General features: G+C 41.1%; 34 protein-coding genes and 4 pseudogenes (2 of these 38 only partly in view). 16 read left to right on the top strand and 22 right to left on the bottom strand.

What is annotated here, in order from left to right:
- Together KFB94_08435 and KFB94_08430 are read right to left on the bottom strand one after the other, a co-directional pair.
- Positions 1-6,121, bottom strand: partial view of a hypothetical protein gene (locus KFB94_08435; GenBank protein QVL45270.1) — the 5' portion only. The gene continues 1,784 nt to the left of window position 1, outside the view; 6,121 of the gene's 7,905 nt are visible here — the first part of the coding sequence; the start codon lies at positions 6,119-6,121; the stop codon falls past the left edge of the window.
- Positions 6,122-7,055: 934 nt separating this feature from the next.
- Positions 7,056-8,206: pseudogene (locus KFB94_08430) on the bottom strand (IS3 family transposase).
- 71 nt (positions 8,207-8,277) lie between these two features.
- Between KFB94_08430 and KFB94_08425 the strand changes: the two are divergent.
- Positions 8,278-8,505, top strand: a pseudogene (locus KFB94_08425) (transposase).
- A 55-nt stretch (positions 8,506-8,560) separates the two neighbouring features.
- Here the strand turns inward: KFB94_08425 and KFB94_08420 are convergent.
- From KFB94_08420 to KFB94_08410, 3 genes and pseudogenes are all read right to left on the bottom strand, one after another.
- Positions 8,561-10,668: pseudogene (locus KFB94_08420) on the bottom strand (type II secretion system protein GspD).
- 457 nt (positions 10,669-11,125) lie between these two features.
- Entirely contained in the window at positions 11,126-21,187 is a 10,062-nt protein-coding gene (locus KFB94_08415; protein QVL45269.1) for a filamentous hemagglutinin family protein, read from the bottom strand.
- Positions 21,188-21,257: 70 nt separating this feature from the next.
- Positions 21,258-22,913: a ShlB/FhaC/HecB family hemolysin secretion/activation protein gene (locus KFB94_08410; protein QVL46638.1), complete on the bottom strand. Its 1,656-nt coding sequence runs from the start codon at positions 22,911-22,913 to the stop codon at positions 21,258-21,260.
- Positions 22,914-23,629: 716 nt separating this feature from the next.
- On the opposite strand from KFB94_08410, the pseudogene KFB94_08405 reads away from it, so the two are divergent.
- A pseudogene (locus tag KFB94_08405) lies at positions 23,630-24,747 on the top strand (IS3 family transposase).
- Between the two features lie 384 nt (positions 24,748-25,131).
- Here KFB94_08405 and KFB94_08400 read toward each other — a convergent pair.
- Entirely contained in the window at positions 25,132-25,947 is an 816-nt protein-coding gene (locus KFB94_08400; GenBank protein QVL45268.1) for a helix-turn-helix transcriptional regulator, read from the bottom strand.
- Between the two features lie 351 nt (positions 25,948-26,298).
- On the opposite strand from KFB94_08400, the gene KFB94_08395 reads away from it, so the two are divergent.
- Positions 26,299-26,904 carry a lytic transglycosylase domain-containing protein gene (locus KFB94_08395; GenBank protein QVL45267.1) on the top strand — a complete coding sequence of 202 codons (606 nt, stop codon included), beginning with the start codon at positions 26,299-26,301 and terminating at the stop codon, positions 26,902-26,904.
- Positions 26,905-26,942: 38 nt separating this feature from the next.
- Here the strand turns inward: KFB94_08395 and KFB94_08390 are convergent, their stop codons facing one another.
- The 12 genes from KFB94_08390 to lysS form a co-directional block, all read right to left on the bottom strand.
- Entirely contained in the window at positions 26,943-27,428 is a 486-nt protein-coding gene (locus tag KFB94_08390) for a type II secretion system protein (protein QVL45266.1), read from the bottom strand.
- A gap of 52 nt (positions 27,429-27,480) precedes the next feature.
- Entirely contained in the window at positions 27,481-27,873 is a 393-nt protein-coding gene (locus tag KFB94_08385; protein QVL45265.1) for a prepilin-type N-terminal cleavage/methylation domain-containing protein, read from the bottom strand.
- Entirely contained in the window at positions 27,860-28,372 is a 513-nt protein-coding gene (locus KFB94_08380) for a type II secretion system protein (GenBank protein ID QVL45264.1), read from the bottom strand. Before KFB94_08380 ends, KFB94_08385 begins: the two co-directional genes overlap by 14 nt.
- A gap of 4 nt (positions 28,373-28,376) precedes the next feature.
- Complete coding sequence (locus KFB94_08375; protein QVL45263.1) at positions 28,377-30,383, bottom strand: type II secretion system protein GspD; 2,007 nt, start codon at positions 30,381-30,383, stop codon at positions 28,377-28,379.
- Between the two features lie 71 nt (positions 30,384-30,454).
- On the bottom strand, positions 30,455-31,093 hold the full coding sequence (locus KFB94_08370) for a hypothetical protein (protein ID QVL45262.1): 639 nt from the start codon (positions 31,091-31,093) through the stop codon (positions 30,455-30,457).
- Positions 31,090-31,683 carry a hypothetical protein gene (locus KFB94_08365; GenBank protein ID QVL45261.1) on the bottom strand — a complete coding sequence of 198 codons (594 nt, stop codon included), beginning with the start codon at positions 31,681-31,683 and terminating at the stop codon, positions 31,090-31,092. The genes KFB94_08370 and KFB94_08365 overlap by 4 nt, the downstream gene beginning before the upstream one ends.
- On the bottom strand, positions 31,683-32,213 hold the full coding sequence (locus KFB94_08360; protein QVL45260.1) for a hypothetical protein: 531 nt from the start codon (positions 32,211-32,213) through the stop codon (positions 31,683-31,685). Before KFB94_08360 ends, KFB94_08365 begins: the two co-directional genes overlap by 1 nt.
- Positions 32,210-33,013, bottom strand: a complete 804-nt coding sequence (locus KFB94_08355; protein QVL45259.1) for a hypothetical protein — start codon at positions 33,011-33,013, stop codon at positions 32,210-32,212. The genes KFB94_08360 and KFB94_08355 overlap by 4 nt, the downstream gene beginning before the upstream one ends.
- On the bottom strand, positions 32,994-34,691 hold the full coding sequence (locus KFB94_08350; GenBank protein ID QVL45258.1) for a type II/IV secretion system protein: 1,698 nt from the start codon (positions 34,689-34,691) through the stop codon (positions 32,994-32,996). The genes KFB94_08355 and KFB94_08350 overlap by 20 nt, the downstream gene beginning before the upstream one ends.
- Positions 34,688-35,863 (bottom strand): type II secretion system F family protein, encoded by a 1,176-nt coding sequence (locus KFB94_08345; protein QVL45257.1) that lies wholly within the window; start codon positions 35,861-35,863, stop codon positions 34,688-34,690. The genes KFB94_08350 and KFB94_08345 overlap by 4 nt, the downstream gene beginning before the upstream one ends.
- A gap of 12 nt (positions 35,864-35,875) precedes the next feature.
- The gene (gspG, locus tag KFB94_08340; protein ID QVL45256.1) at positions 35,876-36,295 is read right to left on the bottom strand and encodes a type II secretion system major pseudopilin GspG; all 420 of its coding nucleotides are present in this window, start codon (positions 36,293-36,295) and stop codon (positions 35,876-35,878) included.
- Positions 36,296-36,917: 622 nt separating this feature from the next.
- Positions 36,918-38,471 carry a lysine--tRNA ligase gene (gene lysS / locus KFB94_08335; GenBank protein QVL45255.1) on the bottom strand — a complete coding sequence of 518 codons (1,554 nt, stop codon included), beginning with the start codon at positions 38,469-38,471 and terminating at the stop codon, positions 36,918-36,920.
- A 313-nt stretch (positions 38,472-38,784) separates the two neighbouring features.
- Between lysS and ppc the strand changes: the two genes are divergently transcribed.
- The gene (ppc, locus tag KFB94_08330; GenBank protein ID QVL45254.1) at positions 38,785-41,562 is read left to right on the top strand and encodes a phosphoenolpyruvate carboxylase; all 2,778 of its coding nucleotides are present in this window, start codon (positions 38,785-38,787) and stop codon (positions 41,560-41,562) included.
- An 11-nt stretch (positions 41,563-41,573) separates the two neighbouring features.
- Here ppc and KFB94_08325 read toward each other — a convergent pair whose 3' ends face one another.
- Positions 41,574-42,902: a chloride channel protein gene (locus KFB94_08325; protein QVL45253.1), complete on the bottom strand. Its 1,329-nt coding sequence runs from the start codon at positions 42,900-42,902 to the stop codon at positions 41,574-41,576.
- Positions 42,903-43,089: 187 nt separating this feature from the next.
- Here KFB94_08325 and KFB94_08320 point away from each other — a divergent pair, with 187 nt between their 5' ends.
- Positions 43,090-43,935, top strand: a complete 846-nt coding sequence (locus tag KFB94_08320) for an HDOD domain-containing protein (GenBank protein ID QVL45252.1) — start codon at positions 43,090-43,092, stop codon at positions 43,933-43,935.
- Here KFB94_08320 and prfB read toward each other — a convergent pair.
- Positions 43,932-45,036, bottom strand: a protein-coding gene (gene prfB / locus KFB94_08315; protein ID QVL45251.1) for a peptide chain release factor 2 whose coding sequence is annotated in 2 segments (ribosomal slippage) — positions 43,932-44,954 and positions 44,956-45,036 — 1,104 coding nt in all. Because the reading frame shifts where the segments join, the coding sequence is not laid out codon by codon here. The genes KFB94_08320 and prfB overlap by 4 nt on opposite strands.
- 159 nt (positions 45,037-45,195) lie before the next feature.
- Here prfB and KFB94_08310 point away from each other — a divergent pair.
- From KFB94_08310 to ppk1, 11 genes are all read left to right on the top strand, one after another.
- A complete protein-coding gene (locus tag KFB94_08310) occupies positions 45,196-45,534 on the top strand; it encodes a helix-turn-helix transcriptional regulator (protein QVL45250.1) in 339 nt (112 codons plus the stop codon).
- Positions 45,534-46,016: a VOC family protein gene (locus KFB94_08305; protein ID QVL45249.1), complete on the top strand. Its 483-nt coding sequence runs from the start codon at positions 45,534-45,536 to the stop codon at positions 46,014-46,016. The genes KFB94_08310 and KFB94_08305 overlap by 1 nt, the downstream gene beginning before the upstream one ends.
- Entirely contained in the window at positions 45,991-47,052 is a 1,062-nt protein-coding gene (arsB, locus tag KFB94_08300; protein QVL45248.1) for an ACR3 family arsenite efflux transporter, read from the top strand. The genes KFB94_08305 and arsB overlap by 26 nt, the downstream gene beginning before the upstream one ends.
- A gap of 21 nt (positions 47,053-47,073) precedes the next feature.
- Entirely contained in the window at positions 47,074-47,547 is a 474-nt protein-coding gene (locus KFB94_08295) for an arsenate reductase ArsC (GenBank protein ID QVL45247.1), read from the top strand.
- A gap of 251 nt (positions 47,548-47,798) precedes the next feature.
- Positions 47,799-48,797 (top strand): PstS family phosphate ABC transporter substrate-binding protein, encoded by a 999-nt coding sequence (locus KFB94_08290; GenBank protein QVL45246.1) that lies wholly within the window; start codon positions 47,799-47,801, stop codon positions 48,795-48,797.
- A 282-nt stretch (positions 48,798-49,079) separates the two neighbouring features.
- Entirely contained in the window at positions 49,080-50,093 is a 1,014-nt protein-coding gene (locus KFB94_08285; GenBank protein QVL46637.1) for a PstS family phosphate ABC transporter substrate-binding protein, read from the top strand.
- Positions 50,094-50,377: 284 nt separating this feature from the next.
- Entirely contained in the window at positions 50,378-51,325 is a 948-nt protein-coding gene (gene pstC, locus KFB94_08280) for a phosphate ABC transporter permease subunit PstC (GenBank protein QVL45245.1), read from the top strand.
- Positions 51,325-52,269 (top strand): phosphate ABC transporter permease PstA, encoded by a 945-nt coding sequence (gene pstA / locus KFB94_08275; GenBank protein QVL45244.1) that lies wholly within the window; start codon positions 51,325-51,327, stop codon positions 52,267-52,269. Before pstC ends, pstA begins: the two co-directional genes overlap by 1 nt.
- A 59-nt stretch (positions 52,270-52,328) precedes the next feature.
- Positions 52,329-53,108, top strand: coding sequence for a phosphate ABC transporter ATP-binding protein (gene pstB, locus KFB94_08270; protein ID QVL45243.1), 780 nt, complete (start codon positions 52,329-52,331; stop codon positions 53,106-53,108).
- A gap of 33 nt (positions 53,109-53,141) precedes the next feature.
- A complete protein-coding gene (gene phoU / locus KFB94_08265) occupies positions 53,142-53,834 on the top strand; it encodes a phosphate signaling complex protein PhoU (protein ID QVL45242.1) in 693 nt (230 codons plus the stop codon).
- A gap of 67 nt (positions 53,835-53,901) precedes the next feature.
- A complete protein-coding gene (gene ppk1 / locus KFB94_08260) occupies positions 53,902-55,956 on the top strand; it encodes a polyphosphate kinase 1 (protein QVL45241.1) in 2,055 nt (684 codons plus the stop codon).
- On the opposite strand, the gene ppx is transcribed toward ppk1, so the two are convergent.
- Together ppx and KFB94_08250 are read right to left on the bottom strand one after the other, a co-directional pair.
- Positions 55,953-57,515 carry an exopolyphosphatase gene (ppx, locus tag KFB94_08255; GenBank protein ID QVL45240.1) on the bottom strand — a complete coding sequence of 521 codons (1,563 nt, stop codon included), beginning with the start codon at positions 57,513-57,515 and terminating at the stop codon, positions 55,953-55,955. The genes ppk1 and ppx overlap by 4 nt on opposite strands.
- A gap of 73 nt (positions 57,516-57,588) precedes the next feature.
- Positions 57,589-57,671, bottom strand: partial view of a glycosyltransferase gene (locus KFB94_08250; protein QVL45239.1) — the 3' portion only. 1,120 nt of this gene lie beyond the right edge of the window; only the last 83 of its 1,203 coding nucleotides appear in the window; its start codon lies beyond the right edge, outside the window — the gene reads right to left on this strand; its stop codon occupies positions 57,589-57,591.

Genomic DNA, 57,671 nt, shown 5'->3' with positions numbered 1-57,671 from the left:
CGTCAGTATTAAAGTTTCCTGTAACATCACTAAACTTACCACTTGCTACACTCACCACACCATCAGTCGTGCTGTCAGCCGTTGGTGTAAAAGTCGCTGTGTAAGTTTTGCCTGAGCCACTAAAGTTGCTCAGTAAACCACCGCTAACAACCACGTCTTCCACTGTAAAGTCTGTTGAAACTTCACTTAACGTAAATGTGATCGTAGCCGTTTCAGCAACCGTTAAACTGTCGTCATTTGTGCTAATGCTAATCGTCGGGTTAATAGGGCCATATGACAACACACCTTCTGCAGTCAGCAACAGATCAGCGCCAGGCAGAAATGCAAACGTTGAATTCGCTAGCGGAGCTGCTGCAGTCAAACGCTCATAAAGCGATAAATCTTCGCCATAAGATGCAACAGCAATACCGCCTTGAGCATTAACACCATCTTGACCTAACAAATTCAGAATGTTAGAAGTTCCAATAGAGTCAATATCCGCAACAGAAGCGCCATCATTAGAATTTCCGTGTGTAGAAATAACTTTATCGACCGCATATTCTGCGCCACCAATATATTCATTAGCCGTATTAATCTGTGCAATGAGTACTGAAGTCGTAAAGCTAGGAGGCATTGCGCCTCCATCTGCGTTAAACGACTGAATGATACCCCTTGTACCAGCACCCGAACCAACAGTGTCAAGTGCGAATACACCCCATACTACGTTTTCAGGACTTGTTGCTAACGAAAATGCATTCCATGCAGACTCATAATCACCAGTCGTTAAATCCCATGTTTGGGTCGTGATCCTATCACCAGAAAATGAGCTGTTGTTTAAACTAAGGTCTTTATAAGAAATACCCAAATCGAATAAAGCTGAAGTGTTTGCTGCACGATCATATGCAAATAAAATTAGCGATGATCCGTTTGCATCAGCGCCATCCATAAGCCGCGTTGTATCCACTGCCATCGTCACAGTATTATCTAGATCACTACCGTCAGCATTAAAGTTTCCTGCTGCATTACTAAACTTATCACTTGCTACACTCACCACACCATCAGTCGTGCTGTCAGCCGTCGGAGTAAAAGTCGCTGTGTAAGTTGTGCCTGAGCCACTAAAGTTGCTCAACAAACCACCACTAACAACCACGTCTTCCACTGTAAAGTCTGTTGAAGCTTCACTTAACGTGAATGTGATCGTAGCCGTTTCACCAACCCTTAAACTGCCGTCATCTGTACTGATAGTAATCGTTGGTAGTATCGTATCAACCAACGTTGTATCCACTGCCATCGTCACAGTATTATCTGAATCACTGCCGTCAGTATTAAAGTTTCCTGTAACATCACTAAACTTACCACTTGCTACACTCACCACACCATCAGTCGTGCTGTCAGCCGTTGGTGTAAAAGTCGCTGTGTAAGTTTTGCCTGAGCCACTAAAGTTGCTCAGTAAACCACCGCTAACAACCACGTCTTCCACTGTAAAGTCTGTTGAAACTTCACTTAACGTAAATGTGATCGTAGCCGTTTCAGCAACCGTTAAACTGTCGTCATTTGTGCTAATGCTAATCGTCGGGTTAATAGGGCCATATGACAACACACCTTCTGCAGTCAGCAACAGATCAGCGCCAGGCAGAAATGCAAACGTTGAATTCGCTAGCGGAGCTGCTGCAGTCAAACGCTCATAAAGCGATAAATCTTCGCCATAAGATGCAACAGCAATACCGCCTTGAGCATTAACACCATCTTGACCTAACAAATTCAGAATGTTAGAAGTTCCAATAGAGTCAATATCCGCAACAGAAGCGCCATCATTAGAATTTCCGTGTGTAGAAATAACTTTATCGACCGCATATTCTGCGCCACCAATATATTCATTAGCCGTATTAATCTGTGCAATGAGTACTGAAGTCGTAAAGCTAGGAGGCATTGCGCCTCCATCTGCGTTAAACGACTGAATGATACCCCTTGTACCAGCACCCGAACCAACAGTGTCAAGTGCGAATACACCCCATACTACGTTTTCAGGACTTGTTGCTAACGAAAATGCATTCCATGCAGACTCATAATCACCAGTCGTTAAATCCCATGTTTGGGTCGTGATCCTATCACCAGAAAATGAGCTGTTGTTTAAACTAAGGTCTTTATAAGAAATACCCAAATCGAATAAAGCTGAAGTGTTTGCTGCACGATCATATGCAAATAAAATTAGCGATGATCCGTTTGCATCAGCGCCATCCATAAGCCGCGTTGTATCCACTGCCATCGTCACAGTATTATCTAGATCACTACCGTCAGCATTAAAGTTTCCTGCTGCATTACTAAACTTATCACTTGCTACACTCACCACACCATCAGTCGTGCTGTCAGCCGTCGGAGTAAAAGTCGCTGTGTAAGTTGTGCCTGAGCCACTAAAGTTGCTCAACAAACCACCACTAACAACCACGTCTTCCACTGTAAAGTCTGTTGAAGCTTCACTTAACGTGAATGTGATCGTAGCCGTTTCACCAACCCTTAAACTGCCGTCATCTGTACTGATAGTAATCGTTGGTAGTATCGTATCAACCAACGTTGTATCCACTGCCATCGTCACAGTATTATCTGAATCACTGCCGTCAGTATTAAAGTTTCCTGTAACATCACTAAACTTACCACTTGCTACACTCACCACACCATCAGTCGTGCTGTCAGCCGTTGGTGTAAAAGTCGCTGTGTAAGTTTTGCCTGAGCCACTAAAGTTGCTCAGTAAACCACCGCTAACAACCACGTCTTCCACTGTAAAGTCTGTTGAAACTTCACTTAACGTAAATGTGATCGTAGCCGTTTCAGCAACCGTTAAACTGTCGTCATTTGTGCTAATGCTAATCGTCGGGTTAATAGGGCCATATGACAACACACCTTCTGCAGTCAGCAACAGATCAGCGCCAGGCAGAAATGCAAACGTTGAATTCGCTAGCGGAGCTGCTGCAGTCAAACGCTCATAAAGCGATAAATCTTCGCCATAAGATGCAACAGCAATACCGCCTTGAGCATTAACACCATCTTGACCTAACAAATTCAGAATGTTAGAAGTTCCAATAGAGTCAATATCCGCAACAGAAGCGCCATCATTAGAATTTCCGTGTGTAGAAATAACTTTATCGACCGCATATTCTGCGCCACCAATATATTCATTAGCCGTATTAATCTGTGCAATGAGTACTGAAGTCGTAAAGCTAGGAGGCATTGCGCCTCCATCTGCGTTAAACGACTGAATGATACCCCTTGTACCAGCACCCGAACCAACAGTGTCAAGTGCGAATACACCCCATACTACGTTTTCAGGACTTGTTGCTAACGAAAATGCATTCCATGCAGACTCATAATCACCAGTCGTTAAATCCCATGTTTGGGTCGTGATCCTATCACCAGAAAATGAGCTGTTGTTTAAACTAAGGTCTTTATAAGAAATACCCAAATCGAATAAAGCTGAAGTGTTTGCTGCACGATCATATGCAAATAAAATTAGCGATGATCCGTTTGCATCAGCGCCATCCATAAGCCGCGTTGTATCCACTGCCATCGTCACAGTATTATCTAGATCACTACCGTCAGCATTAAAGTTTCCTGCTGCATTACTAAACTTATCACTTGCTACACTCACCACACCATCAGTCGTGCTGTCAGCCGTCGGAGTAAAAGTCGCTGTGTAAGTTGTGCCTGAGCCACTAAAGTTGCTCAACAAACCACCACTAACAACCACGTCTTCCACTGTAAAGTCTGTTGAAGCTTCACTTAACGTGAATGTGATCGTAGCCGTTTCACCAACCCTTAAACTGCCGTCATCTGTACTGATAGTAATCGTTGGTAGTATCGTATCAACCAACGTTGTATCCACTGCCATCGTCACAGTATTATCTGAATCACTGCCGTCAGTATTAAAGTTTCCTGTAACATCACTAAACTTACCACTTGCTACACTCACCACACCATCAGTCGTGCTGTCAGCCGTTGGTGTAAAAGTCGCTGTGTAAGTTTTGCCTGAGCCACTAAAGTTGCTCAGTAAACCACCGCTAACAACCACGTCTTCCACTGTAAAGTCTGTTGAAACTTCACTTAACGTAAATGTGATCGTAGCCGTTTCAGCAACCGTTAAACTGTCGTCATTTGTGCTAATGCTAATCGTCGGGTTAATAGGGCCATATGACAACACACCTTCTGCAGTCAGCAACAGATCAGCGCCAGGCAGAAATGCAAACGTTGAATTCGCTAGCGGAGCTGCTGCAGTCAAACGCTCATAAAGCGATAAATCTTCGCCATAAGATGCAACAGCAATACCGCCTTGAGCATTAACACCATCTTGACCTAACAAATTCAGAATGTTAGAAGTTCCAATAGAGTCAATATCCGCAACAGAAGCGCCATCATTAGAATTTCCGTGTGTAGAAATAACTTTATCGACCGCATATTCTGCGCCACCAATATATTCATTAGCCGTATTAATCTGTGCAATGAGTACTGAAGTCGTAAAGCTAGGAGGCATTGCGCCTCCATCTGCGTTAAACGACTGAATGATACCCCTTGTACCAGCACCCGAACCAACAGTGTCAAGTGCGAATACACCCCATACTACGTTTTCAGGACTTGTTGCTAACGAAAATGCATTCCATGCAGACTCATAATCACCAGTCGTTAAATCCCATGTTTGGGTCGTGATCCTATCACCAGAAAATGAGCTGTTGTTTAAACTAAGGTCTTTATAAGAAATACCCAAATCGAATAAAGCTGAAGTGTTTGCTGCACGATCATATGCAAATAAAATTAGCGATGATCCGTTTGCATCAGCGCCATCCATAAGCCGCGTTGTATCCACTGCCATCGTCACAGTATTATCTAGATCACTACCGTCAGCATTAAAGTTTCCTGCTGCATTACTAAACTTATCACTTGCTACACTCACCACACCATCAGTCGTGCTGTCAGCCGTCGGAGTAAAAGTCGCTGTGTAAGTTGTGCCTGAGCCACTAAAGTTGCTCAACAAACCACCACTAACAACCACGTCTTCCACTGTAAAGTCTGTTGAAGCTTCACTTAACGTGAATGTGATCGTAGCCGTTTCACCAACCCTTAAACTGCCGTCATCTGTACTGATAGTAATCGTTGGTAGTATCGTATCAACCAACGTTGTATCCACTGCCATCGTCACAGTATTATCTGAATCACTGCCGTCAGTATTAAAGTTTCCTGTAACATCACTAAACTTACCACTTGCTACACTCACCACACCATCAGTCGTGCTGTCAGCCGTTGGTGTAAAAGTCGCTGTGTAAGTTTTGCCTGAGCCACTAAAGTTGCTCAGTAAACCACCGCTAACAACCACGTCTTCCACTGTAAAGTCTGTTGAAACTTCACTTAACGTAAATGTGATCGTAGCCGTTTCAGCAACCGTTAAACTGTCGTCATTTGTGCTAATGCTAATCGTCGGGTTAATAGGGCCATATGACAACACACCTTCTGCAGTCAGCAACAGATCAGCGCCAGGCAGAAATGCAAACGTTGAATTCGCTAGCGGAGCTGCTGCAGTCAAACGCTCATAAAGCGATAAATCTTCGCCATAAGATGCAACAGCAATACCGCCTTGAGCATTAACACCATCTTGACCTAACAAATTCAGAATGTTAGAAGTTCCAATAGAGTCAATATCCGCAACAGAAGCGCCATCATTAGAATTTCCGTGTGTAGAAATAACTTTATCGACCGCATATTCTGCGCCACCAATATATTCATTAGCCGTATTAATCTGTGCAATGAGTACTGAAGTCGTAAAGCTAGGAGGCATTGCGCCTCCATCTGCGTTAAACGACTGAATGATACCCCTTGTACCAGCACCCGAACCAACAGTGTCAAGTGCGAATACACCCCATACTACGTTTTCAGGACTTGTTGCTAACGAAAATGCATTCCATGCAGACTCATAATCACCAGTCGTTAAATCCCATGTTTGGGTCGTGATCCTATCACCAGAAAATGAGCTGTTGTTTAAACTAAGGTCTTTATAAGAAATACCCAAATCGAATAAAGCTGAAGTGTTTGCTGCACGATCATATGCAAATAAAATTAGCGATGATCCGTTTGCTTGATCAGTGCCTAATGATAAACTCATGTGTACTTACTCCAAAAATAAATAATAAGAAATACCATGTCCAAAAAAGTTAATATCAATCCAATAATTTAGAATTATCAAAAAATTAAAAGTTATACTTATTTTTCAATGTATACACATTGAAAAAGGTTCATTAAAATAATATTGTGATATTAAACTTAAGTTGTTATAGCAAAAAAGCTTTTTTAAGGTCTCAAGTTAAAAAAATATAAAGACACCTAATTAATATTGTCATAATAGACAATCAATATGAATAGGCTTATTTTTAAAATAGTCCTAGCAGACTATAAATTTGGGGGCTTCATAAGATAAGGTAATCTCCCCCCCCCCACAAAAAAATTGCATTTATTAAGTGTCAATTTCCCATAAACTGAGACACAACTAATTAGAGTTTTCTGAGAAGATATCAAGACTTACCGACAGTCAGATTATGCAAACTTTGATGCAAGCCGTTTATGGTATACGTTTTTAACCGAGCAAAAGGTTCAACAGCATATACTTGAGTGTGTTATTATAATTGTATACGGAGACACTAAACAAACGGCTGGATTAGCCCAGTGGATTCTGAGGCAGCGTATTACAATAAAATCGAGGGGATGCGTGCTCATTTAATTGACTAGGTCTAAACAGGCTAATGCCTTTTAATTATGCAATCCGTTTTATTGAGGAAAGCCCAAATCAATTCAACAGTGAGGATGTAAATAATTTTGTGTAAACGTCATTTTGCAGGAAACTGCGTTTTTCAGAAATGGAATAAAAATGACGGCACACAAAGCTCTACCCAATGATTTAATCGATAGCCTGCTATCAAATTATCAAAAGCCTGAAGACCTCATAGGCGAGAATGGTCTTCTCAAACGGTAACCCCCCCATTTTTAGCATCGTCAAAAAGTAGAGTTAAGCGGCCATAGCCAACTGGCAAGCCCCTAGTTTTCTATACAATTAATAGCTTCTCATAATACTGCTTTTCATAGTTTACTGGCGAAATGCCATTGTTGTTGCCATGTCGTCTTTTTGGATTGTAAAACATTTCAATATAATCAAATATATCAGATCGTGCTGCCTGCCTTGTTGGATAAACACGGCCTCTAATACGCTCACCTTTTAGCAGTGAGAAGAAACTTTCAGCCACAGCATTGTCCCAACAATTACCACGTCGACTCATGCTGGCTTCCAGTTGGTTCGCTTTCAAGAAACTGCGCCAGTCAGAACAAGTATACTGTATGCCCTGATCAGAATGCACCAAGACTTTGTTTGTTGGCTTTCTGCGCCAGACAGCCATCAACAATGCATCAATCACCAAGTCAGCTTTGGGGCTATTCTTCATACTCCATCCAACCACTTGTCTTGAGAATAAATCCAATACAATCGTGACATACAGCCACCCTTCATGCGTTCGAATGTAAGTAAAGTCGGTCACCCAAGCTTGGTTCGGTTGCGTTACACTAAACTGTCGATCCAATACATTATTGGCAGCATGATGTTGATTGCCTCCGCTAAAACCTTGATGTTGTTTGTAACGACGCTTTGACTGTATGCCAGCTTGACGCATGATGCGGTTCACTCTATTTTTACCGCATGATTCACCTAAGTCTTTAAGGTCTTTGGTGATATTGCGATATCCGTAAGCAAAGCCACTTTAAAGCCAGCATTGCTTAATCTTAACCAGTAACCGCTCATCTTCACGGTGACGATTGCTTTTAGGTTGCAACAGCCAAGCATAAAAACCACTGCGGTTAATTTGCATCACGCGACACATTGCCGATACACGAAATCGATGGAGCCTTGACTTTATGAACGTGTACTTTTCTTTGACTCCACGGCAAAGTACACGGCGGCCTCCTTTAAAATGTCTCTTTCCTCTGTCACACGTCGGAGCTGAGCTTTTAGCTACCGTATTTCATCTAGTTGCGTATCAATAGCTTGTCGCTGGTTGCCTGAATTATCATATCTAGCAACCCAAGCATGTAGGCTTTTGGTTGTAACGCCTAAGCGATCTGCAACATCGCTTAACTTGTAGTTACGTTCTGTGACCTGTTTGACTGCTTCAATCTTGAATTCATCTGTATAGCGCTTACCACTCATTTTAAACACCTCTTTTATGTTGCGTTAATTATAACGCTACTAAGTGTCTAGAATACTAGGGGCTTGCCACCGAGATACGCAGCATCATTTACACCATCAATGCGATTGAGTCTGTGAATATGAGTTTACGCAAGGTCACTAAGAGTCGAGGCTCATTTCCGAATGAAGAAGCGTTAATTAAATTGTTCTATTTAGCGTTGATGAATATCAGCAAGAAATGGACGATGCCACTGCGGGATTGGAAACCTGCATTAAATAGGTTTACTATTCAATTTGAGGAGCGGATGCCTCGGCAGTAATCAACCGACATTTACACAAAATCTAGAACACCCTCTCAACAGTTGCTAGATATTACTATTGATTTTGGTCTGCAGTATTATTCGATCTAAAGTTTTCTATTATTTCTCTTGATCGCTTAATCACTTCTGAACTATCTTTAATTATAGAACCTCCTGAAGTAGATGCCGCATTATTAGCAGCTGTATCTGGAAAATTGATATTGGGTTGCATATTACCAGGTGATACCTCTTCAGGTGAATTATTGTCTGCATTTCTATTAATCTGAACCGAATCATTTCCGCTAACACCAGGCACTTGTGAAATAGATGAATTTAAATCAATAGATGACGGTGCCGAATCTGTTTGATCACCAACTAATGTTGAAGAAGATGGACTTATTGATAATTTAGTTCTGGAACCACTTGCGGGCATTCTAATTTTGGGTTGATCTAAAATTAAATTTTCTGTACCAGACCAATATTCAGCAATATCTGCCTTGGGTAACTGGATATTGCTAAGAATACGCGGGGTAATTGCCAATACGATCTCAGTTTTACTTTTTCGATCTTCTTGGTTAGAAAATAAACGTCCTAATAAAGGAATGTCTCCCAAACCTGGTAGCCGTGCGGTAGACTTGCGCTCGTCATCAAGAATCAAGCCAGCAAGAATTTGGGTTTCACCATGTTTGAGCCTAAGCACTGTGTTTGCATTCCTTGTACCGATGGTGAACACCTCCGCACCGTTCCTGGTAATGGTTTTATCCCCCAAAGAACTCACCTCTAGCCCAACTTTAATATTCACAAAATTATCTAAATTAATTCTGGGTTCAACATCGAGTTTCAGTCCAACATCCACATAGGTAACATTTTCTGCAACACCTACGTTAGCGGTTGAAGTGGTAGTAATAATAGGTACTTTATCACCAACTAATACTTGCGCTTTTTCATTATTTTTAACTCGTATTCTTGGATTTGATAGTAAATTAACATCGCCTGTCGTTTTATTAAAATTGACTGCAGGATTTGGCCTTACACCTACATTTGCAGAGGTCACATTTCTGAGTGCCTCTAGCGTTAATCCTGTGTTAGCTCCGATAACTGCTAGCTGATTGGGATAGATAATGCCTAGCTCTTGCAAACGGGTACGACTGACTTCTAGCACTTCGATATCCAGCATCACCTCTGGATCTGCCATATCATTTGCCTGTACCAATTTTTCAGCGATTTTAATAATATCTGGTGTATCCCGCATTACTACCATATTCAATCGCTCATCGATAAAAATATCTTTGGTTTTAAGCATGGTTTTCAACATCGCTGAAACTTGCTTGGCTGTTGTGTTCGTAAGAAAAAAACTGCGTATGATCAAATCTTGATAATCTTTTAACTTTTGCGGTGTATTTGGAAATACCAAAAGGCTATTTGATGAAAGGGCTTTTTCTCCAAGCCATTACTGGCAAGTACCATATCGATTGCATCCTCTATCAGCATCTTTTTGATAAAAATGGTGACCTTGGTATCTGGTTTAATATCTTTGTCTAGAACAAAATTAATACCTGTTGCGCGAGATAATGCTTCGAATACCACTTTGATATTGGCATCTCTAAGCTCAAGCGTAATTGGTTTGTCTGAGCTAGGCTTTAATTGTGGTGCTTTCACCTTGGTTTGTTGTGAGTCTGCATTGATCTTTGTTTGTAAACTCAACGCCTCGGTCATATCAGGTGCCTCGATAAGGATTTCGCGTACCAATTCATTTGCCTTGGTATATTGTTTTTCTTGATACATGATTTGCGCCTGTTTGAGTTTGTATAAACGCTCTGTTTCCTGCATGACCGCTAATTTAAGTTGCCTCGCTTGACCGTGAGCTGGGTCTAATACCAGTAATCGATCATAATAAACAATCGCTTGATCATGGTTTCCAGATAGCCGGGCTTGCTCCGCCAGTGTCAGCAACTCCTCAATAGCTGACTCTTTTTCTAGTCGTAGTGTTTTCCGATAATCTGTATTATCCGTATCTTTATTCCACTGCGCTTGGGCTTTTTGAACACGTTGCTCTGGAGAACCTGATTTTTGTCTTACAAGCCAAGGGTAGTTGGTGCATCCAGTTAGGTAAGTCAAGGTGATCAACAATGCCGCCTGTGATTTTAAACCAAGCAATAAAAATGGGTATTGTTTAAATTTCATCAGCTTTCCTATTTTCTTGCTATGATATTAATTTGTTTATAATACTTCAAAATTGATTGGTTTTTTTGAGTGATATATGAGTGAGGTTCATATTTTCAATTGCATGAATAATTGATCTGTCATCGTTACTAATTTAGCAAAAATTTATTAGTTTGGTACCTTTTTGCTTCTCAAGTTTTGACTTCTTGAAGCACTTTGTTTGACAGCAACATCGAGTAGATGCCTCTTGATTAAATTAACTTTGTCCAAAGTTAATAATACCACCTTGTATTAAGTGCCCTAAATTAGTTCGTAACTATACATTTTTATAATAATCGAATATTTAAATTTTAAAAAAATATATAGAACTATATTACTTTATTATTCAAACACTAATGGTTGAATGTTAAAGTTATATTAATATAACTTTATTTTCCAAAAAAAATCTGCCTGACCAAACTTTTTTAGTACTACAAAATTACTCTTTATCATCACCCATACTAATCACATCAACAGTGATCAATGAGGGTAATTTTGGTTTTTGTAGACTACTATCTGCCGATGGTGTAACCGAGTCCGCTACTGCTTTTGTAGCGGAGTTTACTGCATCAGGAGATAAGCCAGCGGACACCCCAGCAATACTTGAGCTGGCGGCCATCGGAACACCTGCTGCCACACCTTGCACTTGAATATTAGCGGCATTAAGTACTACTGGTGCCACAATCAATAAGTCGCCAGCCTCAATGCCAGCTTCTCCTGCATCAACCACTGGAGCAATCAATGATATATTGCCTTTTAACGGCTCTTCTAATGGTCCATTAGGGCCATCAGGATCATAGCTTTGCGCACGAATACCACTACCAGCAGCTACGCCACGCACCTCAACAATCGTATTACCAAATGCATCAGTTTGTACAATGCGCTCAGGAATTGAAGTAGCAGTTTTCGAACCACGCCCAGCGTCAATTGTGCCACCTGATGACCATATCGCAATATCACTACCAAATTGCGTAATGACTTTAGATTGATTAACGAGAAAGTCACCTTCAGCAATTCCACGAATAGCGCCACCTTTTTCAGTTATAACTCCAATATCTCCACCTTGACCAGGCACTCCAACGTTAATTAAACCGCTAGGCGCAATTAGATCAATACTGCTACCACTATTAGTAGATACTTTACTGTTAAATAATAGGACACTACCGTCTGTTGCATTAGGGAATAGCGCCTCGATAGCACTGCTACCACGCTCATGATTACCTGTCTTAGCAAAATCTCGACCTGAGGCAATCAATTCGGAGGTTAGATGTCGATTTGCAAAAATGGTTTGCGTTTCTAGGCTTTGTTGAGTGAATAAATTTAAGGCTTGCGTCTGATCTAAAGTTTGATCATCTAAAAAATGACGCATAAAACCAGTCAGGTCTTCTGCGGTTTTTTGACGATATTGCGCTAATCGCTCTGCATCATTTGCTATGATGGCTGGCCCTGTGCCTGTTGGTAATATGTATTGATTAATAAAACTAGTGACATTCGTCCCATCACCCAAGCCTGCCTGTAATGTAATAGAAGCACCACTGGCAGGCAAAGCAGAATTAGCAAACTCGGCAAACGTATTTCTAAATCTTGGATTACGCGTCCCTCCGTTACCCGTACTATTAACAGTTGTAATTTCTGGATAAATTAAGTCGATGTTTCTACCCGCTTGCACCAACAACTCACCTGGCCCACCTATCGCAATGTTTCGGGTATTAACATCGCGACCTGCTTTGATGAGAGAAACATCGCTGGAACGATTATTTTGAAACCCCAAACTAATATCAGTAATATCCTTACCGGCAATCACACGGGTGGATTTAGGTATTGTTACCAGGTGATTATTAGACTGAATGTTGCCTTTATCAGCAATTATCAGGGCAGGTGTGTTGTCTTCTTTATGTAATAAATTTAAGCTGTGGGTGTTTATTAAACTATTAAATGCGTTGACAAACTCTAAATTAAGTGGTGTATTGATACTTGGCAATATGCTAGGTGCAGCATCTGACATTTTGATATTACCAAGTGTCAAATTATTAGCAGCTAACAAACTTAACTGTCCATCATTAGTAGGAAGCATTACTAAATTATTCAAACTATCAGCATTGCCAAACGTAATATCACCTGAGAAACTAGTTAAATCAATTTTACTTGGGTTATAGCCAAAAAACAAAGCAAGCCCATTATTTGTATATAAAGTATTTCTGCTAATTCTACTAAATACATCATCCCCAGTGCCATACCCAAGATTCCCACTTTTGCTTAAAACTGATACCGCAGCCCGATTTCCATAAGAATTAAAATTACTATTTAATCCTGAAGTGTCAAATTGATTGGTGTTGGTTCTGGACTGATTTACCAAGGTCGGATTAAAAGTCGTTGATATATAAACATTGTCGTTTGCAGAAACATCAAAACGACCATCCTGAAGCGCTAGGACTGTTCCTAATCCACCACTACCTGGCTCAATAGCACCACCAGCCTCAAGTCTGCCTTCACCTTGCGCTACAAAGAAGGTTCCGTTGACGATATTACCAGCGGCTTGGATACTGAGATCACCGCCACCCGTGACCATCTGACTACCGGTTGCTAGAGCATTGCCAGTATCAAAGTTATCAAATCTAGCAGTAGTTGGTGTTGATGCGGAAAAATTACGCACATCTCTGCCAGCTTTGACGTTAATATTACCCCCGCCCAGAGTAGCTACTCCTTGTTTAAACTGGTCTGGACGAACCCACCATGAAGTATCACGATTTGCAGTTCCACCACCTTGTCTAAACAACCACTGATTCACCATGTTACGATCACTATTTGCTTCTGCACCAACTATGCTTCCTTGGCTCTTTATACTGATATTGCCACCATCTGAGAGGTATAGTGGGTTTTGAACTACGGGCAATGAAAATTCAGGTAATATATCAGATCGGCGTCCTGTTGTATAAATTACAGATCCAAGATTACTTAATCTAAGATCGCCGCCAGTTGCAATATCAATAAACCCTGTTCCAGTTCTTATTACCTTATCATTACCTACAATCAAATTGCCTGTGATGGTGCTACCATTAACTACGTCACTAGTAACAGTGTTTAATACATTAGCAGATAAGACATCAGAACCAGCGACTAATCGGTAAGACCATGTATGATCGGTTAATAAACCAGATGTCTCATTAGAAATTAAGTTTCGGTTAGCGGTAGTAAATCCATCACTCAAGCTACCATTGAAAAGCATGTTACCTTTTGCGCGTAAAGTAAGCACACCAACATCAGCAGGCGTTCGATTAGTAACCGTAGGAAAGAAATTCCAATCCACTGTATTAGTACCAATGACTAAATTATTATTAGCACGAATTTCAGTGCCTGCTCGCAGTAAAAAACTTGGATCACCTAATTTACCAAGATCTGTTTCAATCAGGTTGCGATTAGCCATAAAGCTAGCCACATCATTTGCCACAGTATCAAAGCCAAGCCCTGGACCAGTGCCAATGCCTGCTGTAACACTGCTAACATTATCAAACACTCTAAAAGCTTCTATTACAGTTTGTTCTGAGCCTACGATATTAGATGACAATTGATTGACTGCAACACCATTGCCTGAGCCAAGACCTGTTCTAGGTGTACGTAAGTGTAGCACACCTCCACGTCCGCCTTCACCACCACTGACATTAATCTCGGCGTTAGGTTGTAGCTCAAGCGTTCCACTAGCGGTATGCAAATCGATGCGGCCTCCTTTGCTACCTTTTGATGAATTGCTGGCATCTAATCTCGCCGTTTCTTCGAGTGTCAAACCGTTTTGAGCAAACAAGCCAATACTACCGTTTTTTGTACCGTTGGTCTTTAATTCACCTGAAACATTAATCTGTCCCATATCAGCAGTGACTCGAATCTGTTGTGCCGATAACGCCTCCTCAGCGACTCCACTAATAGTAATGTCGCCTTGGCGTATACGATACTCACGAGCGGCATTAAAACCTATGCCTTTTGCATTTGCAGCACTAAAGTCTGGCAAAGCTGCTACATCCACACTCAAACTCGCTCCTTGACCTGAGCCGGCGGTTAAACCTTCCAAACGACCTGCTAAATTTAATGTACCATTTCTTGCATTTATATTTACCTGTCCAGCATTCGCATCGCTTAAGCCATTCACAGACACCTTTGCGCCTTGGTCAACGGTAATATCACCATTCTCAGACAACAAATTGACTTGCCCAGCAGGCATCGCACGAGCCACATCTGCAAATGTAATAGCTTGTGAGCTAGCGGAGACATTCGCTCCATCTGCCAATGTCAAATCGTTATTTGCACGAAGTGTCAATGTTCCCGATGCTGACTCAACGCGACTGCCTATCACCAAATTGTCGGCGTTCATTGTTAAACGGCCAGCTAAAACATCATTTGCTAGCGCGATAGTTGTAATGGCTTGCGTGGTCTGCAATCGCCCAGCACTGCGTATGGTAAAATCTGTACCTGCTTCAGCGCCAATCCTACCGACAGTCATGTTCACATCTTGCACATTAAAGTTGGCTTCACCATTTAGGGAAGTGCGAATATCATCTGCATTGAGATTAAGTTGACTGTACCCTTGAATATTAAATTTATCTGTGTCGGCTAAATTTCCCGCAACCAAATTTGGATTAGCTTTACCTTCAAGCTGAATAGTATTTGCGTTTATGGTTAAGTTTGCAGCAGCATTATCAGGATTTTCTAATATCGCATTTTGCGTATTTCTAAGTGTTAATTGATTTGCAGTAATCACAACACTATTTTCGTCACCACTTGCAACACCCGCATTACCTACAATACCGGCAGCGTTAATTGTCAAGTTTAAATTCTGATCGCCTAAATTAACAGTTCCGTAAGTATCTAAATTACTGTAACTATTTAACGTTAATGATGATAAATTACCAAATGTTGCAATCGTTTCGTTATTGACGTTTAAGCCTCTTACATCGCTGGGCGCATCACCCACTAAAATACGATTTGCCCCTAACGTTACACTCCCTTGTTCTTGCGCATTGAGTCGTCCATTCAAACTAACATTATTGGTAGCATCTAAAATTGCACTAACGCCAACAAATAAACTACTCTGATTTCCGATGAACAACTCACCACTCACCGAATTTGGCGATGCATTTTCACGGTTGTAACTTATTTTTTGCGTTGAAGAAAGTGCTAGTAGAGCACCATCTCCGCTAGCTAATAAGTTAGAAGTTGGGGCATTTGCAAGTACTTCTCCAGTATTGATAACTGCGCCATCTGCCACGGTAATTCGATCACTAGCCGTTGCAATCAACTCTGGGTTGTTAATCACTTGATCAGCGTCATTTTCTATGCTGACAGTGTTGGCCACTGTATTAATTTGTACTTGACCCTGTTGATTAGTACTGCGTGTGCCGCCAAGCAATATGCTTTGTGCCCCTAATTGATTAAGTTCGGATGTTTGTATTTGCAGGGATTGACTATCCGTATTATCTTTATTGTTAACAACACGAATATTATTTGCGCCAATATCTACCAATAAACCCCGACCACCTTGTGTGGTATTGGCAATAACATTAGCTTCTAGGCTAAGTTGAGATGCGTTTAGACTTAGTTTAGCCACATCTTTTGGTGTAAAGAACGCGCTAACCTCTGTTTTTGCAGGATCTGTAAAGAACGTGCTTGCACTAGTTAGCGCATATTGAGACGGCGCTTTTAGTATCTCACCCGCAGCTGGACGGAATAATGCCCCACTAAATACGCTAAACGTGGAGAATTGTGCATCTCTAGCACCCGCAGAAAAGTCACCAAAAACACCCGTAGTCAATATACTGCCATCTGGTTGCGACAGCGTTTGGCCTGGTAATAAGGTATTCGTTGGTTTTAATTGCACCACAAAAGCCCCCGGTACTAGCGCGTAGCGGGCTGGTAAAAGTGTGTACTCACCAGAAGCCAAACCATTGCCACCGGATAAAAATACTGTTTTTCCGACCATTGTGGGTGCGGAGCTCTGCGACATATTTAAATCTCTTGGTGCGAAAACTTGATTAAAGTTCGGAATCACAGCAAACGTATTGGGTTGCGCTAAGATGTCTGTACTGCCACCTAAGCCTGGAATCCATTCAAATGCAAACATGTCTCCACCAGCGGATAAATCAAGTGAAGCACCCGCCTGCAAATCAATATTTTTTGCTTGTAGATTAATCTCACTCGCAATTAAGGGCCGCGTACGCCCTTGTGAGGGATTAAAAACTTCTCCAGCAGTTGTGGTGACACCAAACGGAATAATGGCGTTATTCGCAGATACAGAAGTAACACTATTAGAACCTAAACTGACTTCATCGCCAATGAAGTTAATCACGCCGAAGGGCGCACTAAGCACGCCATTTTGTTGAATAGTACTTGCTTGTAAATTCAGCACACCCCCTGCCGATAATATTGGCTGGGCGGCTTGCTGGCTTGCATTGACATTAATTTGGCTACTTGTACCTAACGCACGAAAGTTTAGACGGCCGCCAGATTCAGGATAAATTTGTCTCGCAGTTAAATTAATTTCCCCATGACTCAATAAGCCGCCATCTGTGGCAATGTTACCTAACTGCACAGCACTTCGTACGCCTTGGCCGCTAATATCAAATTGGCTATTTATATTAGCTTGATTAATGCGCCCTAGCGTAGTAACGCCATCAAGATAAATTTGGTTTGCATTTAAGGTGAGCGTGCCGCTACCAGCCAAATCGTTTGCATTGTTGAGTGATGATTGATTGATGGATTGATTAGGGCTGCGTAACGTTATGTGACCAGCGGTAAGGCTTACGTTTCCTTGATTACTTACCTGTGTCACTGGACTATCAATATGTAAATTACCACCAATATTTAACGAAACATCTTCTGATAATACCAATCGACTTGATGGACCTGGTATATCTAAATAATTACCTACAGCTACATTCGCGAATCCAGCATCTTCGATTTGATCAACGGATATTTGCGCTTTTAATCTTTGCGTCGCTTCAACAGTAATAGGGAGTAGATTATTTTTTAGTACATCACCAACATTCAAGTTTTCTGCACTTAGTTGTTTTTGTTGCGTAACCAAAAATTGGCCGCTATTGTTAGGAAAAGCTTGCTGGTCTGAAAACGGAAATGGGTTGAATAGTAAATTTAAACTACCATCATGCCCAGTTCCTGCTGCATTTGCCGCAAATGATCCATCAAGCAACAAACTACCCGTACCATTTATATTGATCGTCCCCGCATCACCAAACAGTGTTTCTCTGACAATCCCACGGCTCGTTCTCGTATCGTTTGCGATACTTACCCCAGAAACATCTAATACTGCACCTTCTTTCATCACCACAGCGCCTTTAAGCAAAGATGCTTGACGTGCATTGATTGATATAGTCCCTGCAGATAAGACTCTATTATTTAAAATGTTGGGTCGTGAATCAGGGAGCGTGACAGTAGCACCTCTTGCACTTAGATTTGCATTTTCTCCGATAAAGACCATCTGGTTTGGTAATTCGTCAATATCTGAATTTCTATCATTAATACTTAAATCAATCTGCCCACTGGGCGCGCTAATGTCACCCAATACATTCACTTGCTTGCCGGCGCGCATCGTCACACTACCCCCAAAATCGGTGCGTAATGTTGTATTTTCTGCAAGGTTTACAGTGCCTAAATTTGCAACACTTCCTTCAGTTGGATCAGTAGGAGACTCAAACCAAAACGAGCTTGCTTGACGGCTAAAACTAGGCAATGTTAAAGGTGTTGCGACATCACGCATTGACAGACTGCCTGATAAATTCAAAAAGCCAGAATTCATGCGCCAGTTTTTCATGCTTGTATACAAAGTTTGATCTGGCGCTTGATTATCTCCAATCGTGACATTAAAGGCTTTCAATTGATATTTAGAAAAGCCACCGTCACGGAAAAAATCACTCTGCAAATCAATGCCACCTGATTCTTGCGCAAGATTTGACCCAACAAATAAATTACGTTTGAAGGCATTATCACCAAACGTAATAGAAAGTTCACCGCCTCTATTAAAACCGAAGGAGCGAAGATTTAGATTATCTGGCAGTGTGTCATAAGTGCTGAACGTAATGTTGCCCGCTAAGCCTGTTTGTAAATTACCCAAAAAATTAACTGCCGCACCCGCTGAGGCATCTAAGCTGACGTTATCTCCAAAAGTGGTATTACCCAATAATATATTGCCACCATTTTTTGCTACCGTAGTTGAAAGCGCACCTCTGACTCCTGGTCTATCGTTTGTAAACCGCCCTGCCGTACTGATCGTGACATTGTCAGCAACTTCCGTTGCAAATGATTGTAAACTTACGTTCGAATTTGGTGCGATGATATTGGCATTAAGATGCGTAATGGTATTAACCGTTGGATTCCCAATATTTAGGGTCCCATGACTCGCCAAAATTAACTGTTGATTAATCGTGATTTGGTCAACTTTGCTTAAATCAATACGATTAAATCCATTCGACAAAAAATCCACGTTTACTGTCGATAGGAAGTTATTTGCGTTTAGTAAAGCATCTGTAAAATCAAATTGACTTGACAAACTCATCACCGCACTATCAATCGTTAAATTACGCGAACTAGCGATTAATTGGCCACCAAGTGGTTTTGTTTGATTAATGAGTTGCTCTTTACTTGTACGTGTCGTAGCAATTAGGTTTCCAGACAAGACCAATGCATTAGTTCGCTCAACCTCAATAGGAGTGGTTAAATTCACAGTACCTGCATTTGCCCCCTCAAAGTAACCAGGTACGAATGAAGACGAGCCACCAATAACAATATTGGTTGTAGTGCCCCAGCGTGGGTCAGTTCTGGTAAAGTTATCAGCTATCTTGGTATATGGGATACCAGCTAATGCTTCAGAAATTGGCACTAACTGACCATTAAAGCTTAATTGCGACTCTCGAACTGTTCCCGCTGTATACGTTGTTGTACCGCCCGACACGTTAATCGTGGAGCCTTGACCAATGATTAATTCTTGATTAGTCGCTAAATTTACACTGCCTGCGTTAGTCATTCTTTCTGCAATAGTCGCTGGTCTCAAATCTAAAAAAGGTTGAATGTCAAATAAGCTTGTGCTTTTTCTGGCATCAACAAATACCGTACTTCTAAATAAATCACTATCTCTTAAAATTGGCGCATCTTTAAGCTGATCTGAGAACAATTGCACTTCAAGTTCGTTTCTTGACATAGGTGCAACCGCATCAACTCCCGATACATCAATGCTCGCATTACTACCCAGCATAATTCTACGTGTAGCGCCGTTATTAAATGCGCTTTCACCCCGTGTCGCCACTAATGGAGAAACATCAAACTCAGCTTTAGCAGTGACATTGCCCGCCTTCGCGTTAATAGCGCCATCAATATTGATCATACTCGCCTCAATCAATACTTCGGATGTTTTAAATGGTTGCGAAACGATGGTTTCTTCTTTATCGTTAAGTTCTGGTTTTACCTCGGTGACACTGTCCTTGCCTAACGTAACTACTCCATTACGCGAGCCTGTGACATTCACACCAACCACATTCACTCGGTCTTGCGCTACTAAACGAATAGAGCCATTGGCTCTGACAGAGGTGCTAGCAGAGACTGTACCTAGCTGATTAACAGCCAACCCCATCATACTGACATTACCTCGTTCTGCAATTAATTGGCCTAGATTCGTGGCAGTACCACCAGCATCCACCTCAACTAAAAAACCAGCTGGATCTGCAGAACCTCTGAGCCAAACTCTTTCCCCAGCTGCCAAGATAGTTTGACCTTCAGGCGTATTAATAATCGCATTTTCTTCCACCTTCACATTAGGCGCAAACAGCATCACCTTTCCGCTGTTAGCGGCATCAATACGCGCACCACTCTGTACCAATACTTCCGCGTTTTCCACTTGGTGGCGCGCTTCTGGCGTCAAGTCTATTGTGCCTACCAGCGAAAATGGGTTTGTGAAAGTCTGTTCATTAATAAACCCATCTTGAAACAGTTGATTGGTAATATTCAGTGTGCCAGCATACAACGAGCCCACGTTAAACTGTGCGTCACGACCGATAATAATGCCGTTAGAATTGATAAAATATAAATTGCCTGCTGCGTTCACAAGCCCATTAATGATACTGGGGTTTACATCATGAATACGATTTAACATGGACCAATTGGCCTGCATATTCACGTTAAATTGCTGACCTGTAGTAAGGTTAAGTCGATTAAAATCTACTATCGCACGTGGCGCAAGCTGCTCAAAATGAATTTTATTGTTATCGGAAGCGATAACACGGGTAGAGTCACCCACTATACTGCGAATACTTATCCCGGCAGGCAATGGGGTGTCGCCCCACGCTGCATTCACAATGCTCATTCCAATTAATAATTTAAATACAGCCCAAGTAGCACCACGCACTCGACGCTGACTCTTGGCCGCAACACCACTCGCCGCTTCAGAGACGGGCACCAGCATATTCAAAAGCTTACTGAACACCAATTTATAACGATTTTTGTTCATTACATCATTCTTTCTACAAAAATTGAGTTACTAGAGCTGAACATTGAACAGTTTCATTATTCCGCTTCACTTACCACTCATAACCTAATCTAAAGTGTAAGCGTTCATCACCAGCATCCACTTGAATAGAGTCTTTGAATGCATAAGCATAATCAAGATAAGCAAATAAACCACTGGTTGCTTTTAACTTAAAGCCCAAACCTGTTGAAGTGACATGCTCACTAGATTGATCATTAGGGGAGTTATAGATCTTGACCACCCCTGCATCATAAAAACCAAACAAGTAAAAATCTTTTACATAATCCGCAAAGCGATATTCTTTTAAATATTTCTTCAGGGGAGGTGTGCGCAGTTCAAAAGCAAGCTGCATGCCGTTGTCACCAAGACTAGAAGATTCCAAGTAGCCTCGCACACTATCCACACCACCCACAGCAAATTGTTCTGGTGCAATCAGCTCAGTGTTGGATAGTTGTCCCAAGAATCTGGTTTGGAGGGTCCAGTCATAGGGCAGGCGTTGCAAATGTTTTACTTCGGAACGCAAATAAGCAAAATTAGGCGTTGCATTCTGCCGCCGGTTATTGAATTCTTTTTCAGTATTGCCCAAACCTCTTGGTGCCGCTGTCATCGTGATATTCATCTGCGTTTGGTAACCCGGAGTCTGGATGGTACCGTCATAACCCAATGAAAAACCCAAATACGACACTGGAGAATTAATTGTGGTATCAGCACCCAGTAAAATGACACTTTCTTTAAAGTCTTTATAGTCAGCACCCAGAGTCACGCTATGATAATAATGCTCAGAACCTTTTAGTGGATGGATATAACGCACACCAGAAATACGTCCATTACCAATCACATTAACATCGCCTACCGCAGCAATATCACTCTCAGACATCACAGCATACATAGCAAAATAATCTCCATTTTTTCGTGGAATTACATAAGTCCCAGAAAATACTTTAACTTCATTGAAGTCTTCTGGTGAAGCCTGAAATGACAAGCCGAGGCTATGATCCTTTTGCCACAAATTCTCATAGCGCATGGATCCATTTAAACGCGTTTTGGTAGTGCTTGGTGCAAATCGATCGTTTAACTCTAGGCTACCATGCAGCGGAAACTTATCCTGCACTTGCAAATCAACTTCCACTTTACCGGGGGATTTACCAGGCCTTAAAATTGGTGCAACTTGACGGTTTTGATTTCGGTTTGCTGTATCTAGCTGCGCCTGTGCCGTTGGAAAATGTGGCACTTTACCTTCCTCAAACTCTTTTACGCGAGATTTTAAAAGTGCATGGGTGGTATATTTTGCATCCTTTATTCGCAAACGCTCTACCACACCTTCAGTGACCAGCAGTCGAACCAAGCCATCATCCACATCTTGTTCAGGAATACTCACACTCACTGTGAGATACCCCATATTCTGATAGGCCTGCTCCAAAGCAGACCGTGCCTGCTCAACATCTTGTATAGTTTTGGCTTCCCCCAAAAATGGATACACCGCTTTTTCAATATGGATATTCTCTAATACGGTATTCCCATCAATCAAATATTCAAACACATCAAAACTAAAGGCAGCTTCTGGTGGCGCTTCATCGCCTGGCGAGGTGGCGTCTTTCACCATTTCTTCAGTAACTAAATCACCTGACGTTGAATCAGTTTCTGCTGTTGTTATATCAAGTAACGGAGTATCTGGCTGGGCAGCGGCATAACCAGCAAATACAACCATACATAGAATGACTAGATAAAAACGTAACACGCTTTGGTATTGGTTTATAAAAAACAACATTAAATTTATCTAATAGTATAAAGATTTTTTATTATCTGAAAAAATTATGACATCCATATGAAGTACACTAGTCCGTTTTGTTTTTTTACGTTGTGGGCCTAGTCAAAAAATTAAAGAAGCAATCCATCTAAAGATTTAATATAACTTTAGATGAAATGTTATATTGACCCTGTACAAATAGCCGAGATATTCTTAAATAGAAATTTGTGCCTTAATAGCATGAGCATTTTAGGAAGACTCCTAATATTTTTGAGCCTACTCATAAGGTGTCATTCAATCCAATGATGAATGGGGAAGACTCTCGTTTAATCCCTTCGCCATGCTTCAATTTTGAATTTTGCATCATCTAGCGATAAAATCCAATGGATATTTATCAATGGCTATTTAAAGACTCTTGCCTCAGGCGACGCATTAGATGATTCGATAAACGCATTCTCAGTTGGCTTACCTGGTATTGATAAGTCTATGGTCACTTGGCTTTCACAAGCCCATTCATCTAAAACTTAGGAGATAAACTCTGATCCGTTGTCAGTTTTAATATAGTGCTGATAACCATGCTTGAATGCCACATGTTACCGGTACGGCCTGAGAACAGTAGACACTTTTTATGTTACAAATTACTCTAGACATAAAAAGGAAGAATCAAGGCAAAAGGCATTCGTTACACAGACGAATTTAAACAAGAAGCAGTCAATCAAATTATCAAACACAGCTATGACATAGCTGAAGTTTCCAATAGGCTGGGCGTCAGCACCAAGAGCCTCTATAAATGGAAGCAAGCGTTTTCCAAGCCACCCAAAGACCGCGAATCGGAACCAGATCTGCAGGTGGAAGTAGCTCGATTAAAACGTGAGCTCAAGCGAGTTCAACAAGAAAGGGATATATTAAAGGAGGCCGCAGTGTTCTTTGCAAACGAGTCAAAGAACGCTACGCGTTCATAAAAGCTCGTAGCAATGCCTATCCTGTTAGGTTGCTGTGTTCTGCATTAGACATTCATCCTAGTGGTTACTATGCCTGGTTAAAATCCCCTTTAAGTTTACGAACAAAAGAAGACCAGCATTTATTACGTCACATCAAACAGTTTTGGCTTGAGAGCGGTGGTCACTATGGTTATCGTAATATCCATCTGGATTTACAACAAGCAAAGATTACCTGCGGCCGAGACCGAGTATTACGTTTAATGCAACAAGAAAGGCTTAAAGCACAACGTGGATATCGTAAGCCACGAGGGTATTACAGCGGCTCAATGATCACTGCGGCTGCTAATCACTTAAACCGCGCTTTTATCGTGGACGAGCCTAACCAATGGTGGGTGAGTGATATCACTTACATCCATACACAAGAGGGCTTTTTGTTTCTAGCAGTGGTAATGGACTTATATGCGCGTAATATTGTTGGGTGGTCAATGAATCATCGCATGAGAGACGACTTGGTATTAGATGCATTGACAATGGCGTATTGGCGACGCAGACCAAAGACTCTGGTGAAGCTACATTCTGACCAAGGTTCACAATACAACAGTCGCAGCTTTGCGAGGCTACTAAAACAACTCAACATAGAACCAAGCATGAGTCGTCGAGGGAACTGCTGGGAATTCGCCTTTAGCAGGCATTTGCACGAAGTGCAAAGCTCGCATAATGCTGTTGCAGAGAGCTTTTTTAGTAATCTTAAAAAGGAAAAAATTAGACGTAAATGCTATAAAGATAGGGATGCAGCGAAAGCTGACATCTATAATTACATCGAAATGTTTTATGATCCAAAACGTCGGCATACTCACACATGGCAAACCAGAGGATTTGATGGTACATTCAGATCAAGAGGTTATATATGCGTCGAAAGATTACCGCGCACTTATCAAACAACCAGCTAACACAAAGCATGGGTCGTCGCGGTAATTGTTGGGATAACGAAATAGCAAAAAGCTTCTTTGCAACCTTGAATATGCAGGCCGTTTTTGGGAATCGTTTTTTAACTAGGCAGGGGCGCAATAAACAATATTTGAATACATTAAGTGTTGTATGATCTTTACCGTAGAGAGTGAACCAAAAACTTGCTTAGCCCAGCAGATTATAATACTTCATATTACAATAAAACGACAGATGTCTGTTCATTTAATTGACTAGGTCCAGATAAAAGTTAAGCTTTTTATAGGCATCAATTAGTTATATTCCCTAAATTGATTAGGTGTGATTAAGCCCAATCGCACAGCTTTAGTGGCGGCTTGACCTCTGTTCTCAACGCCGAGTTTACGAATGATATTTTGCACATGGTTTTTAACAGTCGTGGGGCTAATATCTAAAATTGTTGAAATTTCCCAATTGGTTTTGCCCATATGTAACCACTGCAACACTTCTGCCTCACGTTTAGTAATGGCTTTTAATATGGCGTCTTTATTCACAAACGATTGCATGACAGCGCGGTTGGCATGCACTTTAACCAATGCACAATGCACATGCGGCATAAGAAGCTCAAGCAGGTATGCTGTTAACTCATTGATTGGTGCATTCATGCGCCCTAGCATCACCATGGTGCTGATACGAGTACGCATATCGCCAAAACCATGTACAACAAACTGATTAAGCTCTGTGGGTTGCATATCACTTAGACTGATATTGAGTACATTGTAATTAGCATGTTGTTTGCTCGGCAAATCTGTGCTGACGAACACAGGTAAATTATTGGTTTGCCAGTGTTTAAAAGCCTGATGGATAAGGCCAGTGTCTTTTTGAGTTATAGCTTGAAACTGCTGATCTGAAAAGTGGAGAGTAGTAGTGAGATACTCAAACTCGAATTGCTCACTTTCAAGTGAGCACACGCCATAGAAAAAAACATCATGGGCAATCAGGTATTGAAAACCATGTTGCAACCAATTGAATAAATCTTTTTTGTAAGTAACACGTAACGAGTCAGTAATAACCTCCATAAAGATAATACGTTGCTCTTCGCTTAAATCAGACTCTATTAAAATAGTCATAAAGTACCAAAACTCTCAAAAAGTTCTCAAAACGATGACTTAGCATCGCCAATAACTCAAACGCTGTGAATAAAGAATTAATGTTTTTAACGATTATTTCATTACTACAATATATGAATTTTTGATTGTGTATGATCTCCATGACATTGTTGTGAAAATGACTGATTATTTTGGCTTATGATTTACTCAAGAATAGTACGTTTAATTTTACTAAGCCCTGACTTAAATAAGAATACTATTCATATTAAATCAATTGGTTATATATATAATTGATTGATATTAATTCTGTAATAAATTGGAAAATTTTGCTGTCTTATGCTTGTCACAATAATATGTCACCATGGCGTTACAATGAAATCGTTCGCTTTTTTGTTATTCTTTCTCTTAGTCCAATCACCTGTTTGCAAGGCTGCACAGTCACAACTTGCCTTAGTGAAGGAAGAAGCAGACGAAATCATTATTCAAAATGGTTATGATGAAGATGCTGACGGCCTAGCGATTTACGCAGATAATAACAATGCGGCAACCTTGATTAAAGCATCAACTAAGAAGCGTATGCAGGATTTGCCATTTCAGCATGAAGTTGTAGCTGCAGCGCGCCAAACAGCGCTCACCCCAGCTTTATTACATGCGGTCATTGCTACAGAATCTGGACACAAACTGAATGCTGTTTCCCCGAAAGGTGCATTTGGTTTAATGCAGTTAATGCCTGCCACAGGGCGTGCGTTAAATGTGGGACCTCTCGACGCTGCAGATAGACAAATCCTCGCTGGTGCGACTTATTTAAAAAGGTTACTCAACGATTTTGACGGGAATTTAACATTAGCGCTTGCGGCTTATAATGCTGGACCCAGTGCTGTTAAAAAATACCAAAATCGTGTCCCACCTTATGAAGAAACTCAGCGGTATGTACGGAGGGTGTACTACCATTTCAAGGCTTATACTGTGTATGATTAATCAACTAGCACTTCATGTTGTTCGTTAAGCAAAAAAGCTTATTCTATTCCAGGAATATAAACAAACTTCCAATCTTGGTAGGTTTTAGCATTACTGAAATCTTCGTAGACTGCGGGAAAGCCAGACACTTTAATCGGCGCGAGTGTAGATTGAGAGTAAACACCAATCACCCTATCATTTTGCATTATTAGCGCCCATTCTTGCTGTTTACCCATTGGATCTAGATAAAGCTGACGAAGATGGCGTTTAAGGGAGAGTTGCCTTTTATCTAATAATAACGCTTTTAATGAGGACGGATATTCTCCCAATCCTGTTGGGTTAGCGGCATAATAACTTCCAATCGCTTTGCGAATAGCATTGCCTGTAAATAATAATTGTTGTTCTTTTGCACGTTGCAGCTGAATATGCCACATTAAGCCAGCGCCAGCCATACTAATGCCTGCAATGACCATCAGCACTAATATGCCCATATAACTAAAGCCAAATTGTCGATGAGTACCAGGATTGTAATCTTTGATAAGCATAAGTCTATTTTTCTGCGGCAATTGATCGGACGAAACCGCCTGCTAAATGTAACTACCAACTGTTATAAATCGTTCCATCTTTTGCAAAGCCTTCGGACCCACTGTTTACATCATAAACTTCACCTTCCAGGGGCGGTTCGGGTGGCGTAATTATCCAAGTTTCTGCACTTTCTGTGATCGGATCTACTGGTACTTTATCGAGATAAGCGAGTTCTACAAGCTTTTCTAAACTCTCAGGATAGATGCCATGATCGCCAAAATATTGGTCGATGGCAACACGCATAAAATGGAGATCTTGCTTTAAAGCTGTTTCTTTGGCTCGATCAATATGATTAAAATATTTGGGACTGACCAACGATAACAAAAGAGCCACTATGGTGAGCACTACCAATAGTTCAATTAAAGTAAACCCTTTAAAAAGACAGGAAAAATTACCACTGCGCATAAGGCACTCCATTAATTCCTGTGAGCGGGCTCAATGAATATACATCATAAACATCATCGTCATATTGCGGGTTATCTGCTTCACTGTGATAACTACGTAATCCCCAGTCATGCTCGAATGGTCTTTGTTCATCTTGATTGCGCATTGGATCTTTCGGAATGCGTCTTAAAAATTTAATAATCCGTTTTTTTGGGTCTTTAATATCTTCGACTCCTGTCACTAAAACCGCTAAATTTGGCGGGTAGCCAGATTGGTCTAACTCTTTTTTTATACGTCCATCATCTGCAGCTTGCTTATAATCATCAATCGCGTCTCGTAATTGCATCAGATTTTGCGTTAGTGTTACCTCTTTGTTACGTTGCAAGGTAAGTTTTAATAGTGGCATGGTCACACTGGCTAATATAGCTAAAATAGTCAATGTCACCATTAGCTCGATGATGGTAAACCCTCGCTGAGACGGCTTCAGTAAAGCATTACTAAGAATAGACGTTTGCCGCATCTCTTTACCTTGCTTCTATTTCCTGCTTGATAGCCTCTAATACTCTCGCTCGCCTTTCATCAATAGACATAGTTGACGAGGTGGCACTGGAGGAAGTCTCTTGATTGTTGACAACAGGCTTCTCATTTCCTAAAGTTGATGCAGCAGAGAGATCCTTGGCTGTATTATTATCGCTCTGGGGTGCGTTATTAGTGTCGTTTGCAAACGGTTGTGACGTAGGTAGCACTGTCTTGCCATCTGGAGTCGGCATGTCGATTTGGTCGTCTTGTGTTCTGAGTAAGCGATCAATAGTTAATCGAGGTGCTATATTAGTGATTGGAATGCTAATTTTAGGACGATCTAAAATTAAATTTTCTGTACCAGACCAATATTCAGCAATATCTGCCTTGGGTAACTGGATATTGCTAAGAATACGCGGGGTAATTGCCAATACGATCTCAGTTTTACTTTTTCGATCTTCTTGGTTAGAAAATAAACGTCCTAATAAAGGAATGTCTCCCAAACCTGGTAGCCGTGCGGTAGACTTGCGCTCGTCATCAAGAATCAAGCCAGCAAGAATTTGGGTTTCACCATGTTTGAGCCTAAGCACTGTGTTTGCATTCCTTGTACCGATGGTGAACACCTCCGCACCGTTCCTGGTAATGGTTTTATCCCCCAAAGAACTCACCTCTAGCCCAACTTTAATATTCACAAAATTATCTAAATTAATTCTGGGTTCAACATCGAGTTTCAGTCCAACATCCACATAGGTAACATTTTCTGCAACACCTACGTTAGCGGTTGAAGTGGTAGTAATAATAGGTACTTTATCACCAACTAATACTTGCGCTTTTTCATTATTTTTAACTCGTATTCTTGGATTTGATAGTAAATTAACATCGCCTGTCGTTTTATTAAAATTGACTGCAGGATTTGGCCTTACACCTACATTTGCAGAGGTCACATTTCTGAGTGCCTCTAGCGTTAATCCTGTGTTAGCTCCGATAACTGCTAGCTGATTGGGATAGATAATGCCTAGCTCTTGCAAACGGGTACGACTGACTTCTAGCACTTCGATATCCAGCATCACCTCTGGATCTGCCATATCATTTGCCTGTACCAATTTTTCAGCGATTTTAATAATATCTGGTGTATCCCGCATTACTACCATATTCAATCGCTCATCGATAAAAATATCTTTGGTTTTAAGCATGGTTTTCAACATCGCTGAAACTTGCTTGGCTGTTGTGTTCGTAAGAAAAAAACTGCGTATGATCAAATCTTGATAATCTTTTAACTTTTGCGGTGTATTTGGAAATACCAAAAGGCTATTTGATGAAAGGGCTTTTTTCTCCAAGCCATTACTGGCAAGTACCATATCGATTGCATCCTCTATCAGCATCTTTTTGATAAAAATGGTGACCTTGGTATCTGGTTTAATATCTTTGTCTAGAACAAAATTAATACCTGTTGCGCGAGATAATGCTTCGAATACCACTTTGATATTGGCATCTCTAAGCTCAAGCGTAATTGGTTTGTCTGAGCTAGGCTTTAATTGTGGTGCTTTCACCTTGGTTTGTTGTGAGTCTGCATTGATCTTTGTTTGTAAACTCAACGCCTCGGTCATATCAGGTGCCTCGATAAGGATTTCGCGTACCAATTCATTTGCCTTGGTATATTGTTTTTCTTGATACATGATTTGCGCCTGTTTGAGTTTGTATAAACGCTCTGTTTCCTGCATGACCGCTAATTTAAGTTGCCTCGCTTGACCGTGAGCTGGGTCTAATACCAGTAATCGATCATAATAAACAATCGCTTGATCATGGTTTCCAGATAGCCGGGCTTGCTCCGCCAGTGTCAGCAACTCCTCAATAGCTGACTCTTTTTCTAGTCGTAGTGTTTTCCGATAATCTGTATTATCCGTATCTTTATTCCACTGCGCTTGGGCTTTTTGAACACGTTGCTCTGGAGAACCTGATTGCTTTTTACTTGGCCAAGGAAAAGTTGCGCATCCGGTCATATAAGTCATCATAACTAGCCATACCGTGTATGATCTTAGACGCAGTAAAAGTGATGTGTGTTGTTTAAATTGCATGTGATTTCTTATTCTTGAAATGTCGCAAAAACATCTCTTGATCTATTGTTCTGTTTGGGCAATGTCTGCGGTAAATCCATTGGAACAAATGTCCAATTAAGATATTGCGTATCTTCACTGTCCAGCCGCCATTGTCCTTGTAGTAATTGTCCCATCTTAAGATTGATTAATTTATTTTGCTGCAACACAAAATATTCTATTTCACCCTCTTCTTCGACTTTTCCCACGTAGGTATAGGGTACTGGTGGCGCTAAAGGCGGGCTTGGGGCAAGCCGCGCTTTATAGTCGGCTTTTGTTAATAAAGGCTGCCAAGTTTGCGCACTAAATAGATTGTGAGTAATAGGCAAATGGCTACGCGAGCCTATTTGTGTTGTCAGGTTGCGATCGACAGTGCTGTTAGAAGCAGTTGCAGCATGATTGAGCTGAATTGTTGAAGCGACTGTCTGATTCAGCCTAATCCTGCTGGATGTCTGGCGAACTACTGTAGCATTTTGCTGTGTGATCAAAACCTCTTCAGAGGAGGTGGATTCATTTTTGACAGCAGTCCAGATCGTTGCCAATACCGTCAGTAACAATAATCCAAATAACCAGTGACGTTGTTTGGGTATCAATTCAGATGGGCCGCGTATGAATTTAGCTTGCTTCATTCACTTTTACCAATCAAAAAAACCACAAAAGTCACCCTGGCTTCAGCAAATACATTAGTCACAGTCTCTCTATTGAGTTCCAGTTTATACAATGCCAGCGTAGGTATTTGTGCTAACACCTTATTGAGCATATTCCTGATTGCGGTATAACTACCTTTAACTGGGAAAGTAATTTCATACTGAACCAAGGCGCCATCAGCAAATGGCGTACTTTTTTTGAGTTTTCGCCACTTATAGTCTGCACTTACAATAGAAAGCCGCGTGCGTTTTGCCTCTTCATGCATTTGATTAAGAATACTGGGTAATCGGCGTTCTTCTGGCAATAGACGCATGACAGCTAGTAACGTATTTAATCTTAGATCTGCATCTGACTCTGGCTGGACGAGCAGCCGATGATCAGAAGTTGTAAGCACTGCTAAATCTGTGGATGACTGCTGCTCATCAGGCGGCAAAGGAGGCATGGTTATGTCAGTGAAGTAAACAAATAACAATGTGCCTATCATGATTACGCTGCCAAGTAGACCCCATAATCCTAATGCTTTTAAGCATCTGCGACGATACCATAACGCTTGACTAAGTAATGTTGCCATTAACGCCACCTTGCCACAATTGCAAACTCAACTGGTTGATAGGGGTGTGTTTCATTCACTTGATGCTTTTGCAATGTCACATGATCAAGCATCTCTAAGGCCTCAAGAGATTCTATATAGCGTAACATCGCTGGGATATTTCTCGCTTCCCCTATCAAATCTAACTGCTGTTTTTGATGATTCGGTAAAATATTGATTAAGGCTATATCTGGATTTTGCATGGTCTCTAATGCAGTTAATAAAACATCCCAAGGCGCATTCAGCTCTTTAATCATCGCATTCAATATTTGTGTTTGTGTATGATTGAGCGCCGGCTCCTTGGCTTTAGCTTCTAGCGCAACTGGCGCCGGCGGCTGTAAAGACGCCGCTAATTTACGCATGTTTGACTGCTCTCTTTGCTCTAGCACACTGCTAAAAGTGCCAATGAACAATATAATGCTTAAGCACATCAAGCTCGCACCGAGTGGGGTTACCCGTTTAATTGAATACCAAGCGGGTTTTACAAAATCAATTTCAATACGCAAACTCATATACACCCTCTTAACATTTGGTAATGGTTAGAACGTTCCAATTGCGATGGCACTGGTTGTTGAAGGGCAACCTTCCATTGAGGAAAGCGAGTAGTATCAAGCTCAGCTTCCATGGGCGCATATATCAGGAGATTTCTTGTACTTGGGCCGTTTCGTAATATGGCTTTGGTAAGCAATATCTCTAGTGGGGATACCCAGTCATCTTCCCATTTCTCATGCACAAGACTTTGCAGAGCGGTATCAAAATGTATAAGCACTAAACGTGTTGGCTCAACAAGTGCTAAATATCCACTGTACCTTTCTAAACGAAACTGATTAACCAGCCACGTAGCATAAGAAACGACAGCTGACAGATTAAACCGATAGTGATTTGCCATCGTTTTTAATTGATCTAAAAACACCTGATCGATAGCAGCGCACAAAGTGGGTTGATGAGGTACAGCATCATTTGACTCTATCAACCATGCATCACTTAGCTGTCCGTAAACCTCATGATACAACGCACTTGCAAACGCCAATTGATCAGATTCAGTCAGGAGGGTTGTTTGTGCCGGTAGCACCATAAATCTTACAAAATCAGTTGATAATATTACCTGCAGTTGCTGTGATTTTTGTCTACTGTGTTCCGCCAAAACCTGATTTAACAAAGGACAGAGGATATTGGCGCTCTTAGTAATTTGCTCTTCAACAGGGTAAAACTGTTTGTGATAGTTACGACGACCTAACACGGGTACTCGCAGAAAAGCGACACCTTTGGTGCTAATGGAAATATAGCATCGGTCAGTCAACAAAGGTAACACGATTGATCTCCTGCAAGGTTGTAAAACCATGACTCACATGTTCCAATGCGGCTTCACGAATGGATCGCAAGCCGTTTCGTCTTGCTGCTTCCTTGAGCTTACGAATAGGCTCACGCGCAACAATCATCTCTCGAAGTTCATCATTAAGCACTAATAACTCTGCAATCGCTTTTCTGCCTTTATAGCCGCTTCCTCGGCAATGACCGCATCCTTTAGCATATTTGAATCGCATGTTAATTAGCATGTCGTGGGGAATTTTAGAGGCTTCTATCAAACTATCAGGAGGCGTGTAATCCTCTGCACAGTGCACACAAAGCTCACGAACCAAACGTTGCGCCATAATGCCATTCACGGCAGACACAAAGTTGTAAAGATCGACACCCATATGCATAAAACGTCCTATCACATCCAAGACGCTGTTAGCATGTACTGTTGTAAAAACTAAATGGCCAGTTAGCGCGGCTTGGACAGCAATCTGCGCAGTATCAGTGTCACGAATCTCCCCAACCATAATTTTATCGGGATCGTGTCTGAGTACAGACCTTAGTCCTCTTGCAAACGTTAAGCCTTTTTTTTCATTTACAGGAATTTGTAAAACACCGGATAGCTGGTACTCAACTGGATCTTCAATAGTAATAATTTTGTCATAGCCAGTATTCACCTCAGAAATCGCAGCATATAATGATGTTGTTTTGCCACTACCCGTAGGACCAGTGACTAGTACCATGCCATAAGGCTCAGTTGCTAATTTTCTGAACTGCTGAATAATCTCAGGATTAAATCCTAACGCTTGTAGACTAAGTCCATTTACCTCTTCGGTAATGGACTTTCTATCTAAAATTCTAAGTACTGCATCTTCACCGAATACACTAGGCATGATAGATACACGAAAGTCTACTTCTCGTCCAAATACCGATACTTTAAACCTACCATCTTGCGGTATACGTCGCTCTGCAATATCTAGCTGAGCCATGACTTTAATTCTCGAAATTGCTTGATCAGCGTTATCACGGCCTTGCATTCCACTCATACTCGTCATTACACCATCGATACGATATTTGATTTTTAGCCCACGGCTTTCAGATTCTAAGTGAATATCACTTGCACCTACTTTCAATCCATCATATAGGGTTGAGTTAATTAGCTTGATAATAGGGTTTACGTCTTCATTAATTGACTGAATAGAAATGGTGGTGATTAATGCAGAACCGTCTTCTTCTAAATCCTTGTTATCTGGTGCTAACTGATCGAGTGCGCGCATGCTCTCTTCATGTCTTGTTTGGTAAGCTGTAAGATCAGTGTGGTGTGCTAAACGTAATTCAAACGGTTTTTCAATTACTTCACCAAGCCAAGCTTGCAACGCATCATCGATTGGATTTGCAATTACAACTATTAATCGAGAGTCTGCATCATGAAAAGCGATACAGGCTTTGCGTTGCCCCTCATTAAACGAAAGAATCTCATAAGCAGGCGCGAGCTGATGCATCTCTTTCATTGAAATGACTGGAATATGAAACGCTTCACTCATAAGCGCTACAAAAGATTCGGGCTCTAATGCGAGTAACTCCTCTAAAATCTGGAGCACAGATCTTTGTTGTGCATAGGCATCAGTCCTTGCCTGCTGAATGCATTCGGATAGCCGAGAGAGTTTTGAGGAATAATCTAGCATGATACTCATTGTATATTCCCCGCCAACTCAAATATCGGCATGTACAGTAACAGTACAACTACGCCTATCACAAGGCCAATGATCAACATCAAAATAGGCTCAAATAATCGAGTAAACCAATCTATCCAACGTGAAAGGTCATCATCATAAAAGCCTGCTATTCGTGCCATCATTTCATCAATGTTGCCGCCTCGCTCTCCAACTGCCAACATTCTGCTTGCGACCGCTGTTGTAAGACCGGCCTGAGTCATTGCTTCAGAGGCTGGTTTACCTTCACTGATCGCCAACTCTGCTTTTTTGATATTGTGATGAAGTGACTTATCCAAGAGGCTAGTTGCTGACTTTAATGCGCTGATAATAGGCGTGCCGCCCTTCAGTAGCATACCTACTGTTCGGTAAAAGCGTGCTAATTGATAGATTTTTAATTGACGTCCTATCGCTGGCATTTGCCATAGTTTTGATAAAAAATAGGCCCTAACTGACGCTTGTGAAAAAGCAAATATACCTGTTGAAAGTATCACAAATACTATCAAGGCAACCAACTCTCCATGTTGCGATAACAACTGTCCCCACATTAAAAGGAGTTGGGATAAATAGGGCAACTCTTTGGATGTACCTTGATAAATTAGACTAAACTTTGGCACCACAAATACCAACAGAAATAAAATCACAAGGCTCCCGACTATCATTAATAACAACGGATAAATAGATGCACTGATCACTTTCTTTTTTAACTGGTCTATTTGTTGCTGATATGCAATGTATCGGCGTAATGCCTCTTGCAAATCGCCTGTTTTTTCGCTTGATTTGATGGTGGCAATTAACAACATGGGAAAGGTTTCTGATTGGCGCTCTAGTGCAACTGACAAGGTCTGACCTTCATACATAACATTGAGTAGTTGCGTTAAGACAGGCTGTTGCTGATGCTCTTTAGTTGCAAGTGTTTCAATTACCTCTACTAAATTGAGTCCTGCTTCTAATAATGCTAATAGTTCTACACTAAAAAGTGAAACGGAAAGCTGTTTGGTATTGGTCCGATAAAATCGTGGCTTTTTAGATTTAAGGGAGATTGGTATCAGGCCTTGAGCCTTGACTTGGTCACGAGCTTCACTTTCACTGTTTGCAGTAATATCGATTAATACCATTTCCTTTCCACTGATCGCTTTTACCTGAAATAACACGATACGTTCGCCCTACCAGCTCACAATGTCTTGAGCATCTTTAGTACCACCTACTTGACCGTCTTTACCCAAGCTGTATAGATCATACTCCCCATTATCTCCAGGTGACTTATAGAGATAAGGTCTTCCCCAGGGATCAACAGGGACCTTTTTAAGTAGGTAAGGCCCTGCCCATTTTGGCTCATCTGTAGGCAACTGCGTCAATGCGCTCAAGCCTTGTTCGGAAGTTGGGTAGCGCCCCGTATCAATACGATATTGATCCAGCGCTTTACCCAATGCATTTATTTGCGCCCAAGCGGTTTTAGTCTCAGACTTACCTATTTGATCGAAATACTTAGGACCAACGTATCCTGCCAACAGCCCTATAATCACCATAACCACCAGCAGCTCTAGGAGGGTAAACCCTTGAAATTTAATAGATTTAGGTTGCATGTTTGCTTAATTAATCAATTAAAAAATCAGATTATAGCAATGGCAGTTTTCAATTAAGTTTCATTTTTGTGACATTAATATTTTTTAGGACTATGCTTGTTACTTATTATCTTGGTCTCTTGGCTATTTTTTGGAAGATGAATGATTAAAAAATTTTACTTTTAAATAGTAAAATCAACAGACTAGATAAAGAGTTCATGATAAAAATATTTGTCTACAATTGTATAAAAAACATGAATTTTTTATTTCAATTTTCTTTAGAAAAATTGACAATAAAACGACATTAAACTGTTGAAATGTGTAATTTTTGATAGTCTTTGTACTGCAGACTTTACGCTAAACACTCAATTTGCTGAGCCAGAATGTTCAAAAGAACAGGCGCTGATTGAGAGTATGACTACATAAAATAAAGCAGTTAAACATAATCAAATTGTCAATCTGTCTTTATCTGTTTTAACCTAGAAAGTTTGTTACTCTTTATTTCCTGATACTCGCATTGCATTTAGGTCATAGTGAGACTGCAAGAGTGCTTTAATTAAGGTGAATACCGCTCATTCAATGCCATAAATGGTTGGGTCGTTGAACTCGCAAAGACGGTGAGTAGGCGAAAAAAATGGTTAAATTAGCTCTCTGCGCGCATATGCGGAAACAAAATCACATCGCGAATGCTAGGGCTATCGGTAATGAGCATGACTAAACGATCCAAGCCAATTCCACAACCACCAGTTGGTGGCATGCCATATTCTAGCGCTCTGATAAAGTCCGCATCGTAATACATGGCTTCTTGATCACCCGCTTCTTTGGCTTTCATTTGTGCATGAAAGCGCGCCGCTTGGTCTTCGGCATCGTTAAGCTCACTAAAGCCATTTGCCATTTCGCGTCCTGTGATAAATAACTCAAATCGTTCTGTGATGTCTGGATTATTGTCAGAAGCACGCGCCAATGGAGAGACTTCAACTGGATAGTCAATAATGTAAGTTGGGTTCCACAGCTGGCTTTCTGCCGTTTCTTCAAAGAGTGTGAGTTGCAGCGCACCCAAACCAGCATGATCAAATGGTTTGACGCCGTGCTTTAATATTTCAGCACGTAAGAATGTTGCATCATTTAATTGTTCAAGTGTGTATTGCGGTGCATATTTTTGAATCGCACCTACGATGGTTAAGCGCTCAAATGGTTTGCTTAAATCGACTGCTTTACCATCATAACTAATCACCGCCGTGCCATGTGCAGCCATCACTGCGGCACGAATGCATTGCTCGGTATAATCCATTAGCCACTCATAATCGGTGTAAGCGGCATAAAACTCCATCATGGTAAATTCGGGATTATGGCGCACGCTTAAGCCTTCGTTGCGGAAGCTGCGATTAATCTCAAACACACGGTCAAAACCACCCACAATCAGGCGTTTTAAATAAAGCTCTGGTGCAATACGCATATACATTTGCATATTAAGCGCATTATGATGCGTGACAAACGGTTTAGCAGAAGCTCCGCCAGGAATCGGGTGCAGCATTGGCGTTTCGACTTCTAAAAATTCGTTTTCTGTCATAAATTGACGCACTGCCGACATGACTTTTGACCGCGTTTTAAAGGTTTCGCGTGTTTCTTCTGAAGTGATTAAATCGACATAACGTTGACGGTATTTAATTTCTTGATCTTGTAATCCATGGTATTTTTCAGGTAGCGGGCGTAATGATTTTGTTAACAACCGCAATTCGCTCACTTTGATGGATAGCTCATCAGTTTTTGTTTTGAACAAAGCACCTTTAGCACTGACAATATCGCCTAAATCCCAATGCTTAAAAGCCTCATAAATCGCTTCACTGTTTTCATCAGCTAAGTTTTCTTTATTAATAAAGAGTTGAATACGGGCTGTTGCATCTTGCACTGTAGCAAAGCTGGCTTTACCCATTACCCGTTTTAGCACCATACGGCCAGCAACAGCAACAGGAATATGCTGCGGGTCTAACGTCTCTTTATCTAGCGCGTCATATTCAGCATGTAAAGAGGCTGCTTTGTGGGTGGGCTTAAAATCATTTGGAAACACGGCGCTGTTATTTGCATGCGCTTGTTCACGCATGGCTTTTAATTTATCACGTCGCTCTGCGATAACATGATTTTCATCAACGCGTGTTTCATGCGCTACGGGCACTTCTGGCTTAACCTGTTCTGTCATTTGATACTCGAATATGTAAATTGGTTAGTCAATATTGATTGAATAGAGCGCATTTTAGCATTATATGCCGCTGCATCATATGGCTCTCAATCTAATGATTTTAAATAGGTTCATGTGGCTAATAACTACAGACAGCTCAGTAAAAAAACGTTCACATTAGGTGCGAATATCACGCATAAAGCCTTATTATAGTGCGGATTTGATTGGCAACTTAATGCAGCGATTGTCAGTAACTATCATTTACATCAATATCATTTACACTGGTGCAGTTGTTGCTTATCTGTATATATCTCAACCATAGTAGAGTCATCACATGCGCGAAACAGAAAAATCCTTAGCCAAAGACTTACATGAAAATATCCGTTATTTAGGTAGAGTGCTAGGTGAGGCGATTCTTAATAAAGAGGGACAAGAAACCTTTGATGCGATAGAGCAGATTCGTCAAACGGCCGTTAAATTTCGTCGAAACAACGATCAACAAGCCGCTGTTTCACTTGAAAATACATTAAAAAATCTAAGCCCTGAGCAGGCCGTACCCATTATTCGTGCGTTTAGTCATTTTAAGCATTTGGTTAATATCGCTGAAGATTTATATGCGCATCAACGCACCAGAATTAACGAGGACAAACTCGGGGTGGGCATGTTGGCGCATACCGTCAATCAATTTAATAAGCCTGAAGTCGATTATCAGACGATCGTTCAGTTTTTTAATGAGGCGCTGGTTTCTCCTGTACTCACTGCGCATCCAACCGAGGTGCAACGTAAAAGTATTCTAGAATTACAAGATGCGCTGGCACATTACTTGGCGGAGCGCGATACGCTCATTTCAGAAAAGGAAATTGAACGTAATCGATTATTAATAGAAGGAACCATTTGTGCAATTTGGCAAACTCGGGTAGTTCGTCTATCCAAAATTTCGGTTATCAATGAAATTGAAAATGCCATTAGTTATTACGAAACAACTTTTTTGCATGCGATTCCTGAAATTCTGCAAGATTTAGAGCGCGACATTAATCGTATTTTTAGTAAAGAATTTGATGGTCTTTATCAATTACCCAGCTTTTTACACATGGGTAGCTGGATTGGTGGCGACCGCGATGGTAATCCATTTGTGAACGGGGATACGCTAGCGCAGGCAGCCCGGTTGCAATCTGCAGCCGCTTTTCAATTCTATTTGGGTGAGGTAGAAGCGTTACAGCGAGAGTTGGCTGTTTCCACTCGGTTGGCGAAAGTAACGCCTGAAGTACAAGCATTAGCTGATCGCTCGCGCAATCAATCACCACATCGCATTGATGAAGCTTATCGGTTAGCATTGAATGGCATTCATGACCGTTTAATGATAACCGCTAGCTTGCTGTCAGCTATTGCTGATGGCAGTCCGGTTACATTTGAGGCCGAACCCTACCAAAATGCAGCGACTTTTCTAGCAGAAATCACCATGCTGATTCATTCGTTGATGGTGAATAAAGGTGAGCACTTGGTGTATCCGCGCTTGGGCAAGTTAGCCAAAGCAATTGAAACCTTTGGCTTTCATTTAGCCACGATTGATATTCGCCAATCATCCGATATCCATGAGGCAGTGATTACTGAGCTATTGAACAAAGCAGGTTATGCGTTTGAATACAATCAGTTACATGAATCAGAAAAGATCAAAACGCTATTAGCAGAATTGCAACAACCGCGTTTATTATTTTCCCCTTTTCATCAATATTCTGAGCTGCTACATAAAGAAATAGGTGTATTGACCAAGGTGCGCGAAATTCGTCAACTGTTTGGCCCGTGCGCGGTGCGTCAGTACATCATTTCGCATACTGAAACGCTCTCTGATTTACTTGAATTGGCATTATTGCAAAAAGAAACTGGCTTACTTCGCGGTGTTTGGGGATCTCCCAATATCCAGCTTGATTTGAATATTGTGCCTTTATTTGAAACCATTGCCGACTTACGCAATGCGCCCATGATTATGACTCATTGGTTAGGATTATTAGGTACTAAAGATGTGCTGCGTTATCAAGGTGATGAGCAAGAAATCATGTTGGGTTATTCTGACAGTAATAAAGATGGCGGCTTTTTAACTTCGAGCTGGGAGTTATATAAAGCAGAGGTTGAACTGCTGACTTTGTTCAAGCAAGCCAATATAAGATTACGATTATTTCATGGCCGTGGCGGTGCAGTCGGCCGTGGTGGTGGGCCAACTTATGACGCCATCGTGGCACAACCGCTTGGTACTGTGAATGGTCAAATACGATTAACCGAGCAAGGTGAGACGATTGCATTTAAATATTCAGATGCAAAAGTAGGCAAACAAAGTCTAGAGACTTTAATTGCTGCCACCTTGGATGCTAGTTTGTTTCCTCAAACCGATCTAAGTCACCAACAAGAACGCGCTTTTGAAAGTGTAATGGAAACACTATCTAGCACAGCGATGACAGCTTATCGAAGCTTAATTTATGAAACACCTGGATTTGAAGAGTACTTTTTTAATACCACACCCATTGCTGAAATTGCGGAATTAAATATTGGTAGCCGCCCTGCTGCGCGCAAAACCAATCGAAAAATCGAAGATTTACGTGCCATTCCTTGGGGGTTTTCGTGGGCACAATGCCGTTTATTATTACCGGGTTGGTATGGTTTAGGTAGCGCTATTCATCATTATTTGCATGCGGATGAGAAAAAAACAACAATGCGCACTCAACAATTAAAGCAGATGCTTCAGTCGTGGCCGCTATTTAAAACGCTCATTGCGAATGTTGATATGGTGATTGCAAAAACAGATTTAACAGTGGCAAAACGCTATTCACAAATGCTATCAGATGTCGCATTAAGAGAACATATTTTTGCCCGTATAGAGGCAGAATACAAGTTAACGGTTGCTGCATTGAATTTATTGCAAGACACGGATGAGCGGCTAAGTAGCAATCCAATCTTGGCAGATTCAATCAAAAATCGACTACCGTATTTAGACCCGATGAATTATTTACAAGTTGAGATGATTCAACGTTATCGTGCAGGAGACACCAACGATAAGCTCAAGCTAGCCATTTTACTCACCATTAACGGCGTTGCCGCAGGCTTGCGGAACACGGGTTAGTCTTACACGTATCAATCATGACTAATCTTTTGCGTCATGCCTGTCTGCTGATCTGCCAATGTTGCATAAAGCGGCTTACTAAATACCTTTGAAATCATAGAAGCGATAAACGTAATTGCCATGAGACTAATGACCATTTCGTGGCCATCAATCATTTCCATCACGATAATAAAAGAGGTGAGCGGTGCTTGTGTAACAGCAGCAAGAAAGCCTGCCATACATAAAGCAATAATGGCACTTTGATAGGGTTCGTAACCAAATAGCGGTACCAAATCATGGCCAATACCAGCACCAATAGAAAGCGACGGGGCAAAAATGCCGCCAGGAACACCACTTAAATAAGTAAAAATAGTTGCTAAATACTTAACAGGGGCATAAAACCAGGCACTATGTACATTGCCTGACAAAATATCTTGAGTAGTCGCATAACCAGAGCCATGTGCGGCACCATGACTGACAACACCCAGTAGCGCCACCAGCAAACCACAAAAGCCCGCCCACCATAAAGGATGCAATCGTCTTAGCGCACCTAGCCGTCCTTTCATTTGCCCTGAAGCGCTTATCAATGTGCGGCTAAATATGCCACCTGATATGCCGCAAATGAGTCCGCAAAATAAAATAGGCAGAATAATTTTACTGTCCACAACACCCACAGAAAGCTGTCCAAAGTAGGTATAGTTACCTTGTAAAGAAATGGCAACTAAGCCTGACAGCACAATGGCAGTGATAATCACGCCATTGGTTTTTTGCTCAAAACGACGCCCTAACTCTTCTATTGCAAACACAATGCCAGCTAGCGGCGTATTAAAAGCAGCAGAAATGCCGGCAGCGCCACCAGCAAGAATTAAATGTTTGGGTTGCACTGAGAAACCATCAGGCAAAAAGTGGCGGAAAGTATGCATGATACTAGCGGCAACTTGCACCGAAGGACCTTCTCGTCCTGCAGAAAATCCTGCTAATAGGGTACCAATACCTAAAAAAACCTTACCTATCGCCAATTTTAAACTCACTAACGCAGGATATTGATTATCTGTATTGGTTTGATGCAGAGCCGCCATCACTTGTGGAATACCACTACCAGCTGCGCCTTTAAACCATTTACGCGTTACCCAAACGATGAATATACCGCCTAAAGGCGTTACAATTAATGGCGCCCACCAATGTAAACGCTGCAGCTGAAAAAACAACGCTATTGTATGTTCTGTCCCTTTAGCGAATAACACCACGACCAAACCAGCTGTTGCGGCAGCCAACCAAACAACTAGGCGACCATGCCAAGCATCAAAGTCAGTTAGCTTTGCCGATTTAATAGACGATAAAATTTCTTTTAGCGGTTGCATATGGTTGATTTGTTAACAATAGTGAGCATTTGTTATGTGCGATTGTATGGGCGATGCCTGTATTTGTATATATTTGTATTGTCATTATGATGTTGATATTGCAGATTTAAGACACTTTTATTGCTTTGTTCTTCACACTGTTTTTGTTTATTAGGCTTAAGCTGATGCTACCCAAGGAGAGTCTTGAATGAACAATGAGATTAACGATGCTGTTACGTGGTTAAAAAGCTTACGTAAAATTAATATACCTGTACTAAGGCAAACAGCAAGAGAGTTGGCAAAACTAAAACAGGATGAAGAACATCTCAGCGCACGCGCTATTTCGGCTGTTGTATTAAATGATCCTTTTATGGTGTTTAAAGTGCTCAGCTATACCAACAGCCATCCGGGTAAGCATCAGCTTCAAGATATTATCGAAGTTGAACAGGCTGTTATGATGTTGGGAACGACCAACTTTTTTGGTCATTTAACGCCAGACTTATTAGTTGATGACAGGCTTAGATCGAATATGCCAGCATTGACGCACCTACTCAAGCTCATTAAAAGAGCACACCGAGCTGCCTATTTCGCAGCAGATTGGGCGGCCTTAAGAAAAGATTTACACTCAGAAGAAATATGGATTGCGGCTTTACTACATGATTTTGCAGAAATGTTGATGTGGTGCTTTGCGCCAGAAAAGATGAATATTATCTTTGATATGCAGCAACAGGATAAAACATTACGCACTAAAGATGCACAACAACGTGTACTAGGCTTTCACACCAGCGATTTACAAAATGAGTTAGTCAAAGTGTATCCAATGCCGCCGTTACTCACAAAACTCATGAATGATGATGGTGAAACCGAGTTAGATAACCGCGTGAATAATGTTTCTTTGGCCGTAAACCTTGCAAGGCACTCGGCTAATGGCTGGGATGATGCGGCATTACCCGATGATTATGATGCAATTGCTGCATTTTTACACGTAGACGTAGCGCGTGTACTTTATCTAATTAAGCACCCTGATGCAGAATCAATTAATCAGTCAAACTAGACCCCTTGCTTTAGACTAACCTGAATAAATTGGTCTAAATCACCGTCTAATACACCTTGTGTATTGCCCACTTCAACATTGGTTCTCAAATCTTTAATACGTCCTTGATCCAATACATAGCTACGAATTTGATGCCCCCAACCTATATCTGTTTTGGCATCTTCTAACGCTTGCTTTTCTTCATTCCGCTTGTTCAATTCCAAATTATATAAAGCACCTTTCAACATATTCATCGCTTCTTCTTTATTACGATGTTGAGATCGGTCGTTTTGACATTGCACCACAACACCCGTTGGCAGATGAGTTAAACGCACAGCTGAATCGGTTTTGTTAATATGCTGCCCACCTGCACCGCTGGCGCGATAGGTATCAATGCGAATATCGGCAGGATTAATATCAATTTCAATTGAATCATCCACTTCTGGGAAAATTTGCACACTGGCAAAGCTGGTATGGCGCTTGGCATTGCTATCAAAGGGTGATTTTCTAACCAATCGATGCACACCACTTTCGGTCCGTAAAGTACCAAAGGCATAATCACCGGTGACTTTAAGCGATGCCCCTTTAATGCCAGCCACATCACCATCTGACATTTCTAACACTTCTACCTTAAAACCTTTGCGTTCGCAATAGCGTAAATACATACGTAATAGCATGTTCGCCCAATCTTGCGCCTCAGTACCCCCACTACCCGATTGAAATTCAACAAAGCAATTATTTTCATCCATTGGTTGTGAGAACATGCGTCTAAACTCTAATTCCTCAACAACTTTTTCTAATGCTTCAGAATCTGTTGCAATACTCATTAAAGAGGCGTCATCGCCCTCTTCTCGCGCCATTTCAAACAACTCTTGGCTATCTTTAATCCCTTGTTCCAAACTGTTGAGCGTATGCACAACACCTGCTAGCATGCGCTTTTCTTTACCTAATTTTTGCGCATTTTCTGGGTCATTCCAAACATCTGGATCCTCCAATAAACCATCTACTTCCGCTAGACGCTGCGCTTTACCTTCATAGTCAAAGATACCCCCGAAGGTCTTCATTGCGGACAGTTAAATTGCTAAGCCGATTGGCAATAAGATTGAGTTGTTCTGCTTCCATAACGTATGTCTTTAAGGGTATTTGATTGAAAAAACGAAAAGTGATTATACAACAAAGCACTGCATATCCAATGAAACAAAGACTTAGTCAACGGGCTAACCCAGATGGTTGATTGGTTGTGCGATTGACATATTTCTATATATATGGAAATATAGAAATATGAATGCTATATCCGCAGTGACGCTACTTTCTTCTATCGCTAACGAGGCGAGACTAGAGATTTTCAGATTATTAGTACAGACAGGGATAAACGGATTAGCAGCAGGTGCTATTTCCGAAGCACTTCATATGCCTAACAGCACATTATCATTTCACCTAAAGGCGTTAAGTCATGCTGGTTTAATTAATGCAAAACAAGAGAGCAGATTTATTTATTACTCTGCTAATTATGATGCCATGAATGATTTACTCACATACTTAACTGATAATTGTTGTGCAGGCACGCAAACTTGCTGTTCAGATATCGCCTGTGAGACTCAACAAAAGGCAACGACCTAGTGAAAAGAATGCATCTACACATTTCTGTCAACGACTTAGCAAACAGCATCACTTTTTATAATACGCTGTTTGGTGCGCAACCAACTGTGCAAAAAACTGACTATGCAAAATGGATGTTAGATGACCCTTTAGTCAATTTTGCAATTAGCGCCCGAGGTGCAAAAACAGGGCTGGATCATATTGGCATTCAAGTAGAAAAAAGCCATGAGCTAGCTGAAATTAAAACAAGATTAGAAAAAGCAGATATGACCATGCTTTCGCAAGAAAGCACCACTTGTTGCTATGCAACATCCAACAAACATTGGGTGCAAGACCCAACTGGTATTGCATGGGAAACCTACCATACACTGGCGGATGCGCCAATGTTTAACCATGCCGACAGTGCATCCAAAAACACTGTTTGTTGTGCACCAACGCAAACGATTCAATTGATAACAAAAAAAGGAAAAAACAACAATGACAAGCAATCAAGCGGTTGTTAACGCACCGCCTACAATCAGCAGCTTCGAACGTAACCTCACTTGGTGGGTATTAGGTTGTATTGCGGTAGGCATTAGCCTTGGTAAGTTGGCGCCTAACCTATTTCAAACACTTGCAACATTCAAAGTGGCAGAGGTGAATCTCCCTATTGCTGTATTAATCTGGTTAATGATTATTCCAATGCTACTTAAAATTGATTTTACAGCCATGAGCGAAGTGCTCGCACATGTCAAAGGCATTGGCGTGACACTGTTTATCAACTGGATGGTTAAACCATTTTCAATGGCTTTATTGGCCTGGATTTTTATTCGACACTTGTTTGCAGACATGTTGCCAGCAGATCAAATTGATAGTTATATTGCAGGATTGATTTTATTAGCCGCAGCGCCATGTACAGCAATGGTATTTGTATGGAGTAACTTGTGCAATGGGGACGCGAAGTTTACTTTATCGCAAGTTGCTATTAATGATGTAATTTTGCTATTTGCATTTGCACCCATCGTTGCACTGCTATTGGGCTTATCTAGCATTGTGGCGCCTTGGGATACGCTATTAATTTCCGTTCTGCTGTTTATTGTGGTGCCAGTTGCAATTAGTCAAGTATTCAGAACAATATTATTACGCAAAGGCAACGATAATGCACTCAACACAATGCTTAAAACGCTACAACCAATCTCGCTTTCGGCATTACTGATTACGCTTGTTTTATTGTTTGCATTACAAGGAGAGCAAATTCTTAACCAGCCATTCATCATTCTGTTGCTGGCTGTACCAATATTGATTCAGGTGTATTTCAATTCCCTGCTTGCTTATTGGCTGAATAAAAAATATAAAGTCGCCCATTGCGTTGCTGGACCATCGGCTCTCATTGGGGCATCTAACTTCTTCGAACTTGCGGTAGCAACAGCTATTGCGTTATTTGGATTTAACTCGGGCGCGGCATTAGCAACGGTGGTTGGCGTACTCATTGAGGTGCCAGTCATGCTTTCTATTGTGGCAATCGTTAATCGCAGCAAGCACTGGTATGAGCATTCATGAAATAAGGAAATGCGCCATCAAATGAATATTTTATTTTTATGCACGGGCAACTCCTGTCGCTCCATTTTAGCTGAGGCTATATTGAATAATTTGGCACCTGAAGGCATGTATGCAATGAGCGCAGGTAGCCATCCAACTGGCGAGGTACATCCGCGTTCAATTGCATTGTTAACACAAAAAGGCATTCCTACAGCGGGTTATTACAGCAAATCATGGCAAGATTTACCTAGCGTCCCTGATATTGTTATTACGGTGTGCGACCATGCAGCCGGCGAAACCTGCCCAGCTTATTTAGGCAAAGTCATTCGTGCACACTGGGGCGTCGATGATCCAGCCAAAGCCACAGGCAGTGAGGCTGAAATTTGCGCCAGCTTTGAAAATGCTTATTCGATTCTGAGAAAGCGTATTGAGGCTTTTTTAGCCATTGAATTTGGCAGCATAAACGATGATGCTACATTAGCTAATCAATTAACAAATATCGGACAATTACAATAAGCCCTAACGCTTCCATCCGTAAAACCCCATTTGATTGATTTGGCCATTCACAGTTCAGCCACACAAAAAAAGTACACCGCTATCTTGATAAGCTGGCTATATAAGAAGACTATATGATAAGACTATGCACTAACTCGAACATTGTCATGTTAATGTCACAAAGAATTTCTAAACTGTCGGTAATACAAATATTAATTTTGTTCAATCAAAAGTAATCATGTGTATTTTTAAATATTGATACGGAGTTTACAATGCAAACAGAGTTTATTAAATCGCTAGCTTCAACCGTTTTTATCGCGGCAACACTTGGCACAACAACGGTAAATGCTGCTGATAATATCGTCAAAATTGACGGTTCAAGCACGGTGTTTCCAATCTCGGAAGCGGTTGCGGAAGAGTTTCAAATTAAAACAAAAACCAAAGTGACTGTTGGGGTATCTGGCACCGGAGGTGGTTTTAAGAAGTTTTGCCGCGGAGAAACAGACATTTCTAACGCCTCACGCCCTATCCTGCAAAAAGAAATTGATGACTGCAAAGCTAACGGTATAAAGTTTATCGAAATTCCAGTTGCCTTTGATGCATTAACCGTCATCATCAACCCCAATAATGCGTTTGCTAAAACCATGACAGTAGCTGAACTGAACAAAATGTGGAGTCCAGATGCACAAGAAAAGATTAAAACTTGGAATCAAGTTAATCCCGCTTGGCCAAACAAGCCATTAAAGTTATTTGGGGCTGGCGCCGACTCTGGTACATTTGATTATTTTACTGAAGCGATCGTTGGTAAGGCTAAATCACAGCGCGGGGACTATACAGCAACGGAGGATGACAATATTACAATTAAGGGCGTTGTTGGTGATGATAATGCGATTGGTTATTTGGGATATGCATATTACGCTGAAAACGCTGACCAACTGAGAGCGGTGGCTATTGTTGAAAAGCCAGGTAAAAAAGCAGTATTACCTTCTAAGAAAGCAATTGAAGACGGTACTTATCAACCACTCGGTCGCCCAATTTTCATTTATGTTAACGCCACTACTGGCGCTTCAAAACCACACGTAAAAGCGTTTGTTGACTTCTTTCTCGCCAATGGTCGCCCATTGATTGAGGAAGTCAAATATGTACCATTACCTGTTAAAGATCAAAAGGCGGTTATTGCCCACTGGAATGCAAAAAAAATAGGTTCTGGTTTTGGTGGAAAGTCTGAAGTGGGTGTCAAGATTGAGGACTTACTTAACCGTATTCAATAATTAAACTCAAGCAATATTTATATTATGGGGCAATAAAATTGCCCCATAATCATTTCTATTTAAACCAACGCATTAACTTCATATCCATTTTCACTCAAAAAAGCATGCGTTAATGACTGCTTTTTATAGTGAAACCTACACAGCTTATCTATCAAGCGTTAGAATATCGAAAATAGATTGTCACTAAATTGTCACAATTTAATAATGCTATTTTTTTGAGAAATATAAACAAGGACTTACATGCAATTACTATTCGCTTTTAAACCTTTGCAGCAACTCATGATGATTGTTAACGTCGTGGTGTTGTCATTTATCCTGATTGGCTGTTCAAAGTCAGATTCAACTGGGACTGGCGCTTCTGAAGAAGCATCTGACCATAATGCAATTGTGAGAATTGACGGCTCTAGTACTGTATTTCCTGTTACCGAAGCCGTTGCAGAAGAGTTTCAAATTAAAACAAAAACAAAAGTAACCGTTGGCGTTTCAGGCACTGGCGGTGGCTTTAAAAAATTCTGCCGTGGTGAAACTGATATTTCTAACGCTTCTCGCCCGATTCTCCATCAAGAAATTGAAGATTGTAAAGCTGCCGGGATTGCATTCATTGAGCTTCCCGTTGCTTATGATGCGCTCACAGTTGTGATTAACCCTAAAAACACGTTTGCTAAAACAATGACGGTGGCAGAACTAAAAAAAATGTGGGAGCCCTCAGCACAAGAGAGTATCAAGAATTGGAATCAAATCAATCCGTCTTGGCCCGATGCGCCACTTAAACTGTTTGGCCCCGGAGCTGACTCTGGCACTTTTGATTATTTTACTGAAGTGGTTGTTGGCAAATCAAAATCAAGTCGCGGTGATTTTACTGCTTCAGAAGACGACAATGTTTTAGTCCAAGGCATTGCTGGTGATATGAATGGCATGGGTTACTTTGGCTACGCGTATTATGAGGAAAACAAGGACAAACTCACGGCTGTCGCGATTAAAGCAGCGGCTGATAAGCCAGCAGTACTTCCTTCTGCACAAACGATTGAAGATGGCACCTACCAGCCATTAGCTCGCCCTATTTTTATTTACGTTAATGCAAACTCCGCCTCTACTAAACCCTATGTTAAAGAATTTGTGGATTTTTATTTAGCGGAAAGTCGCATGCTGATCGAAGAAGTTAAATACGTTCCATTTCCAGAAGCAGATCAAGCAGCAATCTTAACGCACTGGGAAAACCGTATAACAGGCACTGCCTTTAATGAACACGCTGGAGCAGGTTTAAAAATCGGCGAACGATTGAAAAAAGTAAACTAGAGAAGTTAGATTAACACAACCAAAAGCAATCATGACAAGGGGTATTAATCACAACTTAATCGTCATGAAACGTAACCATAATGATTTAACATTTCTAAGCAACACAAGGGGGGACTGTCATGAAACTGTCACAATTTAACATTATGATTGATTCTGATGAAAAATAAGACTAGAAACTCGTTTCGCAACTATTGACTAACAAGCGCCAACATCAAGGTAACTATGGTAGTTTTACCCAATTTATTATTGAATACTAAGCATTCTGCTAACATGGAACAGTGAACGTGAATACAACAACACAAGTATTAGACAATACGAGCAGTACTCATATCAGTACCAGACTTGCGAAAAACTTCAGACGCAACATAAAAGAACGTGTGATTGAACTGATATTAATGCTATGCGCATTATCGGCTGTATTTACAACACTGGCTATTGTTACCATTCTTCTTTATGAGTCTTTTTCTTTTTTTGATCATGTGTCAATTATTGATTTTTTAACGGACCGCCAATGGACACCGTTATTTGAGGATGCGCATTACGGAATACTGCCCCTTATTTCCGGCACCATTACCACTTCATTTATTGCCCTTGCTTTTGCAATTCCTGTTGGTACGATAGCTGCCATCTTTCTCTCTGAATTTGCTTCACATAAAACAAGGGAAACGGTTAAACCAATATTAGAATTACTGGCGGGTGTACCAACCATTGCATTTGGTTATTTTGCATTATTGTTTGTAACCCCTCTACTGCAAAAAATATTTCCTACTTTACCCACCTTCAATATGCTGGGACCTGGCATTGTCATCGGCATTATGGTTGTTCCCTATATTGCATCCATCTCAGAAGACGCCATGCGCTCGGTACCGATGAGTATGAGAGAAGGCTCATATGCCATGGGTGCCACGCGCTTTCAAACAGCAATGCGCGTCGTAACCCCAGCAGCAATTTCGGGCATTGTTGCCGCTTATATTTTAGCAATATCGCGGGCAGTAGGCGAAACCATGGTAGTGGCAATTGCTGCGGGTCAACAACCTAACTTAACCTTCAATCCAATGGATTCTGCAGCCACCATTACTGCTTATATTGTTCAAGTGGCAATGGGTGATTTACCTCACGGCAGCATTGGTTACCAAAGTATTTTTGCCGCTGGCTTAGTTTTAATGTTAATGACACTGTTTTTTAATATTATTGGCCACTTCACACGTAAAAAATTCCGCGAGGCTTATTAATGCACGATTCGCAAGCATCTACACTTAAAAACATTGACGCCGTTAGGTCAATGATTAAGCGCCACAAACGCAATGACACTTTATTTGGTAGTTTGGGCTTACTCTGTATCGTCTTTATTCTCATTACATTACTGATTTTATTCATCGACTTGGTCATTGACGGCTACCCGCAATTAACATCTTTAGATTTTTTTAGCAATTTCCCATCAAGGAAAGCTGCTAGAGCTGGCATGTTGTCTGCGCTGGTGGGTTCAGGCTTGGTTATGTTAGTCACCTTTTTTTCTGCGGTTCCGCTTGGTGTGGGCGCAGCAATTTATTTAGAAGAATACGCGCCTAAAAATTGGTTTTCTGAAATTATCGAGGTTAATGTGACTAATTTAGCTGCTGTGCCATCTATTATTTACGGCTTGCTAGCTCTTGGTCTATTTGTTTATACATTTGATTTTGGTACCAGCATTTTAACGGCTGGATTGACCTTAGGTTTACTCATTTTGCCTATTGTCATTGTAGCAACCAGAGAAGCTATTCGTGCGATCCCGATTGCTATTCGAGAAGCGGCTTATGCTGTTGGCGCCACAAAAGGGCAAGTAGTTGGTCATCATGTGGTACGTTACTCAGCTGGGGGCATATTAACTGGGGTTATCATTGGTATGGCACGTGCGCTTGGCGAAACAGCACCGGTTATTACGATTGGCGCTTTAACATTTATTGCCTTTTTACCGACATCTCCTGTAAGCACAACACCCCCTTTTATCAATTTTGAGTGGTTATTTTCTGGCTTTACAGTATTACCTATTCAGATGTTTAGCTGGCTCTCCAGACCTGGCGCAGATTTTCATGTTAATGCGGCTGCTGCTGGTGCAGTGATTATTCTTGTGACACTGTTAATGAATGGCATTGCGATTAAGATGCGTTATAACATTCGTAAGAAAATTAAATGGTAATCGTTATTTTAAATAGTAATCATTGATTACTGAACTTTCAATATTAGGAAATTTAAGATATGGCAAATGCCAACCCAACAATAAAAGCAGAAGCGCGCAATTTTAACTTTTTTTATAGTGATGGCCATCAAGCATTAAAAAACATCTCACTGCCATTGTATGATAAAAAAATAACAGCACTCATTGGTCCTTCAGGCTGTGGTAAATCCACTCTTTTGCGTTCTTTTAATCGTATGCATGACCTTTATCCAGGTAACAAATATGAGGGTCAAATTATCATGTATCCTGATAATACAAATATTTTAGATCCGCAGGTTGACCCTATCGAAGTTCGCATGCGTATTAGCATGGTATTTCAAAAACCTAACCCGTTTCCAAAATCTATTTTTGAAAATGTGGCTTATGGATTGAGGGTGCGTGGAGAAAAAAATAAAAGATTAATTAATGACAAAGTGGAAGAAGCGCTAAAAGGTGCCGCATTGTGGAATGAAGTTAAAGACCGCTTGCAGGATTTAGCATTCAATTTATCGGGCGGTCAACAACAACGCTTATGCATTGCTAGGGCACTTGCAACAGAACCAGAAATCATGCTGTTCGATGAACCAACATCCGCTCTGGATCCAATGGCAACAGCTAGTATTGAAGAGCTGATGAATAACTTACGTAGCAAGTTGACGATTCTTGTAGTCACACACAATATGCAACAAGCTGCTCGCGTTTCAGATTACACTGCGTATATGTATCTTGGCGACTTAATTGAGTTTAACAATACTGATGATATGTTTATCAAACCAAAAGACAAACGTACAGAAGACTATATTACTGGCAGAATTAGTTAAACTAAACAACATTACCTCATGTTAGGAAAAAAAATGAACGTAAACGAATCTACTCACCTTTCTACTCAGTTTGATAAAGACTTAGAGCGTCTGCGCAGTAGAGTACTTGAGATGGGCGGTTTAGTAGAGTCTCAACTTGACATGACAACCAAAGCATACTCGGATAACAATAATGTTGCGATTTTAGAGGTGCTTGAGAACGATCGCAATGTCAATGAGTTAGAAAAAGTGATTGATGGCGATTGTATCCATATCATTGCTAAGCGCCAACCAACTGCTTCTGATTTACGCTTAATTATGGGCATCAGCAAAATGGTAACTGACCTTGAGCGTATTGGTGATGAAACAAAAAAAATGGCCAAAAGTATTCGCCGCATTCAAGAACGCGATGCTAGCGTTGTTAAAGCAACAACTGATGTAAAACATTTAGCAAACGCTGCAAGCGCGCAGATCAGAAATGCATTAGACACGTTTGCGCGACTCGATGCGGATGAAGCGCGGACTGTTATTGAAACAGATGATGCAATTGATAAAGAATTTAAAGCAATTATTAGGCAGTTGATTACTTTTATGATGGAAGACCCGCGTACGATTACAACCGCGCTCGATATTATTACGATTGCACGTGCTATCGAACGTGTTGGTGACCATGCCAAAAATCTTGCAGAGCAGGTCATATATATTGTTGAAGGTCGCGATATACGTCACTCTGATGATGAAAATTAATACCAATGCCAAGCGTGACTTTAGCGCTTAGATGTCATCATGCAATGTGCACCTGATTAACAAGATAATGAGAAAAACCACTGCTACTCTTCTAAATCGTGACTTAAGTATTTTAAGTTTTAATGAGCGCGTTTTATCGTTAGCGCAACGAGAAGATTATCCATTATTAGAGCGATTACGATTTTTATGCATCGTTGCATCTAACTTGGATGAGTTTTTTGAAGTGCGAGTGGCGGCACAATTAGAAGCCTTACAAAATGGCTTAACCGATATCAATATTAACGCGCAAACCTATGAGGCTATCTCAGAGAAAGCGCATGATCTCGTTGCAAAACAATACCATTTATTTGAGCATGTATTGATGCCTGCACTAGAAAAAGAGGGTGTTGCATTGGTATCTAGCCATCTGCGCACAGCAGAACAAAAGAAATGGGTAGCACAGTATTTTCAAACTGATGTTAAGCCTTTACTGTTGCCGATTGCATTAGATCCCTCTCACCCTTTTCCACAAGTAGCCAATAAAGCGCTTCATTTTATTGTGCAACTTGAAAACAAAACCAACAAAAAAACACAATCCATTGCAATTGTCCGCATGCCGCGCGTATTACCTAGGCTGACAAGGCTACCTTCGCGTATCAGCAAAAAACAACAATGTTTTGTCTCACTGACTAGCATTATCCGCGCTCATTTGCCTGATCTGTTTCAAGGTGCAAAAATCGTTAACTTTTCTCAGTTTAGGGTAACTAGAAACTCTGATTTGGATGTGGAAGATGATGTAAGTAATCTACGCGCGGCTTTGCGCGAGGAGCTTGCATTCAGACCTTATGGGGAGCCTGTCCGATTAGAGGTAACCATTGATTGTGATGCGTTTTTATCTAACTTCTTATTAGAACAGTTCGGCCTACCCACTTCTGCTTTATACAAAGTGAACGGACCAGTGAACCTTGGCAGACTGATTCAACTCCCTGATTTAGCGAGTGATGCAAAGCTGTGCTTTCCTACCTTTACGCCAGCTTGGCCTAGAGACTTAACAGCAAACAAGTCGATGTTTTCACAATTAAAAAAGCGTGACGTGTTAATCCATCAACCGTTTGAGAGCTTTGAAGCCGTCATTCAACTACTGCAAGAAGCCGTTCACGATCCTGATGTCCTGGCTATACACCAAACGATTTATCGAGCTGGCTCAGATCCACGCATCCTTAATTTACTGCAAACTGCAGTACAACGGGGAAAAGAGGTATTAGTCGTTATTGAACTAAAAGCGCGCTTTGATGAAGAAGCCAATATCAATTGGGCGGAGGCATTAGAATCAATTGGCGCACAAGTTGTGTATGGGATTGTAGGCTTAAAAACACATGCAAAAATGTTGCTGATTATGCGTCGAGAAGGTCGTGCGATTAAGCGCTACGCACATGTGTCTACTGGTAACTACAATCCAAAAACGGCAAAACTCTATACTGACATGAGCATGCTCACCAGTGATTTAACCATCACAAGAGAAATAGAACAATTATTCAGACATCTAACGAGCGAGTTGCCACTGCCTAAAATGCGTCAATTGTTGGCTTCCCCATTTACGCTACACAACACCATGCTAAGGTATGTGAATGCAGCTGGCAATGCAGCTGCAAAAGGTAAAGCCGCACATATTATTATCAAAACCAATTCGCTCACAGACGAAACACTCGTTTTGGCATTGATGAAAGCTGCAAAAAAAGGCGTGACTATCGATTTGATTGTGCGCAGTGCTTGCATATTGCCGCCTGATGCAAAAGATTTGCATGGTCGCATCCGTGTTCGTTCTATTGTAGGTCGTTTTTTAGAGCACTCACGCGCGTTTTATTTTGAGATTGATGGCAAAGTCAAACTATGGCTTGCCAGCGCTGACTGGATGACGCGCAATATGCTTAAAAGAGTAGAAATCGCATGGCCAATCATCAATGAAGAAATGCAGCAACGGGTAATAGATGAGTGCTTTACACCCTATTTGCAAGATAACATTGATGCATGGGCATTAACCGCCAATGGTGAATATCAACTCGTGAGCGAGTTACAGAGCAGCAACAATAACGCAACCAGCCCGCTATCAGCACAAACGATTCTGTTACAAAAAAATCGTTAACCCATATCAACCGAGTCAACTGTAAGTACATCCTTAGGTTTTTGCTTGGTTGTAATCGTCAAGCTCCAATTCACTTTTTTCCATGCAATAACCTCTTCTTCTAACAAATAAGACGTCTGTGGATGTTTTTCTAACCAAGCATCCCATACCGTTAATATCATTTTCTCAGCATTAAACTGTAAATGTTCAATCCCGCTGAGTATTGGTTTATTGCGTGAGTGGCAAAGTATAATAGCTAATCTTAAGCAAGTTAATGCAATCAGCAGCTTTTGATCAACCTGTGTCAGGTCTAGTTTTTTAAGCTTTCCACGCTGTCCCAACACCAGCAAACTTAAATGATGCAGGTCACTTTGGGAAAACCCCATTAACTCGGTGTGATCTAAAATATAAGCCCCATGCAAATGTGACTCGCCATGTGAAATCATGGCACCAATCTCATGGCACTGCGCTGCCCAACTTAACAAGCGGCGTTGCGCTTTAATCTCACTTCTTTTAAGCTTTAGGTTGGTCGTCACAAGATCAAATAAATAAAGCGCGGCTTCATTAACATGCTCGGCTTGTTTAGCATCAACTGGAAAACGCTTTAATAATAAGTGAATAGAAGCCTCTTTGGTATACACCAAGCCATCACTGGCTTCTGCGGCCATATCATAAAATAAGCCATGCCTTAATGCGCCACGAGCCACGTGTAATGTTTCTATTTTTAAAATATCAAACACCGCCCGTAACACACTAAAGCCACCGCCAATCACGGCATTTCTTTCTTCTTTCAACCCATCTAATTTTAAACGCGTGGTATTTTTAGCTTTGATTAACTCTTTTCTTAACCAATCTAACCCTTCCCTTGTAATGACACCTTCTTGAAAGCCAGCGAGTGCCAACACATCACCAACAGCCCCAACGGTGCCAGATGCGCCATAAGCAACATCCCAATACTTAGCACTATAAGAGCGTGTAATGACCTCCAAAAATGATTTGGCCGCCACTTCTGCTTGTTTTAGATTTTTTTCAGATAACTCTCCATCCGGAAAGTACTTCAATGACCATGCGACAGAGCCAACGCGTAAAGATTCCGTTTGTAATGCATCAAAATGTTGACCCAAAACAAATTCAGTCGATCGTCCGCCAATATCAATCACCAAACGGCGTTCATCTGATTGCGGCAAAAAGTGACTAACCCCTTGATAAATTAGCCTCGCTTCTTCCACACCAGAAATCACCTCAATATTGTAGCCCAGTGCTTTTTGCGCCAGATCTATAAAATATTGTCTATTACGCGCCTCTCTTAAGGTTTGTGTAGCCACTGCCCGCACATTTTGGGCGGGAAATCCTTTGAGAGCCTCACCAAATCGCTCTAAACATTTCACGCCTCTTTCTAACGCTGCAGCATTTAAATTGCGATTTTCATCTAAATCGCCACCTTGTCTAACCGCTTCTTTAATATAGTCGACCCGTTGTATTTGTCCACCAACACAATGAGCGATTTCCAACCTAAAACTATTTGAGCCTAAATCAACTGCTGCCAGCAGCGTCTCAGCGCCTATCGTATTTTTTTCCATAATGCATTTATAGCATATAAGAAATAAAGCAGATGTAAATAAATGAAAATATGCGCTAGAAAAACGCTGTTTTTTAGTCGGTCATCGTAACATATGGCAGGGATGACTTTTTAAATTGATATTGTGCGATTGTTTTTTGATAAAAGTGAGCCATCC

This window comes from Methylophilaceae bacterium, assembly GCA_018398995.1.
Classification (GTDB): domain Bacteria; phylum Pseudomonadota; class Gammaproteobacteria; order Burkholderiales; family Methylophilaceae.
The sequence above is the reverse complement of the archived record's forward strand: the minus strand, read 5'-3'. Positions and strand labels throughout refer to the sequence as shown.

What these genes read in the sequence shown, in the direction of transcription:
- KFB94_08415 (QVL45269.1), bottom strand. Translation starts at nt 21,187, where the DNA reads ATGAACAAAAATCGTTATAAATTGGTGTTCAGTAAGCTTTTGAATATG.
- KFB94_08410 (QVL46638.1), bottom strand. Translation starts at nt 22,913, where the DNA reads ATGGTTGTATTTGCTGGTTATGCCGCTGCCCAGCCAGATACTCCGTTA.
- KFB94_08400 (QVL45268.1), bottom strand. Translation starts at nt 25,947, where the DNA reads ATGACTATTTTAATAGAGTCTGATTTAAGCGAAGAGCAACGTATTATC.
- KFB94_08395 (QVL45267.1), top strand. Translation starts at nt 26,299, where the DNA reads ATGAAATCGTTCGCTTTTTTGTTATTCTTTCTCTTAGTCCAATCACCT.
- KFB94_08390 (QVL45266.1), bottom strand. Translation starts at nt 27,428, where the DNA reads ATGCTTATCAAAGATTACAATCCTGGTACTCATCGACAATTTGGCTTT.
- KFB94_08385 (QVL45265.1), bottom strand. Translation starts at nt 27,873, where the DNA reads ATGCGCAGTGGTAATTTTTCCTGTCTTTTTAAAGGGTTTACTTTAATT.
- KFB94_08380 (QVL45264.1), bottom strand. Translation starts at nt 28,372, where the DNA reads ATGCGGCAAACGTCTATTCTTAGTAATGCTTTACTGAAGCCGTCTCAG.
- KFB94_08375 (QVL45263.1), bottom strand. Translation starts at nt 30,383, where the DNA reads ATGATGACTTATATGACCGGATGCGCAACTTTTCCTTGGCCAAGTAAA.
- KFB94_08370 (QVL45262.1), bottom strand. Translation starts at nt 31,093, where the DNA reads ATGAAGCAAGCTAAATTCATACGCGGCCCATCTGAATTGATACCCAAA.
- KFB94_08365 (QVL45261.1), bottom strand. Translation starts at nt 31,683, where the DNA reads ATGGCAACATTACTTAGTCAAGCGTTATGGTATCGTCGCAGATGCTTA.
- KFB94_08360 (QVL45260.1), bottom strand. Translation starts at nt 32,213, where the DNA reads ATGAGTTTGCGTATTGAAATTGATTTTGTAAAACCCGCTTGGTATTCA.
- KFB94_08350 (QVL45258.1), bottom strand. Translation starts at nt 34,691, where the DNA reads ATGAGTATCATGCTAGATTATTCCTCAAAACTCTCTCGGCTATCCGAA.
- gspG (QVL45256.1), bottom strand. Translation starts at nt 36,295, where the DNA reads ATGCAACCTAAATCTATTAAATTTCAAGGGTTTACCCTCCTAGAGCTG.
- lysS (QVL45255.1), bottom strand. Translation starts at nt 38,471, where the DNA reads ATGACAGAACAGGTTAAGCCAGAAGTGCCCGTAGCGCATGAAACACGC.
- ppc (QVL45254.1), top strand. Translation starts at nt 38,785, where the DNA reads ATGCGCGAAACAGAAAAATCCTTAGCCAAAGACTTACATGAAAATATC.
- KFB94_08325 (QVL45253.1), bottom strand. Translation starts at nt 42,902, where the DNA reads ATGCAACCGCTAAAAGAAATTTTATCGTCTATTAAATCGGCAAAGCTA.
- KFB94_08320 (QVL45252.1), top strand. Translation starts at nt 43,090, where the DNA reads ATGAACAATGAGATTAACGATGCTGTTACGTGGTTAAAAAGCTTACGT.
- KFB94_08310 (QVL45250.1), top strand. Translation starts at nt 45,196, where the DNA reads ATGAATGCTATATCCGCAGTGACGCTACTTTCTTCTATCGCTAACGAG.
- arsB (QVL45248.1), top strand. Translation starts at nt 45,991, where the DNA reads ATGACAAGCAATCAAGCGGTTGTTAACGCACCGCCTACAATCAGCAGC.
- KFB94_08295 (QVL45247.1), top strand. Translation starts at nt 47,074, where the DNA reads ATGAATATTTTATTTTTATGCACGGGCAACTCCTGTCGCTCCATTTTA.
- KFB94_08290 (QVL45246.1), top strand. Translation starts at nt 47,799, where the DNA reads ATGCAAACAGAGTTTATTAAATCGCTAGCTTCAACCGTTTTTATCGCG.
- KFB94_08285 (QVL46637.1), top strand. Translation starts at nt 49,080, where the DNA reads ATGATTGTTAACGTCGTGGTGTTGTCATTTATCCTGATTGGCTGTTCA.
- pstA (QVL45244.1), top strand. Translation starts at nt 51,325, where the DNA reads ATGCACGATTCGCAAGCATCTACACTTAAAAACATTGACGCCGTTAGG.
- pstB (QVL45243.1), top strand. Translation starts at nt 52,329, where the DNA reads ATGGCAAATGCCAACCCAACAATAAAAGCAGAAGCGCGCAATTTTAAC.
- phoU (QVL45242.1), top strand. Translation starts at nt 53,142, where the DNA reads ATGAACGTAAACGAATCTACTCACCTTTCTACTCAGTTTGATAAAGAC.
- ppk1 (QVL45241.1), top strand. Translation starts at nt 53,902, where the DNA reads ATGAGAAAAACCACTGCTACTCTTCTAAATCGTGACTTAAGTATTTTA.
- ppx (QVL45240.1), bottom strand. Translation starts at nt 57,515, where the DNA reads ATGGAAAAAAATACGATAGGCGCTGAGACGCTGCTGGCAGCAGTTGAT.